This window comes from Pseudomonas sp. JR33AA (assembly GCF_021378985.1).
Classification (GTDB): Bacteria; Pseudomonadota; Gammaproteobacteria; order Pseudomonadales; family Pseudomonadaceae; genus Aquipseudomonas; species Aquipseudomonas alloputida.
Map to the genome: position 1 here is coordinate 401,832 of NZ_JAJSAW010000001.1, position 56,526 is coordinate 458,357.

53 protein-coding genes (2 of these 53 running past the window's edge) are annotated in these 56,526 nt (G+C 62.9%); 26 read left to right on the top strand and 27 right to left on the bottom strand.

What is annotated here, in order from left to right:
* The 9 genes from LVS58_RS01740 to pilM all read right to left on the bottom strand — a co-directional run.
* Positions 1–218, bottom strand: the 5' end (the start) of a protein-coding gene (locus LVS58_RS01740; RefSeq protein ID WP_003249156.1) for an FAD-dependent oxidoreductase. The gene continues 1,201 nt to the left of window position 1, outside the view; only the first 218 of its 1,419 coding nucleotides appear in the window; it begins with the start codon at positions 216–218; its stop codon lies off the left edge, out of view.
* Positions 219–341: 123 nt separating this feature from the next.
* Positions 342–4,787, bottom strand: coding sequence for a glutamate synthase large subunit (gltB, locus tag LVS58_RS01745; protein ID WP_233689638.1), 4,446 nt, complete (start codon positions 4,785–4,787; stop codon positions 342–344).
* A 374-nt stretch (positions 4,788–5,161) separates the two neighbouring features.
* Entirely contained in the window at positions 5,162–6,751 is a 1,590-nt protein-coding gene (locus LVS58_RS01750) for an SPOR domain-containing protein (RefSeq protein WP_233689639.1), read from the bottom strand.
* Positions 6,752–6,766: 15 nt separating this feature from the next.
* Positions 6,767–7,864: a 3-dehydroquinate synthase gene (gene aroB, locus LVS58_RS01755; protein ID WP_233689640.1), complete on the bottom strand. Its 1,098-nt coding sequence runs from the start codon at positions 7,862–7,864 to the stop codon at positions 6,767–6,769.
* Positions 7,865–7,960: 96 nt separating this feature from the next.
* On the bottom strand, positions 7,961–8,479 hold the full coding sequence (aroK, locus tag LVS58_RS01760; protein WP_010955625.1) for a shikimate kinase AroK: 519 nt from the start codon (positions 8,477–8,479) through the stop codon (positions 7,961–7,963).
* Positions 8,480–8,483: 4 nt separating this feature from the next.
* Positions 8,484–9,746: a type IV pilus secretin PilQ gene (locus tag LVS58_RS01765; protein WP_233689641.1), complete on the bottom strand. Its 1,263-nt coding sequence runs from the start codon at positions 9,744–9,746 to the stop codon at positions 8,484–8,486.
* Complete coding sequence (locus tag LVS58_RS01770) at positions 9,670–10,671, bottom strand: pilus assembly protein PilP (protein ID WP_233689861.1); 1,002 nt, start codon at positions 10,669–10,671, stop codon at positions 9,670–9,672. The genes LVS58_RS01765 and LVS58_RS01770 overlap by 77 nt, the downstream gene beginning before the upstream one ends.
* A gap of 11 nt (positions 10,672–10,682) precedes the next feature.
* Positions 10,683–11,219, bottom strand: coding sequence for a PilN domain-containing protein (locus LVS58_RS01775; protein ID WP_233689642.1), 537 nt, complete (start codon positions 11,217–11,219; stop codon positions 10,683–10,685).
* Positions 11,207–12,097, bottom strand: a complete 891-nt coding sequence (pilM, locus tag LVS58_RS01780; protein ID WP_233689643.1) for a type IV pilus biogenesis protein PilM — start codon at positions 12,095–12,097, stop codon at positions 11,207–11,209. The genes LVS58_RS01775 and pilM overlap by 13 nt, the downstream gene beginning before the upstream one ends.
* Positions 12,098–12,303: 206 nt before the next feature.
* Between pilM and LVS58_RS01785 the strand changes: the two genes are divergently transcribed.
* Positions 12,304–14,754: a penicillin-binding protein 1A gene (locus LVS58_RS01785; protein ID WP_442796428.1), complete on the top strand. Its 2,451-nt coding sequence runs from the start codon at positions 12,304–12,306 to the stop codon at positions 14,752–14,754.
* A 400-nt stretch (positions 14,755–15,154) separates the two neighbouring features.
* Here the strand turns inward: LVS58_RS01785 and LVS58_RS01790 are convergent, their stop codons facing one another.
* From LVS58_RS01790 to rpmE, 3 genes are all read right to left on the bottom strand, one after another.
* The gene (locus LVS58_RS01790) at positions 15,155–16,423 is read right to left on the bottom strand and encodes a malic enzyme-like NAD(P)-binding protein (protein ID WP_003249133.1); all 1,269 of its coding nucleotides are present in this window, start codon (positions 16,421–16,423) and stop codon (positions 15,155–15,157) included.
* Positions 16,424–16,600: 177 nt separating this feature from the next.
* Positions 16,601–17,422, bottom strand: a complete 822-nt coding sequence (locus LVS58_RS01795) for a thermonuclease family protein (RefSeq protein WP_233689645.1) — start codon at positions 17,420–17,422, stop codon at positions 16,601–16,603.
* A gap of 2 nt (positions 17,423–17,424) precedes the next feature.
* Positions 17,425–17,640 (bottom strand): 50S ribosomal protein L31, encoded by a 216-nt coding sequence (rpmE, locus tag LVS58_RS01800; protein ID WP_003249127.1) that lies wholly within the window; start codon positions 17,638–17,640, stop codon positions 17,425–17,427.
* 167 nt (positions 17,641–17,807) lie between these two features.
* On the opposite strand from rpmE, the gene LVS58_RS01805 reads away from it, so the two are divergent.
* The 3 genes from LVS58_RS01805 to LVS58_RS01815 all read left to right on the top strand — a co-directional run bounded on the left by LVS58_RS01805 (position 17,808) and on the right by LVS58_RS01815 (position 22,651).
* Entirely contained in the window at positions 17,808–20,027 is a 2,220-nt protein-coding gene (locus LVS58_RS01805) for a primosomal protein N' (RefSeq protein WP_233689646.1), read from the top strand.
* Between the two features lie 187 nt (positions 20,028–20,214).
* Entirely contained in the window at positions 20,215–21,951 is a 1,737-nt protein-coding gene (gene argS / locus LVS58_RS01810) for an arginine--tRNA ligase (RefSeq protein ID WP_233689647.1), read from the top strand.
* A 1-nt stretch (position 21,952) separates the two neighbouring features.
* A complete protein-coding gene (locus tag LVS58_RS01815; RefSeq protein ID WP_233689648.1) occupies positions 21,953–22,651 on the top strand; it encodes an SPOR domain-containing protein in 699 nt (232 codons plus the stop codon).
* 93 nt (positions 22,652–22,744) lie between these two features.
* Here LVS58_RS01815 and LVS58_RS01820 read toward each other — a convergent pair whose 3' ends face one another.
* Entirely contained in the window at positions 22,745–23,164 is a 420-nt protein-coding gene (locus LVS58_RS01820) for an NINE protein (protein WP_233689649.1), read from the bottom strand.
* Positions 23,165–23,330: 166 nt separating this feature from the next.
* Here LVS58_RS01820 and LVS58_RS01825 point away from each other — a divergent pair, with 166 nt between their 5' ends.
* Positions 23,331–23,954 carry a C40 family peptidase gene (locus LVS58_RS01825; protein WP_233689650.1) on the top strand — a complete coding sequence of 208 codons (624 nt, stop codon included), beginning with the start codon at positions 23,331–23,333 and terminating at the stop codon, positions 23,952–23,954.
* A 96-nt stretch (positions 23,955–24,050) separates the two neighbouring features.
* On the opposite strand, the gene LVS58_RS01830 is transcribed toward LVS58_RS01825, so the two are convergent.
* A complete protein-coding gene (locus LVS58_RS01830) occupies positions 24,051–25,049 on the bottom strand; it encodes a type IV pilus twitching motility protein PilT (RefSeq protein WP_233689651.1) in 999 nt (332 codons plus the stop codon).
* A 65-nt stretch (positions 25,050–25,114) separates the two neighbouring features.
* Between LVS58_RS01830 and LVS58_RS01835 the strand changes: the two genes are divergently transcribed.
* The 9 genes from LVS58_RS01835 (at position 25,115) to LVS58_RS01875 (ending at position 31,684) form a co-directional block, all read left to right on the top strand.
* Positions 25,115–25,801, top strand: a complete 687-nt coding sequence (locus tag LVS58_RS01835) for a YggS family pyridoxal phosphate-dependent enzyme (protein WP_233689652.1) — start codon at positions 25,115–25,117, stop codon at positions 25,799–25,801.
* Positions 25,802–25,839: 38 nt separating this feature from the next.
* Positions 25,840–26,658 carry a pyrroline-5-carboxylate reductase gene (gene proC, locus LVS58_RS01840; protein WP_233689653.1) on the top strand — a complete coding sequence of 273 codons (819 nt, stop codon included), beginning with the start codon at positions 25,840–25,842 and terminating at the stop codon, positions 26,656–26,658.
* Positions 26,659–26,668: 10 nt separating this feature from the next.
* Positions 26,669–27,259: a YggT family protein gene (locus LVS58_RS01845; protein ID WP_233689654.1), complete on the top strand. Its 591-nt coding sequence runs from the start codon at positions 26,669–26,671 to the stop codon at positions 27,257–27,259.
* Positions 27,260–27,358: 99 nt separating this feature from the next.
* A complete protein-coding gene (gene metX / locus LVS58_RS01850; protein WP_233689655.1) occupies positions 27,359–28,498 on the top strand; it encodes a homoserine O-succinyltransferase MetX in 1,140 nt (379 codons plus the stop codon).
* A gap of 7 nt (positions 28,499–28,505) precedes the next feature.
* Positions 28,506–29,126 (top strand): methionine biosynthesis protein MetW, encoded by a 621-nt coding sequence (metW, locus tag LVS58_RS01855; RefSeq protein WP_003249106.1) that lies wholly within the window; start codon positions 28,506–28,508, stop codon positions 29,124–29,126.
* Positions 29,127–29,148: 22 nt separating this feature from the next.
* Positions 29,149–29,583, top strand: a complete 435-nt coding sequence (locus LVS58_RS01860; protein ID WP_233689656.1) for a DUF4426 domain-containing protein — start codon at positions 29,149–29,151, stop codon at positions 29,581–29,583.
* Positions 29,580–30,176 carry an RdgB/HAM1 family non-canonical purine NTP pyrophosphatase gene (rdgB, locus tag LVS58_RS01865; RefSeq protein ID WP_233689657.1) on the top strand — a complete coding sequence of 199 codons (597 nt, stop codon included), beginning with the start codon at positions 29,580–29,582 and terminating at the stop codon, positions 30,174–30,176. Before LVS58_RS01860 ends, rdgB begins: the two co-directional genes overlap by 4 nt.
* The gene (hemW, locus tag LVS58_RS01870) at positions 30,173–31,348 is read left to right on the top strand and encodes a radical SAM family heme chaperone HemW (RefSeq protein WP_233689658.1); all 1,176 of its coding nucleotides are present in this window, start codon (positions 30,173–30,175) and stop codon (positions 31,346–31,348) included. Before rdgB ends, hemW begins: the two co-directional genes overlap by 4 nt.
* Before the next feature lie 9 nt (positions 31,349–31,357).
* Complete coding sequence (locus tag LVS58_RS01875; protein WP_233689659.1) at positions 31,358–31,684, top strand: DUF3392 domain-containing protein; 327 nt, start codon at positions 31,358–31,360, stop codon at positions 31,682–31,684.
* Between the two features lie 178 nt (positions 31,685–31,862).
* Here the strand turns inward: LVS58_RS01875 and trmB are convergent, their stop codons facing one another.
* The 4 genes from trmB to LVS58_RS01895 all read right to left on the bottom strand — a co-directional run bounded on the left by trmB (position 31,863) and on the right by LVS58_RS01895 (position 34,136).
* Positions 31,863–32,585 (bottom strand): tRNA (guanosine(46)-N7)-methyltransferase TrmB, encoded by a 723-nt coding sequence (trmB, locus tag LVS58_RS01880; RefSeq protein WP_004575478.1) that lies wholly within the window; start codon positions 32,583–32,585, stop codon positions 31,863–31,865.
* A gap of 9 nt (positions 32,586–32,594) precedes the next feature.
* Positions 32,595–33,407, bottom strand: a complete 813-nt coding sequence (locus LVS58_RS01885; RefSeq protein ID WP_003249091.1) for a thiazole synthase — start codon at positions 33,405–33,407, stop codon at positions 32,595–32,597.
* Between the two features lie 54 nt (positions 33,408–33,461).
* Positions 33,462–33,662, bottom strand: a complete 201-nt coding sequence (gene thiS / locus LVS58_RS01890; RefSeq protein WP_003249090.1) for a sulfur carrier protein ThiS — start codon at positions 33,660–33,662, stop codon at positions 33,462–33,464.
* 102 nt (positions 33,663–33,764) lie between these two features.
* Positions 33,765–34,136 carry a DUF423 domain-containing protein gene (locus LVS58_RS01895; RefSeq protein ID WP_233689660.1) on the bottom strand — a complete coding sequence of 124 codons (372 nt, stop codon included), beginning with the start codon at positions 34,134–34,136 and terminating at the stop codon, positions 33,765–33,767.
* A gap of 65 nt (positions 34,137–34,201) precedes the next feature.
* Here LVS58_RS01895 and mtgA point away from each other — a divergent pair, with 65 nt between their 5' ends.
* Complete coding sequence (gene mtgA, locus LVS58_RS01900; RefSeq protein ID WP_233689661.1) at positions 34,202–34,912, top strand: monofunctional biosynthetic peptidoglycan transglycosylase; 711 nt, start codon at positions 34,202–34,204, stop codon at positions 34,910–34,912.
* 220 nt (positions 34,913–35,132) lie between these two features.
* Here the strand turns inward: mtgA and rpoH are convergent, their stop codons facing one another.
* From rpoH to ftsY, 4 genes are all read right to left on the bottom strand, one after another.
* Complete coding sequence (rpoH, locus tag LVS58_RS01905; RefSeq protein ID WP_009684917.1) at positions 35,133–35,987, bottom strand: RNA polymerase sigma factor RpoH; 855 nt, start codon at positions 35,985–35,987, stop codon at positions 35,133–35,135.
* Positions 35,988–36,098: 111 nt separating this feature from the next.
* Positions 36,099–37,124 carry a permease-like cell division protein FtsX gene (gene ftsX, locus LVS58_RS01910; protein ID WP_233689662.1) on the bottom strand — a complete coding sequence of 342 codons (1,026 nt, stop codon included), beginning with the start codon at positions 37,122–37,124 and terminating at the stop codon, positions 36,099–36,101.
* Positions 37,121–37,792, bottom strand: a complete 672-nt coding sequence (ftsE, locus tag LVS58_RS01915) for a cell division ATP-binding protein FtsE (protein ID WP_176684769.1) — start codon at positions 37,790–37,792, stop codon at positions 37,121–37,123. The genes ftsX and ftsE overlap by 4 nt, the downstream gene beginning before the upstream one ends.
* 2 nt (positions 37,793–37,794) lie before the next feature.
* Entirely contained in the window at positions 37,795–39,288 is a 1,494-nt protein-coding gene (ftsY, locus tag LVS58_RS01920; protein WP_233689663.1) for a signal recognition particle-docking protein FtsY, read from the bottom strand.
* 231 nt (positions 39,289–39,519) lie between these two features.
* Between ftsY and LVS58_RS01925 the strand changes: the two genes are divergently transcribed.
* From LVS58_RS01925 to LVS58_RS01940, 4 genes are all read left to right on the top strand, one after another.
* On the top strand, positions 39,520–40,875 hold the full coding sequence (locus LVS58_RS01925) for a M16 family metallopeptidase (RefSeq protein ID WP_233689664.1): 1,356 nt from the start codon (positions 39,520–39,522) through the stop codon (positions 40,873–40,875).
* Positions 40,868–42,358, top strand: coding sequence for a M16 family metallopeptidase (locus LVS58_RS01930; RefSeq protein ID WP_233689665.1), 1,491 nt, complete (start codon positions 40,868–40,870; stop codon positions 42,356–42,358). Before LVS58_RS01925 ends, LVS58_RS01930 begins: the two co-directional genes overlap by 8 nt.
* Entirely contained in the window at positions 42,358–42,960 is a 603-nt protein-coding gene (gene rsmD, locus LVS58_RS01935; RefSeq protein WP_233689666.1) for a 16S rRNA (guanine(966)-N(2))-methyltransferase RsmD, read from the top strand. The genes LVS58_RS01930 and rsmD overlap by 1 nt, the downstream gene beginning before the upstream one ends.
* A gap of 140 nt (positions 42,961–43,100) precedes the next feature.
* Entirely contained in the window at positions 43,101–44,093 is a 993-nt protein-coding gene (locus LVS58_RS01940) for a hydrolase (protein WP_233689667.1), read from the top strand.
* A 50-nt stretch (positions 44,094–44,143) separates the two neighbouring features.
* Here LVS58_RS01940 and LVS58_RS01945 read toward each other — a convergent pair whose 3' ends face one another.
* Both LVS58_RS01945 and LVS58_RS01950 read right to left on the bottom strand, forming a co-directional pair.
* Entirely contained in the window at positions 44,144–44,998 is an 855-nt protein-coding gene (locus LVS58_RS01945; protein ID WP_233689668.1) for a sulfurtransferase, read from the bottom strand.
* Positions 44,999–45,033: 35 nt separating this feature from the next.
* The gene (locus tag LVS58_RS01950) at positions 45,034–45,699 is read right to left on the bottom strand and encodes a TetR/AcrR family transcriptional regulator (RefSeq protein ID WP_003249070.1); all 666 of its coding nucleotides are present in this window, start codon (positions 45,697–45,699) and stop codon (positions 45,034–45,036) included.
* A gap of 151 nt (positions 45,700–45,850) precedes the next feature.
* Here LVS58_RS01950 and LVS58_RS01955 point away from each other — a divergent pair, with 151 nt between their 5' ends.
* The 5 genes from LVS58_RS01955 (at position 45,851) to LVS58_RS01975 (ending at position 50,347) form a co-directional block, all read left to right on the top strand.
* Entirely contained in the window at positions 45,851–47,281 is a 1,431-nt protein-coding gene (locus tag LVS58_RS01955; protein WP_233689669.1) for a coniferyl aldehyde dehydrogenase, read from the top strand.
* Positions 47,282–47,291: 10 nt separating this feature from the next.
* On the top strand, positions 47,292–47,777 hold the full coding sequence (locus LVS58_RS01960; protein WP_233689670.1) for a twin-arginine translocation pathway signal protein: 486 nt from the start codon (positions 47,292–47,294) through the stop codon (positions 47,775–47,777).
* Between the two features lie 20 nt (positions 47,778–47,797).
* Positions 47,798–49,396, top strand: a complete 1,599-nt coding sequence (locus LVS58_RS01965) for a GMC family oxidoreductase (RefSeq protein WP_233689671.1) — start codon at positions 47,798–47,800, stop codon at positions 49,394–49,396.
* A gap of 112 nt (positions 49,397–49,508) precedes the next feature.
* Positions 49,509–49,994, top strand: a complete 486-nt coding sequence (gene coaD / locus LVS58_RS01970) for a pantetheine-phosphate adenylyltransferase (protein WP_010955660.1) — start codon at positions 49,509–49,511, stop codon at positions 49,992–49,994.
* Between the two features lie 101 nt (positions 49,995–50,095).
* Positions 50,096–50,347: a YfhL family 4Fe-4S dicluster ferredoxin gene (locus LVS58_RS01975; RefSeq protein ID WP_003249063.1), complete on the top strand. Its 252-nt coding sequence runs from the start codon at positions 50,096–50,098 to the stop codon at positions 50,345–50,347.
* A 37-nt stretch (positions 50,348–50,384) separates the two neighbouring features.
* Here the strand turns inward: LVS58_RS01975 and mutM are convergent, their stop codons facing one another.
* A complete protein-coding gene (mutM, locus tag LVS58_RS01980; RefSeq protein ID WP_233689672.1) occupies positions 50,385–51,197 on the bottom strand; it encodes a bifunctional DNA-formamidopyrimidine glycosylase/DNA-(apurinic or apyrimidinic site) lyase in 813 nt (270 codons plus the stop codon).
* Positions 51,198–51,200: 3 nt separating this feature from the next.
* Entirely contained in the window at positions 51,201–52,019 is an 819-nt protein-coding gene (locus tag LVS58_RS01985) for an HDOD domain-containing protein (RefSeq protein ID WP_233689862.1), read from the bottom strand.
* 174 nt (positions 52,020–52,193) lie between these two features.
* Here LVS58_RS01985 and LVS58_RS01990 point away from each other — a divergent pair, with 174 nt between their 5' ends.
* Together LVS58_RS01990 and ilvD are read left to right on the top strand one after the other, a co-directional pair.
* Complete coding sequence (locus LVS58_RS01990; RefSeq protein ID WP_233689673.1) at positions 52,194–53,390, top strand: class I SAM-dependent rRNA methyltransferase; 1,197 nt, start codon at positions 52,194–52,196, stop codon at positions 53,388–53,390.
* A gap of 270 nt (positions 53,391–53,660) precedes the next feature.
* Positions 53,661–55,502 carry a dihydroxy-acid dehydratase gene (gene ilvD / locus LVS58_RS01995; RefSeq protein ID WP_233689674.1) on the top strand — a complete coding sequence of 614 codons (1,842 nt, stop codon included), beginning with the start codon at positions 53,661–53,663 and terminating at the stop codon, positions 55,500–55,502.
* A gap of 144 nt (positions 55,503–55,646) precedes the next feature.
* Here ilvD and LVS58_RS02000 read toward each other — a convergent pair whose 3' ends face one another.
* Positions 55,647–56,526, bottom strand: the 3' portion of a protein-coding gene (locus LVS58_RS02000) for a haloacid dehalogenase-like hydrolase (RefSeq protein ID WP_233689675.1). Its footprint extends 176 nt past the window's final position; the window shows 880 of its 1,056 coding nt (coding positions 177–1,056); the start codon falls outside the window, past its right edge; it ends in the stop codon at positions 55,647–55,649.

Sequence of the window (56,526 nt, forward strand, 5' to 3'; positions counted from 1 at the left end):
TTCAACCAGTTGGGGATGAAGTTGTGCACCGGGCACTTCCACTCGCAATACGGGTTACCGCAGCCCAGGCAGCGGTGCGCCTGCTCTACGGACTGCTGCGGCTTGAACGGTTCGTAGATTTCCACGAACTCCTTCTTGCGCTGGCGCAACAGCTTTTTTTTCGGGTCCTTTCGGCCCACTTCGATGAACTGGAAGTCGTTGTTCAGACGTTCAGCCATTTTTCAAAACCTCTTTACAGCAGCTGCAAGCTACACGCTGCAAGCCGCAAGACGATCACTTAAGCCGGGCAAACCCCTCACTGCCATTACATGCAGCTTGAGGCTTGCCACTTGCAGCTGTTTTTACTGCGGGTTGGCACGGGTGCTGGACAGCAGCTGCTTCAGGTTGGCCGCCTTCGGCTTGACCAGCCAGAAGCGCCGCACGTAATCGTCCAGGTTCTCCGAGAGCTCACGCCCCCACTCGCTGCCGGTCTCATCCACATACTCGGCAAGGACACGCGCCAGGTGGCTACGGTAGGCCTCCATCGCTTCGCCACTGATACGCTGGATTTCCACCAGCTCGTGGTTGAGCTTGTCGACGAAGCTATTGTCCATGTCGAGCACGTAGGCAAAGCCGCCAGTCATGCCAGAACCGAAGTTGTAACCGGTCTTGCCCAGAACGCAGACAAAGCCGCCGGTCATGTATTCACAGCAGTGATCGCCAGTGCCCTCGACAACAGCATGGGCGCCGGAGTTGCGCACAGCGAAGCGCTCGCCCGCAGTACCGGCGGCAAACAGCTTGCCGCCAGTGGCACCGTACAGGCAGGTGTTGCCGACGATGGCGCTGTGCTGGGTTTCGAACGGGCTGCCCGCTGGCGGCACGATGGTGACCTTGCCACCAGTCATGCCTTTACCGACGTAATCGTTGGCGTCGCCTTCCAGGTGCAGGTTCAGGCCACCGGCGTTCCACACGCCAAAACTCTGGCCCGCAGTCCCCTTGAAGCGGAAGGTGATCGGCGCCGCGGCCATGCCCTGGTTGCCGTGCAGGCGGGCGATTTCACCCGACACACGCGCACCAATGGAGCGGTCGCAGTTGCAGATGTCGAGGTTGAACTCGCCACCCGCCAGGTCACGGATGGCCGGCATGGCCATATCAACCATCTTCTCGGCCAACTCGCCCATGTCGAACGGCGGGTTCTTGTCGACCTCGCAGAACTGCGGTTTGTCCGCCGGAATGTGCGAGCTGCCCAGCAGCGGCGACAGGTCCAGGTACTGCTGGCGCTCGGTGTCACCTGGCAGCACTTCGAGCAGGTCGGTACGGCCAATCAGCTCGCCAAGGCTGCGCACACCCAGCTTGGCCAACCACTCACGGGTTTCTTCGGCAACAAAGGTGAAGAAGTTGATCACCATATCGACGGTGCCGATGTAGTGGTCCTTGCGCAGCTTGTCGTTCTGGGTGGCCACACCGGTGGCGCAGTTGTTCAGGTGGCAGATGCGCAGGTACTTGCAGCCCAGGGCAATCATTGGCGCGGTACCAAAGCCGAAGCTTTCGGCGCCGAGGATGGCCGCCTTGATCACGTCCAGGCCGGTTTTCAGGCCACCGTCGGTCTGCACCCGCACCTTGCCACGCAGGTCGTTGCCGCGCAGGGTCTGGTGGGTTTCGGCAAGGCCCAGCTCCCAAGGGGCGCCAGCGTATTTGATCGAGGTCAGCGGCGAAGCACCGGTACCACCGTCGTAACCGGAGATGGTGATCAGGTCGGCATAGGCCTTGGCCACACCCGCGGCAATGGTACCCACGCCCGCTTCGGCTACCAACTTGACCGATACCAGCGCCTGCGGGTTGACCTGCTTGAGGTCGTAGATCAGCTGCGCCAGATCTTCGATCGAGTAGATGTCATGGTGTGGCGGTGGCGAGATCAGGGTCACGCCCGGTACCGCATAACGCAGCTTGGCGATCAGGCCGTTGACCTTTCCGCCCGGCAACTGGCCGCCCTCACCCGGCTTGGCGCCCTGGGCAACCTTGATCTGCAGCACTTCGGCGTTGACCAGGTACTCCGGGGTCACACCAAAACGACCGGTGGCCACCTGCTTGATCTTCGAGCTCTTGATGGTGCCATAGCGCGACGGGTCTTCGCCGCCTTCACCAGAGTTGGAGCGTGCGCCCAGGCGGTTCATGGCCTCGGCCAGCGCTTCGTGGGCTTCCGGCGACAGTGCACCCAGCGAGATACCCGCCGAGTCGAAGCGTTTGAGAATCGCCTCCAGCGGCTCGATCTGCTCCAGCGCCAGCGGCTGATCGGCCACTTTCACCTTGAGCAAGTCACGAATCATCGACACCGGGCGCTGGTCCACCAGCGTGGTGTATTCCTTGAACTTGGCGTAGTCGCCCTGCTGCACGGCGGCTTGCAGGGTGTTGACCACGTCCGGGTTGTAGGCGTGGTACTCGCCACCGTGGACGAACTTCAGCAGGCCACCTTGCTGGATCGGCTTGCGCGCGCTCCAGGCTTCGGCCGCCAGCAGCTTCTGGTCGTTCTCCAGGTCTTCGAAGCGCGCACCCTTGATGCGGCTGGAGACGCCCTTGAAGCTCAGGCCTACCACTTCCTCGGCCAGGCCGATGGCTTCGAACAGCTGTGCACCGCGGTACGAGGCGATGGTGGAGATACCCATCTTGGACAGGATCTTCAGCAGGCCCTTGGAGATACCTTTGCGGTAGTACTTGAACACTTCGTCCAGGTCGCCCAGCACTTCGCCGGTACGGATCAGGTCAGCCAGTACTTCATACGCCAGGTACGGGTAAACGGCCGAGGCACCGAAGCCAAGCAGCACGGCGAAGTGATGCGGATCACGGGCGGTAGCGGTTTCCACCAGGATGTTGCTGTCGCAACGCAGGCCCTGTTCGGTCAGGCGGTGGTGCACTGCACCAACAGCCAGCGAAGCGTGCACCGGCAGCTTGCCCGGGGCGATGTAGCGGTCGCTCAGCACCAGCTGGGTCTTGCCCGCACGCACGGCCTCTTCAGCCTGGTCGGCGATGTTGCGGATGGCCGCTTCCAGGCCGACACCCTGCTCATAGTTGAGGTCGATCAGCTGGCGGTCGAAGCCTTCGCGCTCCAGATTCATCAGCGAACGCCACTTGGCGGGCGAGATGACCGGCGAGCTGAGGATTACCCGCGAAGCATGCTCCGGGGACTCCTGGAAGATGTTGCGCTCGGCACCCAGGCAGATTTCCAGCGACATCACGATCGCTTCGCGCAGCGGGTCGATCGGCGGGTTGGTCACCTGAGCGAACTGCTGGCGGAAGAAGTCGTACGGCGAACGCACGCGCTGCGACAGCACGGCCATCGGCGTGTCGTCACCCATCGAGCCCACGGCTTCCTGGCCCTGCTCACCCAACGGGCGCAGTACCTGGTCACGCTCTTCGAAGGTGACCTGGAACATCTTCATGTATTGCTTGAGCTGGTCAGCGTCGTAGCTGGCCACACCCTGGTCGTCGGTCAGCGTCGCCTGGATACGCGTAGCGTGCTGGCGCAACCAGCGCTTGTACGGGTGCCGCGACTTCAGGCGGTTGTCGATGGCGTCGGTGTCGAGGATCTGGCCGGTCTCGGTGTCCACGGCAAGGATCTGGCCCGGGCCGACACGGCCCTTGGCCAGGACTTCCTCAGGCTGATAGCCCCATACGCCGATTTCCGAGGCGATGGTGATGTAGCCATTGGTGGTGGTTACCCAGCGCGCCGGGCGCAGACCGTTACGGTCGAGCAGGCACACCGCGTGGCGGCCTTCGGTCATGACGATACCGGCCGGGCCATCCCACGGCTCCATGTGCATGGAGTTGTATTCGTAGAAGGCGCGCAGGTCGGCGTCCATGGTCTCGACGTTCTGCCAAGCCGGCGGTACCAACATGCGCACGCCGCGGAACAGATCGATGCCACCGGTGACCATCAGTTCCAGCATGTTGTCCATGCTCGAGGAGTCGGAACCGACGCGGTTGACCAGCGGGCCGAGCTCTTCGAGGTCGGGGATCAGGTCATTGGCGAACTTGGTGCGACGAGCAACGGCCCAGTTACGGTTGCCGGTGATGGTGTTGATCTCGCCGTTATGGGCGAGGAAGCGGAACGGCTGCGCCAGCGGCCATTTCGGCAGGGTGTTGGTGGAGAAGCGCTGGTGGAACACGCAAATCGCGGTTTGCAGGCGCTCGTCACCCAGGTCTGGATAAAACGCCGCGAGATCGCGCGGCATCATCAGGCCTTTGTAGATGATGGTCTTGTGCGAGAAGCTGCAGATGTAATGGTCGGCGTCGTGGGCGTTGGCCACCGACGAACGACGACGGGCACTGAACAGCTTGATGGCGAATTCCTGGTCGCTCAGGCCTTCACCGCCAATGAACACCTGCTCGATCTGCGGCAGACGCTCCAGGGCCAGGCGGCCGAGTACGCTGGTGTCGATCGGCACCTTGCGCCAGCCGACCAGGTTCAGGCCAGCAGCGACGATCTCGCGGTCCATGTTGGCGCGGGCGGCTTCGGCTTTGACCGGGTCTTGGTTGAAGAACACCATGCCGACGGCGTACTGCTTGGGCAGCTCGACCGCGAAGTGCTCCTGGGCCATTGCACGCAGGAATTGATCGGGCTTCTGCATGAGCAGACCGCAACCGTCACCGGTCTTGCCGTCGGCATTGATGCCACCGCGGTGGGTCATGCACGTCAGCGCCTGCATGGCGGTTTGCAGAAGGTGGTGGCTCGGCACACCCGTCATATGGGCGATCAGGCCAAAACCACAGTTGTCCTTGAATTCTTCGGGATGGTACAGACCTGTTTTCATAGACACATTCTCACCAGGTTCACCTCTCAACGGAGGTAAATCTCTTTTTTTAACAACCACTTACCATCCACGCCGATCAAACGCCAGCTTTTTTGCGGTGGTCATGGAAAACCATTGTTGCACAGCGACAGCGACGCCCACAAATTTTCATGTCTCATAATTGAAAATTTATGTCGCAATTTTGAATGTTTTTGCGCCATGCGCCGTGATAGCGGCTTGACTCGAGTCTGAAGCGTTTCAGCCATGACTGCAACTAGGGGCTTGTGGCCGGCAGTCCGGGACAGAAAAGCCTGCCGCGCTCGGGCGCAGCAGGCTAGTCGAAAGCTAGAATTCGCTTAGCTACTGGGCGGCGGGGTGATGCCGCCCGGAAGGTATCAGCGGGCCGTGGCCAGCTCTTGTTGGACGCTGCCGACGGTACGTGGCCAAGGTTTACCAGCCTGGACCTTCGCTGGCAAGTTCTTGATTGCCGCAACCGCTGCGTCGCGGTTGGCGAAATTGCCGTAAGTCACGACGTACAGGGGTTTGCCCTGCAGGTTCTTCTTGAAGTAGCGATAATCGCCACCCTGGGCCTTGACGTAAGCCTGGGCCGACGCCTCGGAGCTGGTACCGAGGATCTGCACCACGTAATTGCCCGGCTTCTGTCCGGCATACCAGCCACTGTTGCCAGCGCTGGCGGCGGCCGGTTTTTCGGCAACTTTGGCGGCCGGCTTGGCCACGGCGACCTGGGTCGGCGCGGGTGCTGGCTTGGCCGGCGCAACCGGCTTGGCAGGCTGGGTTGCAACAGGCTTGGGCGCAGGCGCAACCGACTGAACTGGCTGGGCAGGCGCAGGCGCCGGGCCAGCCGGCACACCTTGTGGCGGAGCGATGGTGGTCACGGTGGGTGGCGGGTTGCCAGGCTGCAGCGCGGTGTCGACAGCCGGGCCGCCCTCTTCACCCTCGCCCATGCCTGCGGCCTGGGCCAGCGGCTCGCGCATCACTGGCTGCGACTGGCCAACCAGTGGCAGCGGCATTGGCTGGGACGAACCAGAGAACTCGATGGCAGCCCCCTGCTTGCCGTCACCCAGCGGCAACTGGGCCTGGGCGACCGGCGCTTCGGCAGGGGCCTTGTCGCCTTTCTTGGGCATCAATACCGCGGCCGCAACGGCAACCACGACCACAGCGGACAGCGCGAGCACATGTTTTTTAGGCATCTTGAACCCCATGGTTGGTCGCTTGGCCGTCGAGCGGCTGGCGATCATGGCTTCGATCAAAGTGTCACGGGCGACCTGATTGATATTGCCAGGCCAGCCGTCGGAGTTTTCATGGATATCGGCGATCTGTTCACGGCTGAACACCTCGATGCCCCGACCAGCCCCTTCCAGGCGCTGTTCCAGGTACTCGCGGGTTTCTTCTTCACTGTAGGGCGCAAGCTCGATGATGTGGAAACGTTCTTCCTCGACATTGAGCTCATCCAGCCCGGCAATCAGCGATGGCTCACCGAACAGAAACACGTGCGGACGCCCTTCAGGTACCCCCGCCGCCAACTCCAGCAACGCTTGGAGTGCCGACTCGTCGAGTTGTTCCGCGTCGTCCACCAGCAAATACACTTCCTGCCCAGTCAGTGCCAGCTGCACCACCTTCGACAGGATCGCCTGCACCTCTGGCTGGGCCACACCCAGCTCCTGCGCGACCTGCGCGAGCATACTGGAGGCATCGCTGGCGCTGCGGGCCGATACCACCACACTTTGCACAGCCTGCTTGTTGGTGCTGGCCACCAAGGCCTGGCGAAGCAGCGACTTGCCGCTGCCCAACGGGCCGCTGACCACCAGCATCAACTGGCTATAGCGCGCCAGGTGGTGCAGTTGGCCGAGCACCGGTTTGCGCTGGGCCGGGAAGAACTTGAAGCCAGGTACGCGGGGCGCGAACGGATCATGGCTCAACTGGTAATGGTCGAGAAAGGCCTCATCGGCATGCAAACTTGTCATTGCGCTGTCACAACCTCAAAGCTGGGCCACGATCGCGCGGTAATCCGCCGACAGCGTGGCCTGAAGAATCTCTTTCGAATAGTCGTCGGTCACCACGGCCTCGCCCATCTGGCGCAGCAGCACCAGACGCAAACGACCGTCGAGCACCTTCTTGTCGACCGCCATGTGCTCCATGAAATGCGCCGGGGTCATTTCCTGTGGTGGCACCACCGGCAAACCTGCGTCCTGCAACAGGCGGATTCCACGATCGCGCTCAGCCTGGTCGATCCAGCCAAGGCGCATGGACATTTCCAGGGCCATCACCGTGCCCGCAGCGACAGCTTCGCCGTGCAGCCACACGCCATAGCCCATGTGGGTTTCGATAGCATGCCCAAAGGTATGTCCCAGGTTCAGCGTGGCCCGTACGCCGGACTCGCGCTCGTCGGCACCCACCACTGCGGCCTTGGCCGCGCAAGAGCGGCGGATGGCCTCGGTCAGGGCTGCCGAATCGAGGGCACGCAGGGCCTGCATATTGTCTTCGAGCCAGGCGAGGAACGGCTTGTCGCAAATCAGGCCGTACTTGATCACTTCGGCCAGACCTGCAGACAGCTCGCGCGCTGGTAGGGTCTTGAGGCTGGTGGTATCGATCAGCACCGCATTGGGCTGATAGAACGCACCGACCATGTTCTTGCCCAGCGGATGGTTGATGCCGGTCTTGCCACCTACGGAAGAGTCGACCTGGGACAACAGGGTAGTCGGCACCTGGATGAAGTCGACGCCGCGCTGGTAGCAGGCGGCTGCGAAACCAGCCATGTCACCAATCACGCCACCACCCAGAGCGACCACAGTAGTACGACGATCATGCCGAGCGGTGAGCAGGCCATCGAAGATCAGCTGCAGTGTTTCCCAGTTCTTGTAGGCTTCACCATCGGGCAACACCACCGGCAGTACCGAGTAGGCTCCAAGGGCCTTGCTCAGGCGTTCGAGATACAGCGGCGCGACGGTCTCGTTGGAAACGATGGCAACCTGCCGACCCGCAATGTGCGGCGCCAGCAGCTCAGGCTGGTCCAGCAGCCCTTCGCCAATGTAGATCGGGTAGCTGCGCTCGCCCAGGTCGACCTTTAGTGTCTGCATGTATCCCCACAATGTACTTGGGCGCGGCGCCATCCGGCGACCTGCGCGGTAACGTTGAGCCTCGCCTCGGCGCTGGAGGCCGAGAATAGTCCCGGGTTAACGGGGCGGCAACTGCTGCAAGCGCTCGAGAATATCGATCACCACCATGCGTGGTGGCCGCTCGTCGGTTTCAACCACCAGGTCGGCGATCTCGCGGTAGAGCGGGTCGCGGGTTTCCAGCAAGGTACGCAAGGTCGCCTCGGGATTGGCCGTGCGCAGCAGCGGGCGATTGCGGTCGCGCGCGGTGCGACCGACTTGCTGCTCGACCGAAGCATGCAGGTAGATCACCCGGCCACCCTGATGCAGCGCCTGGCGGTTGGCTTCGCGCATCACTGCGCCACCGCCGGTGGCCAGCACCACACCGTCGAGCGCGCACAGCTCGGCGATCATCGCTTGCTCGCGATCACGGAAACCCGGCTCGCCTTCCTTGTCGAAAATCCACGGGATGTTTGCGCCGCATCGCAGTTCGATTTCCTTGTCGGAATCCTTGAACAGCAGGCGCAGCTCTTTGGCCAACAGGCGTCCGATGGTGCTTTTACCAGCGCCCATGGGCCCCACAAGTATCAAATTTCGCACAGAATCAACGACTCACAGCAATCGCCTGGTCACTCATGATACGCGGAGTCAGGAAGACCAGCAGCTCGGATTTTTTCTCTTGTAATGCATCGCGTCGAAACAGCCGCCCAACATACGGCAGATCGCCGAAAAATGGCACCTTGTCGACCACATTGTTTTGCGAAGTCGAGTAGACGCCACCGATCACGATCGTTTCGCCGTCAGCCACACGAACCTTGGCATTGACCTCGTTCTTGCGGATCGGCGGAACGTTGTTCAAGGCATTGACGTAATCCGGCTCGTCCTTGGTCACCCTGACGGTCATGATCACCTTGTTGTCCGGGGTGATCTGTGGTGTTACCTCCAGCGACAGCGAGGCCTCGCGAAACGATACCGAGGTGGCGCCACTTTGGCTCGTTTCCTGGTAAGGCACCTCGGTCCCCTTGAGGATCCTCGCCGTTTCCTTGTCAGCCGTGACCACCTTGGGCTGCGAAATGATCTCGCCGTTGCCGCTTTTTTCCATGGCACTGAGCTCCAGGTCCAGCAATACGTCACCGCGCAACAGACCGAGGCCGATACTGCTGCCGGCACGCTCCAGGCCGAGGTCGACGAACAGCTCCTTGCCGGGCCGCAGTTTCTCGCCATACAGCGGCCCTCCCCAGCGCACACCCAGGCTTTTCTCATAATCGACGTTGGCCTCGACGATACGCGCCTCGATCGCTACCTGGCGCACCGGCACATCCAACTGCGCCACCAGCTGGCGTAACTCGGCCAGGCGGTCAGCAGGCAGATACACCACCAGGGTATTGGTGCGCTCATCGACACTCAGGCTACCCGTGGGGATGCCGCCACCCTCCAGGCCTGCCAGCAGCAACTGCGCCAAATCGGCGGCCTTGGCGTGGTGAATGGGCAGCAGCTCCCGACGCAATGGCTGCAGCTGCGCATCCAGCACTTGACTCACCCGGGCGTCTGCCGATTGCGCGGCAAACTCGGCCGCAGGGGCCACCAACAGCACATTGCCCTCCTGGCGCCGGGACAGGCCCTTGCTACGCAGCACCAGGTCAAGCGCCTGATCCCACGGCACGTCCTGCAAACGCAAGGTGACACTGCCTTGTACTGCATCACTGGCGACCAGGTTGACGCCGGCGTAGTCAGCCAGCACCTGCAGCACTGCACGCACCTCTACATCCTGGAAGTTCAGCGACAGGGGTTCACCCTGGTAAGGCGTCGCCGATGCCAGCGGGATCGACAGCAGGGTTGCCAGCAGGTATTTCATCCACGTTTTCATTCGGGTCCGAGGCCTCCTTGCCCAGGCGCTTGCCGAGAGTGATGAACGCCGTGCGCTCATGCCATACCCCCGCCATGAACAACCGCTCACGCACTTCGACCTGGCGTTGGTCTATATGCTTCACTACCCCCTGATCGCGCCCTACCCGGTCCCCCGGGCGCACGCGATAAAGCCTGCCAGCCCCCATCAGCAGCGCCTCATGTGCCGCCCCGCGCGCCAGGCTGCCGACCATTTCCAATTGCGCCAACGGCACGCCGACCAGCCCGGTGCTGGCCACTCGTGCCGCAGCAGGTGCAAACGGGTCTACCTCAGGTGCAGCCACTGCCGCCCTTGCCGGCAGGTGCGCCAGCATTGCAGGTGCCTTCATGGGCGTAGCCGCCTGATAGGCATCAACCTGCAACCGCAGGCGCAACAGCCCAGGCTGGCGACCAACGGTTGCCAGGCTCATGTCACCGCTGCGCAGAACCCGTGCCTGCCCTAACCAGTCGTCCAACCACAGCCGCAAGGCCGGGTAACGCCCTACCACTTGCACCACCAGCGGTACCTTACTGAATCCGGCTTGTTGCTCGCCCTCGTTTACATCGAGACGCTCGACAAGCAAGCCATGCGCATGCCCCGACAATGCCAGACGCTCAAGCAGGTCGCTCATGCTCTCCCCGGCAGCCAGATACCAGTGCGCCTCTTGCAACCGCTGCTCGGCAATCAACACTGAAGCCTTCAGCCGCTCCAGTTCGGCCAACTGCGATGCACTGGCTGCCTGCCGCTGGTTCAACTCGACATGCCTGGCATCCTCCCGCGCCTGCTGCTGTAACAGGGCGGGCAGGCGCATCGCGCAGCCCAGGCTGAACAACACAACAGCCACCAGCACTGGCGCCAGCCGTCGGAAGCGGCCTGAGCCCTCGATCACCGCCAGCCAAGCGAGCATCTGCGCGGTACTCACGACCAGAACGCCGCAATGCGAGCGGTCAGCAGAAACTCATCGCCGTTCGGCAGGCTCCTGATGCGTTTGAGTTCCAGGTCGAGCAAAACGCTCGAGCGGTTCAAGTCGCGCATGAACTGGGCAACCACAGCACCGGACACAGCCACCCCTGACATCTGCAAGCGGCCACTATCAAGGCTCAGATCAAGTAGCTGCATACCGTCAGGCAACGCCCCTTCAAGGTCGGCGAAGACACCGACCAATACACTCTGATGGGCGCGCAGGCCTTCCAGGGCCACCGCACGGGCAAGTAGCGCTTCATGCTGTGCACGCACTTCGGCCAGCGGCTGCAACTGCTCACCCTGCCTATCAAGGGTCGCTTGGCGCTGGGTATTGGCCAGCACCTGCTGCTGCCCGCGTTGGCGGGCCAGCTGATCGACCAGCATCACGGCGCACAAAGCCAAGAGTGCGCCACCCACCAGCTGGCCGCGGAAGCGCCGTAGCGCCGCCTGACGCCGCCGTTCGCGCCAGGGCAGAAGGTTCAGCCGCAGCATGGGCGCAACCCTCCCAGGGCCAAGGCGCAGGCCAGGAGCATCGCCCCATCCACATGTTCAAGCCCTGCCAGCCCAGGCAGGTGCGTGCACGGCACTTTCAGCCGGCTGCCAAGGCCTTGCAGCCAGCCCGGATTGATCGATGAGCTGCTGGCAACCCACAACCCCGCAGGCAGGTTCTGCCCGGCAAGTAGAGCCTGCAGGCGCTCTGGCCATTGCCCGTTCATATCCAGGCCGGTCGTTTGCAGTTCACAGCGCTGGTACGCCCTGCCCGGCTGCCAGTCATGAAGGGTTACGCTGCGGGTTTCGATACGCAGCAGTGCTGCGCCCTCAAGGCCGCCCTGTGGCAACATGCGGCACAAGGCAATGTTGTCGACCTCGACGGCTTCCAGCTGCAAGCCCGCCTCCTCGACGACGGATTCGAGTGACGCCAGCGCACTCTGCCGACAGGCAGCCACCATTACCTCGGAGCAACCGGGCTGGTCATGGGAAGCCCCCATGACCTGAAAGTCCATGGCCAGGTCTTCCAGTGGAAACGGAAACAGCCGCTCTGCATCGGCAAGCAGTTGTGCCTCCAACTGCGCCCCGCTCTGCGCCACCGGCAGATGGCACAACTTGCAGATGACCTGACTGGCCGGCAGTGCCAGCGCGACCCGGCGTTGCCTGAGGCCGCTGCGCCGGTAAGCTCGCTGCAGCGCAGCCACCACCACCCCAGGCGCCTGCGCCCAGTCATCGGCCAGCGGCGCCTGAAACAGCTCGTTTGCCGACCCCATCACACGCCAGCGTCGATTGCGCTGCTGCAGTTGCATTATCCGAACGGCGTCAGGCGTAATTTCCACGCCCACCAGTGAACCGGCATCCTTGCCGAAGCGTCCAAACATAGCGACTCCTTTGCTGTCTGTTGCAACTGCCAAGCGCAGCCACCTGTCGCAACCCCGCGGCAACACTGGGCCGGGGCTACTCATCGAGTCGACGGGTAGCCTGGCCGGTCACCCGGAGAGGCGAAAAATGCTTATAATGCCCAGCGTTTTTTGGTCCACCGGACCTGCGTGCAATCCACTCCCAACCTGGACACCGAAAAGCCTTGATACGTCTGCTGAAGTTCTTCTGGTGGTCTTCCGTCGCAGTCATCTGCGCGCTCGTACTCGGTGTGAGCGGTGCGTTTCTGTATCTTAGCCCCAGCCTGCCCTCGGTCGAGTCCCTCAGAAGCATCCAGTTGCAGATCCCCCTCAGGGTGTACAGCAGCGATGGCAAGCTGATTGCCGAATTCGGCGAAATGCGCCGCTCGCCGATCCGCTTCGCGGAAATTCCCCCACAATTCATTCAGGCGCTGCTGTCAGCCGAGGACGACAACTTCCTCAACCACTACGGTGTCGACCCCAGCAGCCTGATGCGCGCCGCGACCCAGCTGGTGAAAACCGGTCATATCCAGACCGGCGGCAGCACCATCACCATGCAGGTGGCGAAGAACTTCTTCCTCACCAGCGAACGCAGCTTCTCACGCAAGACCAACGAAATCCTGCTGGCCCTGCAGATCGAGCGTGAGCTGACCAAGGACGAAATCCTTGAGCTGTACGTGAACAAGATCTACCTGGGCAACCGCGCCTACGGTATTGATGCCGCAGCACAGGTGTATTACGGCAAGTCCATCCGTGATGTGAGCCTGGCGCAGATGGCAATGATCGCCGGCCTGCCCAAGGCACCGTCGCGCTTCAACCCGCTGGCCAACCCGGTGCGCGCCAAAGAGCGCCGCGACTGGATCCTCGGACGCATGTACAAGCTGGGCAAGATCGACCAGGCCAGCTACCAGGCCGCCCTGGCCGAGCCGCTCAACGCCAGCTATCACGTGCCTACGCCTGAGGTGAATGCCCCCTACATCGCCGAAATGGCCCGCGCAGAAATGGTCGGCCGCTACGGCAGCGACGCCTACACCGAAGGCTTCCGCGTTACGACCACCGTGCCAAGCGACATGCAGGAAATGGCCAACAAGGCCGTCCTCAACGGGCTCTCCGATTACGATGAGCGCCACGGCTACCGTGGCCCTGAAGCACGCTTCCCGGGCCGCACCCACGCAGCCTGGCTGCAGGAGCTGGGCAAGCAACGCACCCTTGGCGGCCTGGAGCCAGCCATTGTCACCCAGGTGGAACACACCGGCCTCAAGGTGCTGACCCGTGACGGCCAAGAGGCGCAGGTTGCCTGGAACACCATGAAATGGGCGCGTCCATTCATCAACACCAACGCCCAGGGCCGCGCACCGCAGTCGCCGGCCGACGTGGCCCAGGTCGGTGACCTGGTGCGCCTGCAACGCCTTGACGACGGCACGTTGAAGTTCAGCCAGGTACCCGGTGCGCAGAGCGCCCTGGTCACCCTCGACCCGAGCAACGGTGCCATCCGCGCCCTGGTCGGCGGTTTCTCGTTCGAGCAGAGCAACTACAACCGCGCCGTGCAGGCCAAGCGCCAACCGGGCTCAAGTTTCAAACCCTTCATCTACAGCGCCGCGCTGGACAGCGGCTACACCGCTTCCAGCCTGGTCAACGATGCACCGATCGTGTTCGTTGACGAGTCGGTGGACAAAGTGTGGCGACCGAAGAACGATACCAACACCTTCCTCGGCCCTATCCGCATGCGTGAGGCGCTGTACAAGTCACGTAACCTGGTGTCGATCCGCCTGCTGCAAGCCATGGGCGTGGACCGCACCATCGACTACATCGCCAAATTCGGCTTCAACAAGCAGGACCTGCCGCGCAACCTGTCGCTGGCGCTGGGCACCGCTACCCTGACCCCGATGGAAATCGCCACCGGCTGGAGCACCTTTGCCAACGGTGGGTACAAGATCACCCCGTACCTGATCGAGCGCATCGAAAGCCGCAGCGGCGAAACCCTGTTCACCGCCAACCCGGCCCGCGTACCGCAAGGTGCCGAAGACCAGGCGGGCCTGGCCGCACCCGAGCAGCCAATCAGCACTACGGCAATGCCAGGCGAGGCACCTTCTGCCTTCAGCCAGGTTGCCGCGGCCCCGCAAGCACCGGCAGTAGCCGAACAGATCATCGACGGGCGTACCACCTACATCCTCACCAGCATGCTGCAGGACGTGATCAAGCGCGGCACCGGCCGCCGGGCGCTGGCCTTGGGCCGCACCGACCTGGCGGGCAAGACGGGTACTACCAACGAATCCAAGGACGCCTGGTTCTCCGGTTACAACGCCGATTACGTGACTACCGTCTGGGTCGGCTTCGACCAACCGGAAACCCTCGGCCGCCGCGAATATGGTGGGACTGCGGCACTGCCGATATGGATGAGCTTCATGGGTGCGGCGCTCAAGGACAAGCCTGCGCATGCCCCGGCAGAGCCGGAGGGCATTCTCAGCTTGCGCGTCGACCCGGTCAGCGGGCGCGCTGCATCGCCAAGCACACCGAATGCCTACTTCGAGCTGTTCAAAGCAGAAGATTCGCCGCCGTCGGTGGACGAACTGGGCAATGGCGCGACACCGGGCAGCCCGCTGCCAGCCGATGAAGCGACGCCGATGGACCTGTTCTAAGGCAAGGCGCCTGACTCAGGTTTTGCGTGGGCGCGTGAATCGAGCGCCGCCCGCGCGGGCATCGCGACGCAAGGCCGCTCCCACATCTGCTGCAACGTGCCGCACCTGCCAGGCCATGGTTGCCCGCCTGGGTGCATGCCTTGAGACAGGCGGGGCGGCATCAATGCCCACCTCCAAATCCAGTCATGCCAGCAAGGCTGACAACCATGGCCTCACAGGCATGGCCACGTTGCAACAAATGTGGGAGCGGCCTTGCGTCGCGATGCCCGCGTGGGCGGCGCTCGACCTGATAGGCGCCACATGTGCCCTGACGAACACCTTGCAGCCCTGACACATTCCCAGCCCCAACAAAAAGCCCCGGCTCATGCGAGCCGGGGCTTTTTTATGTCGCTTGCGGCAATCAGCCGTTGAACACTTCATCCACGCTGGTCAGCGGGTAATGCTTCGGATAAGGCAGGGTAGCCACGCCGGATTCGATGGCAGCCTTGGCTACAGCATCGGAAACGACGGTGATCAAGCGTGCATCCAGCGGCTTCGGAATGATGTACTCACGGCCGAACTCCAGGCCTTCAACGCCATAGGCTTCGCAGACTTCCTTCGGCACTGGCAGCTTGGCCAGGTCTTTCAGGGCGATAGCGGCAGCGATCTTCATCTCTTCGTTGATACGCTTGGCGCGAACGTCCAGAGCACCACGGAAGATGAACGGGAAGCCCAGTACGTTGTTGACCTGGTTCGGGTAGTCGGAACGACCGGTAGCCATGATCACGTCGTTGCGAGTGGCGTGCGCCAGCTCTGGGGAGATTTCCGGGTCCGGGTTCGAGCAGGCGAACACGATCGGGTTGGCGGCCATCGACTTCAGGCCTTCCGGGCTCAGCAGGTTCGGGCCAGACAGACCTACGAACACGTCGGCACCATCAAGGGCGTCGGCCAGGGTACGCTTGTCGGTCGCGTGGGCGAACTGCGCCTTGTACTGGTTCAGGTCGTCACGGCCAGCGTGGATCACGCCACTACGGTCGATCATGAAAATGTTCTCGACCTTCGCACCCATGCTCACCAGCAGCTTCATGCAGGAAATGGCAGCAGCACCGGCACCCAGGCAGACGATCTTGGCGTCTTCCAGTTTCTTGCCGGCGATTTCCAGGGCGTTGATCATGCCCGCGGCAGTCACGATGGCAGTACCGTGCTGGTCATCGTGGAACACCGGGATGTCGCACTGCTCGATCAGGGTGCGCTCGATTTCAAAGCACTCAGGTGCCTTGATGTCTTCAAGGTTGATGCCACCGAAGGTGATCGAGATGCGGCGAACAGTGTCGATGAACGCTTGCGGGCTTTCCGACTCGACTTCGATGTCGAACACATCGATACCGGCAAAACGCTTGAACAGAACACCCTTGCCTTCCATGACCGGCTTGGAAGCCAGTGGGCCGAGGTCACCCAGACCGAGGATGGCAGTGCCATCGGAAATCACCGCAACCAGGTTGCCTTTGCCGGTGTATTTGTAAGCCAGCTCTGGATCACGACCAATTTCGCGCACCGGCTCTGCAACACCTGGGCTGTAGGCCAGGGCGAGGTCACGGGCGGTGGCAGTGGGCTTGGAAAGTTCAACGCTCAGTTTCCCCGGACGAGGTTGAGCGTGATATTCGAGAGCGGCGGTTTTCAGGTCTGACATGGTGGGCATTCCGCTATTTACTGTTCTGACGGACCGCCGAGGATACGCAAAGAGCCCGGGAGTCACAAGACTGGCCGGTCACTAGTGTCAAGGCCTTTAGCCTACGACTTTACGCTAAAACCCACGGGGCATACGGCCAACAGTGTGTACAATCCAGTAGCGAACTGTCTACATCTTTTAGCCTGAAATGCGCTCCAACATGCTCGGATCGGTCAATGGCAATACCCAGCGTCGCTGCCCGGGCTTGAGGCCGCCCTTGCGGGAACGATCCAGCACCCAGCCGCGCGCTTCGACCTGGCGTCCCTTGAGGTTATCGAAGAAGCCGGCGGGGAAGTTGCGCTGCAGACGAGCGGGAACCTGCAGCACCAGGGTACTGCCCAGGGTAAGCCAGACCCCACCACGATTGCGCTCGATGCCTTCGATACGCCCACGCACAACAGCGAAACCTGACTGCCTGACATCGCTTGCAGCCACTACGGGCGAATGCCGCCACAGGCCAACGCCAGCCTGGCGCGCTACGTGTTCGGCAAGCTGCTGGCAGCCGCTGAAACGCACATTAGGGGCAATGGCCACGCGGTAGGCCAAGCCCTCGCTAAGCAGTTGTGCTTCCAGATTGTCGCCATTGCGGCTGTAGATGTGCGCCAGTGTGCGACCGTACTTGTCTTTACCTTCAACACCAGGCACCAGCCCGACGCGATCGTCATTGGCCTTTACCAAGGCCTGCAACCGCCGCCTGGCAGCTTCGGCATAGGGCTCGCTGGTACGTCCCTTGCGGCCTATTTCCGGGGCATTGATACCGATCAGCCGCACACTACGGCCATCGACCAGACGCAAGGTGTCGCCATCAACCACCTGTCGTACCGCTACCCACTGGGGCTTATCCGGCTGCGGGCAGAACGCCAGGACCGGGAAATGCCAGATAACGCCCACAAAAAAGGCGCCCACAAGGGACGCCTTCTTCAGCAACAATGCGAAGCCCGAAGGATTCGCCATGCGCATGATTACTTCTTGGCACCGAACATACCGAAGCGATCGGCGAACTTCTGTACGCGACCACCGGTGTCCAGAACTTTCTGCTTACCGGTGTAGAACGGGTGGCACAGGTTGCAAACGTCGATCGACAGGACGTTGCCCAGGGTCGAACGAGTTTCGAACTTGTTACCGCAGCTGCAGGTGACTGCAACTACTTCGTAGTTCGGGTGGATACCTTCTTTCATGGTCACTTCCTCGAGCTGCGTGCCGCCACCCAACACCAATTGTTGAATACCGCACGTAATTAGGCGGCGAATAATACCAGAGCACACCGTCAGCGCAAGATGTCGCTTGCACCGACCGTCGTCTGCTAGGCTCGCCAGTCCTTGTAACGCCCTCCGAGACTTTCTGCGTGTCCGACGTCATCCTGCGCCTTGCCCTGCCCTCTCCGCTGCGCCGCCTGTTCGACTACAAGGCGCCGGCGAGCATGGCGCGCCAGACCTTGACCCCTGGCATGCGCATCCGCGTGCCCTTTGGTCGCCGCGAAATGATTGGCGTGCTGATAGAGGTGTGCACGCAGAGCGAAGTGCCCGCCGACAAACTGAAGCCGGCCACTGCCCTGCTCGACCCGGTGTCCCCCATCCCCGCGTCGCTGTTCAAGCTGTGCCTGTGGACCGCCCAGTACTACCAGCACAGCCTGGGCGATACCCTGAGCTGGGCGCTGCCCACGCTGCTACGCCAGGGCGAAGCCGCCGAAATGCGCCAGGAACGCTTCTGGCACATAGCCCCTGGCGCCCGCCTGGAAGACCCGCGCATCGCCCGCGCGCCGCGCCAGCGCGACGCCCTCAAGACCCTGGCCCAGCACCCGCATGGCGTGGCCCACAGCCTGCTGGCCAAACTCAACCTGAACAAGGACAGCCTCGACCTGCTGCTGGCCAAGGATCTGGTGCAGATCGAGACGCGCCGCCACTTGCCGGCACTACGCCATGAGCACTGGCTGGCACAGCCGGAACTCCCCCTCAACGAAGAGCAACGCGACGCCTTCGACGCCGTGTGCGAGGGCTTTGGCGGCTTCGGCGCGTTCTTGCTGGCCGGCGTCACCGGCAGTGGCAAGACCGAAGTCTACCTGCAACTGATCCGCGAAACCCTGGAAGCCGGCAAGCAGGCCCTGGTGCTGATCCCGGAGATCAACCTCGGCCCGCAAACCCTGGCGCGCTTCGAGCAACGCTTCAACGCGCGCATTGCCCTGCTGCACTCTGCGGTGAACGACCGCGAACGCCTGGATGCCTGGCTGGCGGCACGGGACGGCGAGGCCGATATCATCATCGGCACCCGCTCGGCATTGTTCACGCCGATGAAAAACCCAGGCCTGATCATCATCGACGAAGAGCACGACGGCTCTTATAAACAGCAGGAAGGCCTGCGTTACCACGCCCGCGACCTGGCGCTGGTACGCGCGCACCAGGAGAACATCCCGATCCTGCTCGGCTCCGCCACACCGTCGCTGGAAACCTTGCATAACGCCCTGACCGGCCGCTACCGCCTGCTGCGCATGAACCAACGCGCCGGGGGGGCACGCCCACCGCGCATGCTGCGCCTTGATGTGAAAAGCCTGCCACTGGACAGCGGCATCAGCGGCCCGCTGCAGCAGGCTATCCGACAGACCCTGGAAGCTGGCCAACAAGTGCTGGTGTTCCTCAACCGCCGTGGCTTTGCCCCAACATTGCTGTGCCACGATTGCGGCTGGTTGTCCGAATGCCCACGCTGCGATGCGCGCATGACCGTGCACCAGCGCTCCGGCGTGCTGCGCTGCCACCACTGTGGCTATGACGAACGCCTGCCGCACCAGTGCCCGCAATGCGACCACGTCGACCTGCGCCCGGTCGGTGCCGGTACCGAGCGCGCCGAAGAGCGCCTGAAGGTGCTGTTCCCCGATTACCCGATCCTGCGCGTGGACCGCGACAGCACAGCGCGCAAGGACGCCATGCACAACCTGTTCAGCACCATCCAGCGCGGCCAGCCGAGCATCCTCGTCGGCACCCAGATGCTTGCCAAAGGCCACCACTTCCCGCGGGTGACCCTGGTGGCCATCCTCGATGCCGATGGCGGGCTGTTTTCCGGTGATTTCCGCGCCAGCGAGCGTATGGCACAACTTATCGTACAGGTGGCCGGGCGGGCCGGGCGGGCCGAAGAGCCCGGCAAGGTCATCATCCAGACCCACCTGGCCGACCACCCCCTGCTGGTGCAGCTAACCGAGCAAGGCTACTTTGCCTTCGCCGAACAGGCCCTGGACGAACGCCGAGCCGCCGGGCTGCCGCCTTACTCGCACCTGGCCTTGCTGCGTGCCGAAGCACACAAGCCGGGGCAGGCCGAAGGCTTCCTCGACGAAGCCTGTGCCGCTGCCGAGCGCCTGGTGGCCGAACAACACCTGCCGGGCATCGAACTGCTGGGCCCGGTACCAGCGCCCATGGAGCGCCGCGCCGGACGATTCCGCGCACAACTGTTGATACAGGCCAATACCCGGGCGCCGTTGCATCGACTGATCAGCGCCTGGTTGCTAGTGTTGGAACAGTTGCCGAGCGGGCGCCAGGTGCGCTGGTCGCTGGATGTCGACCCGGTAGACCTGTACTGAGCTACAAGCTGGGGGTTACCGGCCGCAAGCAAGCGCCGGGCGGGTGCAATGCCGCTTTTTCTTGCCGCTTGTGGCCGCCTGCTTGCCGCCCAAAGGTTGGCAACCTGCTCCCGGCAACGGATAATGCCCAGTTTTTCCACCTGCGCATCCAGGCGCTCACCGCGCTTGCGGTCGAAAAGAGATCCCCATGAAAGACACCATTCGCCAGCTGATCCAGCAAGCCCTCACCCAACTCGTCACCGACGGTGTGCTGCCTGAAGGGCTGTCGCCGGCGATCCAGGTGGAAAACGCCCGGGACAAGACCCACGGCGACTTCGCCAGCAACATCGCCATGATGCTGGCCAAGCCGGCCGGCATGAAGCCGCGCGACCTTGCCGAAAAACTGATCAACGCCCTGCCGGCCAGCGCCGACATCAGTAAGGTTGAGATTGCAGGCCCCGGCTTCCTCAACTTCTTCCAGAACACCGACGCCCTGGCCAACCGCCTGGATGCCGCCCTGGCCGACGCCCACCTGGGTGCGCGCAAAGCCGGCCCGGCGCAAAAGGTGGTGATCGACATGTCGGCACCCAACCTGGCCAAGGAAATGCACGTCGGCCACCTGCGCTCGACCATCATCGGTGACAGCGTTGCACGCGTGCTGGAATTCCTGGGCGACAACGTCATCCGCCAGAACCACGTCGGCGACTGGGGTACCCAGTTCGGCATGCTGATGGCCTACCTGCAGGAAAACCCGATCACCAGCGACGAGCTGTCGGACCTGGAAAACTTCTACCGCGCGGCGAAGAAACGCTTCGATGAATCGGAAGAGTTCGCCACGCGCGCCCGCGGCCTGGTGGTCAAGCTGCAAGCCGGTGACCCCGAGTGCCTGGCCCTTTGGACACGTTTCAAGGACATCTCGCTGTCGCACTGCCAGAAGACCTACGAGCTGCTGAACGTCAAGCTGACCATGGCCGACGTCATGGGCGAAAGCGCCTACAACGACGACTTGGCCAACGTAGTGGCCGACCTCAAGGCCAAGGGCCTGCTGGTCGAAGACCAGGGCGCCCAATGCGTGTTCCTTGATGAGTTCAAGAACAGCGAAGGCGACCCCCTGCCGGTGATCGTGCAGAAGGCTGACGGCGGCTATCTGTACGCCACCACCGACCTGGCTGCCGTGCGTTACCGCAGCAACGTGTTGAAGGCTGACCGCGCACTGTACTTCGTCGACCAGCGCCAGGCCCTGCACTTCAATCAGGTGTTCGAAGTAGCCCGCCGCGCTGGCTTCGTCAGCCACCCGATGCAAATGGAACACATGGGCTTCGGCACCATGAACGGCGCCGACGGCCGCCCGTTCAAGACCCGTGACGGCGGCACCGTTAAGCTGATCGACCTGCTCACCGAGGCCAAGGAGCGCGCCTACGCGCTGGTCAAGGAAAAGAACCCGAGCCTGGCCGACGACGAACTGCGCCACATCGGCGAGGTGGTGGGTATCGGCGCTGTGAAATACGCCGACCTGTCCAAGCACCGCACCAGCGACTACAGCTTCAACTTCGAGCTGATGCTCAACTTCGAAGGCAACACCGCCCCTTACCTGCTGTACGCTTACACCCGCGTAGCCGGCGTGTTCCGCAAGCTGGGCAAAGGCTTTGACGAAATCGACGGCAAAATCGTGCTGCAGGCTGCCCACGAGCAGGACCTCGCTGCGCGCCTGGCGCAGTTTGGCGAAATCCTCAACAACGTCGCCGAAAAAGGCACGCCGCACGTGCTGTGCAGCTACCTGTACGACCTGGCCGGCCTGTTCTCCAGCTTCTACGAGAACTGCCCGATACTCGCGGCCGAAACCCCTTCGCAGCAGCAGAGCCGGCTGCGCCTGGCCGCCCTGACCGGCCGCACCCTCAAACAAGGTCTGGAACTGCTCGGCCTGGAAACCCTGGAGCGCATGTAAGTTGGCTGCCAAGAAAAAACCTGCCCCCAAACGCGGCGCCAGCCGCCAGACGGCACCGGCCAAACAGCCGATCCCCGGCTGGGTATGGCTGGCGGTCGGCCTCACCGTAGGCGCGTTCATCGTGTTCCTGATGAAGCTCGAACCCGGTGGCGATGACATCAAGCGCACCAAGCCCGAGCAGGAGAAACCGGCGAAAACGGCCGAAGCCGGCAAGCCAGCGCAGACTACCCCGCAACAGCCGGTGAAGCCGAAGTACGACTTCTACACCCTGCTGCCGGAGTCTGAGGTGATCGTGCCGCCGGAAGCCGTACCGGAGAAAACGCCACCGGTGCCGGCCCAGCCGGTAACCCCGGTGACACCAGCAGAAGCGGCGAAAATCGACACGGCGCGGGCCCAGGCAGCGCTGCTCGGCCAGACCCCGCCACCGCCACCACCCGTGATCAAGCCGGCAGCGACCACGCAGTACTTCCTTCAGGCCGGCTCGTTCCGCAAGCAGGCCGACGCCGACAAGGTACGGGCACAGATCATTCTGCTGGGCCAGTCTGTGAAAGTGGAGTCGGGCACGGTCAAGGATGAAACCTGGTACCGCGTGCTGGTCGGGCCGTTCAGCAATCGCGAGCAACTGACCGGGGCACAGAAGCAGCTGGCAGGGGCCGGGTTCAGCAACCTGTTGCTGCAACAGCGGCAGACCCGTCAGTAACGAAAAAGGCCTTGCCGCAGCGGTGCGACAAGGCCTTCTTTTTATATGGACAGCATTGCCCGTGAAGAGGCTGTAAAACAGCCCTGGGCACCTTCAGCCCCGCCCCGCATTCCTTTCGGACACCTGGCTGTTCAACGTCCAGAAGTCATACAGCACCCCCACCAGGAACAACCCGCCGGTGAAGAAATAGATGATCGCGGTGATCCACTTGCCCTGATACAGCCGGTGCAGGCCAAACACCCCCAGGAAGGTCAGCAGGATCCAGGCGATGTTGTAGTCGATACGCCCGGACTGAAACCTCAAATCGGCTTCACGGTCCATGGACGGGATCAGGAACAGGTCGATCAACCAGCCAATGCCCAGCAAGCCGAAGGTGAAGAACCAGATGGTCCCGGTAATCGGCTTGCCGTAATAGAAACGGTGGGACCCGGTGAAGCCGAAAATCCACAGCAGGTAGCCAATGGTTTTACTGTGGGTGTCGTGAAAGGGCACCCCCTGTTGATAACTGTTCATTCATAGCCCTCGTCGGTTATCCGAAAATTTTCTAAGAAAAAATGTGACTTTCTCGTCGCAAGCCGACATACGGTGCCTAGGCAATCGACCAACGGATCAATAACTGATCAAAAAGCTGTTATAAAGTTGCGCGCCCAATACATAACTATTCATAAGAGCTTCATCTATGCCGCCTTTGATCAAGACATGGCTGACCCTCTGCCTATTATTGCCTCTGGCCGCCCACGCCACCAATCGTGAGCAACGTCTTCCCAACGGTTTCACCGGCTACACGACCAACGCGTCGGTGAAACATGCACCCGCCAAGCAGACCGCACTGCGCGCCCGCCCAGGCAATGCCGTCAGCAGCCGCGGTGCGTATGTCGCCGCCATGTCGCCGAAGCAAAGCAGCGATGTGCTGAGCCGTGCGGTAAATGTGCTCGGTACCCCTTATGTTTGGGGCGGCAGCAGCCCGAAAAAAGGCTTTGACTGCAGCGGGCTGGTCAAATACGCCTTCAACGACGTCGCCGACGTCGACCTGCCGCGCACCTCCAATGCCATGGCCCAGGGCCACGGGGTGAAGGTGGCCAAGGGTGATCTGAAGCCTGGCGACCTGATCTTCTTCAACATCAAGAGCCGTCGGGTCAATCACGTAGCCATCTACCTGGGTAACGACCGCTTCATTCACGCGCCACGCCGTGGCAAGCGGGTGAGTATCGACACCTTGAGCAAGCCTTACTGGCAAAAGCATTACGTGGTGGCCAAGCGGGTGCTGCCGAAAGAGCAGCAACTGAGCCTGGCCAAGCGTTAAGCAAGCGCAGCCTATTCGCGGGTAAACCTGCGCCTACAACGCCCTGCACTGGCGCTCGTAGGAGCGGGTTTACCCGCGAAAGGGCCCTGACAGGCACTAGAGTACACCGATCAAACCCTTCTCCCTCAGCCTGCGCAATGCCCCTTCCATCGTCCGCATCCCGTCCGCCGCCCCACCCTGCATCACCGAAGACAACTGCGCCAACCGCCCCTCCCGAACCAGGTTTCGCACCGCCGGCGTCGCCACCAGCACTTCCCGCGCAGCCACCCGTCCACCGCCCACGCGCCTGACCAGCACCTGCGCGACCACCAGGCGCAGCGATTCGGCCAGCATCGCCCGCACCAACGGCTTTTCCTCGGCAGCAAAAACCTCCACCAACCTGTCGATGCTGCTGGTCGCCGAACGCGCATGCACGGTTGCCAGTACCAGGTGCCCGGTTTCGGCCGCGCGCAGCGCCAGGCGGATGGTTTCCAGGTCGCGCAACTCACCGATCATGATCACGTCCGGGTCCTGGCGCAGCGCACTGCGTAGACCCTGCGCAAAGCCGCGACTATGGCGCCCCATCTCACGCTGGTTGACCAGGCTGCGCTGGCTGGCATGGATGACCTCGACAGGGTCTTCCAGGGTGATGATGTGCAGCGCCCGCTCGCGGTTCAGCTGGTCGAGCAGCGTTGCCAGGGTACTGGACTTGCCACTGCCGGTCGGCCCACCCACTAGGATCAAGCCATCCCGGCATTGCGCAACAGCTTGAAACACATCCGCAAGGTCCAGCTCACTCACTGTCGCAATGCGCCCCGGAATCAACCGAAAGGTAACCGCCAGGCCATTCAACTGGCGAAACAGGTTCAGCCGAAAGCGCCCAAGCGCCGACAACTCCAGCGCAAGGTCCATTTCATCGCCTTGGGCCCACTGCCGGCGCTGATCGTCATCCAGCACACTCGCCATGCCCACGATCAAGGCAGCCCGGCTCAAGGGCGGCAAGTCCATACGCTGCAACTCGCCATCCAGGCGCAGCATTGGAATCTGGCCTGTGGCCAGGTGCAGGTCGGAAGCCCCCGCGTCCACAGCTCGGGCCAACAGCTCAGTCACATCCATGAGACTCCCCAAAGGCCTTCAAGCAGGTAGAATGCCGCAGACCCTACAGCTGCCGGCATCGATCCATGTCCACCCTAGCAGACAACCTTTCCGCGATTTCCGCCCGTATCGCCAGTGCTGCCCAGGCAGTCGGGCGTGATCCGGCCAGCGTCCAGTTGCTGGCCGTGAGCAAGACCAAGCCCGCCAGCGCTATCCGCGAGGTCCATGCCGCCGGCGTGCGCGACTTCGGGGAGAATTACCTACAGGAAGCACTGACAAAGCAGCAGGCGCTCAGCGACTTGCCCTTGATCTGGCACTTCATTGGCCCCATTCAGTCGAACAAGACCAAATCCATCGCCGAGCATTTCGACTGGGTGCATTCCGTGGACCGCCTGAAAATTGCCCAACGCCTGTCGGAACAGCGCCCTGCCGGGTTGGCGCCGCTGAACATCTGCCTGCAGGTGAACGTCAGCGGCGAAGACAGTAAATCCGGCTGCGCCCCGGCCGACCTACCCGCGCTGGCCAAAGCCGTAGCCGCACTGCCCAACCTGCACCTGCGCGGGCTGATGGCAATCCCGGAGCCCACCGAAGACCGCGTCGCCCAAGAGGCCGCCTTCGCCAGCCTGCGCAAGTTGCAGGAAGGCCTGGGGCTCGGCCTGGATACCCTGTCCATGGGCATGAGCCACGACCTGGAAGCGGCTATCGCCCAGGGCGCGACGTGGGTGCGGATTGGCACGGCCCTGTTCGGAGCCCGCGATTACGGCAACACCTGATTCCACGCTTCACTCACTCTTTTGCACAAGGACCTGACATGAGCAAGACACGTATTGCCTTTATCGGCGCCGGCAACATGGCCGCCAGCCTGATCGGTGGTCTGCGTGCCCAGGGCCTGGACGCCTCGCAGATCCGCGCCAGCGACCCGGGCGCCGAGACCCGCAGTCGCATCCAGGCCGAGCACGGCATTGAAGCCTTCGAGGACAACGCCCAGGCCATCGATGGCGCTGACGTCATCGTGCTGGCGGTCAAGCCACAAGTCATGAAAACCGTATGTCAGGCCCTGCAACCCCACCTGCAGAATGGCCAGCTGATCGTTTCAATCGCCGCCGGCATCACGTGCGCCAGCCTGCAAAGCTGGGTGGGCGCTCGCCCGGTGGTGCGCTGCATGCCCAACACCCCGGCATTGCTGCGCCAAGGCGTGAGCGGCCTGTACGCCACCGCTGAAGTGTCCGGCGAACAGCGTCAGCAGGCCGAACAACTGCTGTCTGCCGTGGGCACCGCCCTGTGGCTGGAGCAGGAACAGCAACTGGACGCCGTGACAGCGGTGTCCGGCAGTGGCCCGGCGTACTTCTTCCTGCTGATCGAGGCCATGACCGCGGCAGGCGAAAAGCTCGGCCTGCCACGCGAAACGGCCTCCCAACTGACCTTGCAGACGGCCCTGGGCGCCGCGCGCATGGCAGTTGCAAGCGATGTCGATGCTGCCGAGCTGCGCCGCCGCGTCACTTCGCCCGCCGGCACCACGGAAGCGGCGATCAAGTCGTTCCAGGCCAACGGCTTCGAAGCCATCGTCGAGCAGGCGCTGCAGGCTGCAGCCACCCGCTCCGCCGAGCTGGCCGAACAACTGGGCAAATAAGGAGCTTTAGATGAATGCACTGTCAGGCGCCGCGATTTTCGTGGTGCAAACCCTGGTCAGCCTTTACCTGGTAATCGTCCTGCTGCGCTTCGTGTTGCAACTGGTCAAGGCCAATTTCTACAACCCGCTGTGCCAGTTCGCCGTTCGTGCCACCCAACCGCTGCTCAAGCCGATTCGCCGGGTCATCCCTAGCGTTGGCGGGCTGGATACTTCATCGCTACTGCTGGCGGTGGTCATCCAGGCCCTGCTGATGGGCTTCGTGCTGATGGTCACCTACGGTACCTTCGGCGACGTCCTGCATCTGCTGATGTGGGCAATCATCGGCATCACCTCGCTGTTCCTGAAGATTTTCTGGGTGGCGATGATCGTCATGGTGATCATTTCCTGGGTTGCACCCAACAGCCACAACCCGGCGGCCGAACTGGCCTACCAGATCAGCGAGCCCGTGCTGGCGCCGTTCCGCCGCCTGGTGCCAAATCTGGGCGGCATGGACATCTCGCCGATCTTCGCCTTCCTGGCGATCCAGGTGATCCAGTCGTTTGTCATGCCCCCGCTGGCCGCCTACGCCGGCATGCCTCAAGAGCTGTGGCGAATGATCTGAGGCTCACCAGAGCCAGCCTGCCCCCAGTCGCAAGCCTTTGCTTGCCGCTGGGGGTAGCGCTCTTTAGACTTACGCCTCCGTCAAGCGTGAGCAGGGTCGATGTCAACTGTCTTTCCCGAAGATTCCGTCGGTCTGGTAGTACCGCAAACCGCCCGGTTCGATGAACCGCTGGCACTGGCCTGTGGCCGTTCACTGGCCAGTTACGAACTGGTCTACGAGACCTATGGCACCCTGAACGCCAGCGCGAGTAACGCCGTGCTGATCTGCCATGCCCTGTCCGGCCACCACCATGCCGCGGGCTACCATACCGCCACCGACCGCAAGCCGGGCTGGTGGGACAGCTGCATCGGCCCCGGTAAACCGATCGATACCAAGCGCTTCTTCGTGGTCAGCCTGAACAACCTCGGCGGCTGCAACGGCAGCACCGGCCCCAGCAGTATCAACCCGGCCACCGGTAAACCATATGGCGCCGAGTTCCCGGTATTGACCGTGGAAGACTGGGTACACAGCCAGGCACGGCTGGCCGACCGCCTGGGCATCCAGCAGTGGGCAGCTATCGTCGGCGGTAGCCTGGGTGGCATGCAGGCGCTGCAATGGACGATGACCTACCCCGAGCGCGTACGCCACTGCGTCGACATCGCTTCGGCACCCAAGCTGTCGGCGCAGAACATCGCCTTCAACGAGGTGGCGCGCCAGGCTATTCTTACCGACCCTGAGTTCCATGGAGGCTCGTTCCAGGACCAGGGCGTGATCCCCAAGCGCGGCTTGATGCTGGCACGCATGGTCGGCCACATTACCTACCTGTCCGATGATTCGATGGGTGAAAAATTCGGCCGAGAGCTGAAAAGCGACAAGCTCAACTACGACTTCCACAGCGTCGAGTTCCAGGTCGAAAGCTACCTGCGCTATCAGGGCGAGGAGTTTTCCGGCCGTTTCGACGCCAACACCTACCTGCTGATGACCAAGGCACTGGACTACTTCGATCCGGCCGCCACGCACGGTGGTGATCTGGCCGCCACCCTGGCCAACGTCAAGGCAGACTATTGCATCATGTCGTTCACCACCGACTGGCGCTTCTCTCCGGCCCGTTCGCGCGAGATCGTCGACGCGCTGATGGCCGCACGCAAGAACGTCTGCTACCTGGAGATCGATTCGCCCTACGGGCACGATGCCTTCCTGATCCCCACACCTCGCTACATGCAGGGTTTCTCGAACTACATGAACCGCATTGCCATCTGAGGACAGCATGAGAGCCGATCTGGAAATCATCCACGACTGGATCCCCGCCGGCAGCCGGGTACTCGACCTGGGCTGCGGTAGCGGCGAACTGCTGGCCTCGCTGCGTGACCGCAAACAGGTCACCGGCTATGGCCTGGAAATCGACGCCGACAATATCGCCGCCTGCGTGGCCAAGGGCGTCAACGTCATCGAACAAGACCTGGACAAAGGCCTGGGCAACTTCGCCAGCAACAGCTTCGACGTGGTGATAATGACCCAAGCCCTTCAGGCGGTGGAATACCCCGACCGCATCCTCGACGAAATGCTGCGCGTGGGCCGTCAGTGCATCATCACCTTCCCAAATTTCGGCCACTGGCGCTGCCGCTGGTACCTGGCGACCAAAGGCCGCATGCCGGTATCGGACTTCATGCCCTATACCTGGTACAACACGCCGAACATCCACTTCTGCACCTTTGCCGACTTCGAAGAACTTGTGCACGAACGCCGAGCCAAGGTACTCGACCGCCTGGCGGTCGACCACTTGCACCGCAACGGGTGGGGTGGCCGGCTATGGCCTAATCTTCTAGGTGAGATCGGCATCTACCGCGTCAGCAGTCCGGGCCTGCAAGAGCACCAGCTCGCGGTCTGACGCCCACCGGAGGAATCGCCCCATGCGTCGCCTAGCCCTGTTCCTGATCAGCCTGTGCCTGGCCCTGCCAGTCTTGGCTGCCGATGCCGCACGCCCCGAGCGCAAGGAGGTATTTGGCGACGTGACGGTGCACTACAGCGCATTCACCTCGAGCATGCTCACACCCGAGGTGGCCGCGGCCACCGGCCTGGTTCGCAGCAAGAACCAGGGCGTGCTCAACATTGCCGTGCTCAAGGCCAGCAAACCTGCCACAGCGGTGATCAGCGGCACGGTCAAGGACCTGACCGGGCGCAGCAGCCCGCTGTCGTTCAAGCAGATTACCGAACAGGGCGCGGTGTACTACATCGCCCAGTTCAAGATCGACCAGCCCGAAACCGTCACCTTCGACCTGAACATCGAAACCGGCGGCATCAGCAACTCTCTCAGCTTCAACCAGGAAGTGTTCCCAGGCGAATGATGAATTTCCAGCAACTCGTATTGGCCAGCCACAACGCCGGCAAACTGAAGGAACTCCAGGCCATGCTTGGCCATTCCGTGCAGCTGCGCTCGATTGGTGAGTTCAGCCAGGTGGAACCGGAAGAAACCGGCCTGTCGTTCGTCGAGAACGCCATCCTCAAGGCGCGCAATGCCGCTCGCATTTCCGGCCTGCCGGCCCTGGCCGATGACTCTGGCCTGGCGGTGGACTTCCTCGGCGGCGCGCCGGGCATCTACTCGGCACGCTATGCCGATGGCAAAGGTGACGCGGCAAACAACGCCAAGTTGCTCGAGGCCTTGCAAGACGTGCCTGAAGCTGAGCGCAGTGCACAGTTCGTCTGCGTTCTGGCGCTGGTGCGCCACGCCGACGACCCGCTGCCGATCCTGTGCGAAGGCCTGTGGCACGGGCGCATCCTGTTCGCGGCCAGCGGCGAGCATGGCTTTGGCTACGATCCGCTGTTCTGGGTACCGGAGCGCAACTGCTCCAGCGCCGAGCTGGCCCCAGCAGACAAGAACCAGCTCAGCCACCGCGCCCGTGCCATGGCCCTGCTGCGCAAACGTCTGGGCCTGGCATGATCGAAATGCTGTCACCCCCCGGCGCGGCAGGCTTTAGCAGCCTGCCGCCGCTGGCGTTGTACATCCACATTCCGTGGTGCGTACGCAAATGCCCTTATTGCGACTTCAACTCCCACGCTGCCGGGCCTGAGCTACCGGAAGATGCCTACGTCACAGCCCTGCTCGATGACCTCGACCAGGAACTGGCTGCCGTACAAGGTCGCCCGATCAGCTCGATCTTCTTCGGTGGCGGTACGCCAAGCCTGTTCAGTGCCAACGCCCTTGGTCGGCTCCTGCGTGGCATAGAGCAACGTATACCGTTCGCGCCAGACATCGAGATCACCCTGGAAGCCAACCCGGGCACCTTCGAGCAGGACAAGTTCAAGGCCTACCGGCAGACCGGCATCAACCGTCTTTCGATCGGTGTGCAGAGCTTCCAGCCAGCCAAGCTGGAGGCACTGGGGCGCATCCACAATGGCGACGAAGCAGTTCGGGCCGCCGGCATGGCGCGCGCGGCCGGTTTCGACAACTTCAACATGGACCTGATGCACGGCCTGCCCGACCAGTCGCTGGACGACGCGCTGGGTGACCTGCGCCAGGCCATCGATCTGGGGCCGACACACCTGTCGTGGTATCAGCTGACTGTGGAGCCGAACACGGTGTTCTGGAACCAGCCGCCAGAGCTGCCCGAAGACGACATCCTTTGGGAAATACAGGAAGCCGGCCAAGCGCTGATGGCCGAACATGGCTACCGCCAGTACGAGGTATCAGCCTACGCCCAGGCAGGCCGCGCAGCCCGGCACAACCTCAACTACTGGCGCTTCGGCGACTTCATCGGCATTGGCGCCGGCGCTCACGGCAAGCTCACCTTCGCTGACGGGCGCATCCTGCGTACCTGGAAGACTCGCCTACCCAAGGATTACCTGAACCTGGCCAAGCCATTCAAGGCCGGCGAGAAGCTGCTGCCAGTCGATGAACTGCCGTTCGAGTTCCTGATGAACGCCCTGCGCCTGACCGATGGCGTGGAGGCCGAACTGTTCACCCAACGCACCGGCTTGCCACTGGCACAGCTGCAGCAAGCACGCCGCGCCGCCGAACAAAAGGGCCTTTTGCAGGTCGAACCGGATCGACTGGTAGCCACGCCAAGAGGCCAGTTGTTCCTCAATGACCTGCTGCAGTATTTCTTGAACTAAGGATGACCCATGGATCTGGTACTTGATCTGCTCGCGACGGTTTCCCGCTGGAGCCGCAGCAATCTGTCGGAGATTTCACTGGCCTTGGTAGGCTGCCTGCTGGTGCTGTTTGGCACCGATGTCAAAACCTGGGCCGAGCAACGCCTGGGCGGCCTCGCAGGCGCCCTGCGCGTGCCGTTCATGGCGCTGATGGTAATGGTCGGCAGCGGTGCTGCGCTGATCTATGCCACACCGTGGGTGGTGAAGGGACTGAGCCAGTTCAACAACTATGCGCTGGCGCCTGTGTTGCTGGTGGTGCTGGTATTGATTGGTGTGGTGGCGGATCGCCGCGGCTGAGCGAATGACCCCGGGCCCCTGTAGGAGCGGGTTCACCCGCGAAGAGGCCGGCCCTGCTGGCCAGTCTCCACCCGTCGTTCACCGTTGCCGCCGCTACCGTATTCGCGGGTAAACCCGCTCCTACAAAGAAAAAACCGCCCTTTTCAGGGCGGTTTTATCGAAAGGCCGTATCAGCCGATCAATCCACCTTCTCGAACTTCAAGTCCCACACCCCATGCCCCAGCCGCTCACCGCGGCGTTCGAACTTGGTGATCGGGCGCTCTTCAGGGCGCGGCACATAGGTTCCGTCTGCCGCACGGTTGCGATAGCCCGGGGCAGCGCTCATCACTTCCAGCATGTACTCGGCATACGGCTCCCAATCGGTGGCCATGTGGAACACACCACCAGGCTTGAGCTTGCGACGTACCAGCTCGGCGAACTCCAGCTGAACGATGCGGCGCTTGTGGTGACGCGCCTTGTGCCAAGGGTCTGGGAAGAACAGCATCAACCGATCAAGGCTGTTATCCGCCACGCAGCGGTTCAGCACCTCGATCGCATCGCAGTCATACACCCGCAGGTTTTTCAGCCCCTGGGTCAGCACGCCATTGAGCAGCGCGCCAACACCCGGGCGGTGCACCTCCACACCGATAAAGTCCTGCTCAGGTGCGGCAGCCGCCATTTCCAGCAGGGAATGGCCCATGCCGAAGCCGATCTCCAAGGTGCGCGGGGCCGAACGGCCGAACACCTGGTCGTAGTCCACCGGGCTGTCAGCCAGTGGCAGGATGTACAGCGGGCCGCCTTGGTCCAGGCCGCGTTGCTGGCCTTCGGTCATGCGCCCGGCACGCATCACGAAGCTCTTGATGCGGCGGTGTGGGCGGGCTTCGCCGTCAGGGGTGATCGGCGTATCGTGCGATTCAGTCATCAGTTGCTCTTACTTGATCAGACCATCCAGCGGCGAAGAGGCGCTGGCATAGAGTTTCTTCGGCATACGACCGGCCAGGTAGGCCATGCGACCCGCGACAATGGCGTGTTTCATGGCCTCAGCCATCAACACCGGCTGCTGGGCGTGAGCGATGGCCGAGTTCATCAGCACTGCCTCACAGCCCATTTCCATGGCGATGGTGGCGTCGGATGCGGTACCCACGCCAGCATCGACCAGCACCGGCACCTTGGATTCTTCCAGGATGATCTGCAGGTTGTAGGGGTTGCAGATACCCAGGCCGGTGCCAATCAGGCCAGCCAGCGGCATGACCGCAATGCAGCCGACTTCGGCCAGCTGACGGGCGATGATCGGGTCGTCGCTGGTGTAGACCATTACATCGAAACCTTCCTTGACCAGCACTTCGGCTGCCTTGAGAGTTTCGATCACGTTGGGGAACAGGGTTTTCTGGTCGGCCAGCACTTCCAGCTTCACCAGCGTCCGCGACTCGTGCGATTTGCGGCCATCGAGCAGTTCGCGGGCCAGACGGCAAGTGCGTACCGCTTCCACCGCGTCAAAGCAGCCTGCTGTGTTCGGCAGGATGGTGTACTTGTCGGGCGACAGTACATCGAGCAGGTTCGGCTCGCCCGCGTTCTGGCCAAGGTTGGTGCGGCGCACAGCGACAGTGACGATTTCGGCACCCGAGGCCTCGGTGGCCAGGCGGGTTTCTTCCATGTCACGGTACTTGCCGGTACCGACCAGCAGGCGCGACTGGAAAGTACGCCCGGCCAGGGTGAAGGGCTTGTCGCTACGAACGTTGCTCATCGTTGTTCCTCGGGAAAAGGTTGCAGGGCTTGCTTGTGAACCGCTGGGCTGCTGTCAGCCGCCACCGATGGCGTGGACCACTTCGACCTGGTCGCCGTCATTGAGCAGCGTGCTGTCGTGCTGGCTACGCGGCACGATATCCAGGTTCAGTTCCACTGCAACACGGCGCCCGGTCAGCTCCAGGCGTGCCAGCAGGGCTGCAACGCTTTCGCCGGCAGGCAGTTCGTAAGGTTCACCGTTCAATTTAATGCGCATGCGCACGGCCACCATTGTTCTTTGGGGCCAGCATTCTAGCGCCGAACCGCCCTGCAACCCAAGGGCGGTGCGCGCCATTAGTCGTGATTGTGGACCACTCGGTCAGCCCAACCGCCAGGCTGCCAGGCCCAGGCACAGCCAGCCGACGAGGAAGCACAAGCCACCGATCGGGGTGATCATGCCAAGCTTGCCAAGGCCGCTGAGGGTCAGCAGGTACAGGCTGCCGGAGAACAGCACGATGCCCACCGCAAACAGGCAGCCAGCCCACCCGACCAGGCGCCCGGGCAGGTGCGCCGAGAGCACCGCAACGCCGAAGATCGCCAAGGCATGGACCAGTTGGTAAGTCACGCCGGTATGGAAGATCGCCAGGTAGTCAGCCGTCAGCCGGTTTTTCAGACCGTGAGCGGCGAAGGCGCCCAGGGCGACACCGGTAAAGCCAAAAAAGGCGGCAAGCATCAGGAAGCTGCGAAGCATGGCACGACTCCTTGTATCGGGTCTGTATAATGGCCCCTTCCCACCCTTAGGGCCAAGCCATCGACATGCTGTCAACGCTTATCCGTCGCCTCTCCCGCGCCCTGCTCTGGTTCGTTGCCGGCAGCATCGTGCTGGTGCTGGCGTTCCGCTGGGTACCACCGCCCGGCACGGCGCTGATGGTCGAGCGCAAGGTACAGTCTTGGGTCAATGGTGAACCGATCGACCTGCAGCGCGACTGGGAGCCATGGGAGAACATCTCCGATGAGCTCAAGGTTGCTGTCATTGCTGGCGAGGACCAGAAGTTCGCCAACCACTGGGGCTTCGACCTCCCGGCCATTCAGGCGGCGCTGGCCCACAACGAGCGCGGTGGCAACATTCGCGGGGCCAGCACCCTGACCCAACAAGTGGCCAAGAACCTGTTTCTGTGGTCAGGCCGCAGCTGGTTTCGCAAGGGGCTGGAGGCCTGGTTCACCGCACTGATTGAGCTGTTCTGGTCGAAGGAGCGCATTCTCGAGGTCTATTTGAACAGCGCCGAGTGGGGCAAGGGCGTGTTTGGTGCCCAGGCGGCGGCGCGTTATCACTTTGGTGTCGACGCCAGCCGGCTCAGCCGCCAGCAGGCGGCGCAGCTGGCTGCGGTGCTGCCTAGCCCGATCAAATGGAGTGCCAGCCGGCCGAGTGCCTATGTGGCCAGCCGGGCCGGCTGGATTCGGCGGCAGATGAGCCAGTTGGGCGGGCCCAGCTACCTGATGCAGCTCGAATCTTCCAGAAATCTTTGAATGCAGGCCCGGCCCTTTTGCGGGTAAACCCGCTCCTACGGGCAACCGCGCGCCCGGCCTCCTCGCGGGCAAATCCGCCCCTACGGGCAAACGCGCGCCTACGGGCAACCGCACCCCCTGTAGGAGCGGGTTTACCCGCGAAGAGGCCAGCAAAGCCAGCACAAATAAAAAAGCCGCTCGCCCCATCAGGGCCAGCGGCTTTTCTTCAACCATGACTCGATCAGGCAGCGATCAGTGCCTTGACCTTGTTCATCGCATTCTTCTCCAGCTGGCGAATACGCTCAGCCGATACGCTGTACTTGTCTGCCAGCTCATGCAACGTAGCCTTCTCTTCCGCCAGCCAACGCTGATAGAGAATGTCGCGGCTACGCTCGTCCAGACCTTGCAGCGCTTCGTGCAGGTTGCTGGTGGAGTTGTCACTCCAGTCGGCATCCTCCAGCTGCACCGCCGGATCGTAACGGTGGTCTTCCAGGTAATGCGCAGGCGACTGGAAGGCACTGTCGTCGTCAGCTTCCGCTGCCGGGTCAAAGGCCATGTCCTGGCCGCTGAGGCGGCTTTCCATCTCGCGCACCTCGCGCGGCTCGACGCCAAGGCTTTCCGCCACGCGATGCACTTCGTCGTTGTTCAGCCATGCCAGGCGCTTCTTCTGGCTTCGCAGGTTGAAGAACAGCTTGCGCTGAGCCTTGGTGGTCGCCACCTTGACGATGCGCCAGTTGCGCAGAATGAACTCGTGGATCTCTGCCTTGATCCAGTGCACGGCGAACGACACCAGGCGCACGCCCATTTCCGGGTTGAAGCGCTTGACGGCTTTCATCAGGCCGACATTGCCTTCCTGGATCAGGTCAGCCTGTGCCAACCCGTAGCCGGCATAACTACGGGCGATATGTACGACAAAACGCAGGTGGGCCATCACCATCTGACGAGCGGCCTCGACATCCTGCTGATAATAGAGACGCTCGCCCAGATCACGCTCCTGCTCGACCGTCAGCAGCGGGATGCTGTTGACCGTGTGCACATAGGCTTCCAGGTTTGCACCGGGTACCAGGGCATAGGCAGGTTGCAACGATGTGGTCATTCAAGAACCTCCGACTTACAAAACTCGCACCTTGTGGGCGCTGCCAACATTGACCTGGGACGACGGTACAAGTTCCGCAGTGAAGAAAATGTCAATGCTGGCACGTAAAAACTATCGCGGCGCCAGCTCGTTCAAGTGGCGGGCGACTGCAATCCATGCACCGATATACCCCAACAACACTGCTCCGATCAAGAGCGACAGACCATCGGAAGCTGGAACGCCGCCCAGGGCGAAGTCACTGCCATACAGCCCGGAAAGCCCTACCACCGCCTCGTTCAGCCAGTTCAGGCCAAATGCCAGGATGCCCCACGCCAGCAGGCCTGCGCCCAGGCCATACAGGGCGCCCATGTACAGGAACGGCCGGCGCACGTAGGCGTCGGTGCCGCCGACCAGCTTGATCACTTCGATCTCGATACGACGGTTTTCAATGTGTAGACGAATTGTGTTACCGATTACTAACAGCAGGGCAGAAATCAGCATCACGGCCAGGCCGAAGACGAAGCGGTCACCCAGCTTGAGGATGGCTGCCAGGCGCTCGACCCAGACCAGGTCCAGTTGCGCCACATCAACCCGCGGCAGCTCCGACAGGCGCTGACGCAAGGCGTCCAGGGCCGGCTTGTCGACCTCGGTCGGGGTTACCACCACCACACCCGGCAGTGGATTGTCTGGCAGTTCGCGCAAGGCCTCGCCCAGGCCGGACTGCTGCTGGAACTCCTCCAGGGCCTGCTCGGGGCTGACATACTGGGCGTCCGCCACGCCAGGCATGCCCTTGATCTCGTCGCGCAGCGCTTCGCCATCGCGGCTGCCGGCATCAAGCTTGAGGTACAGCGAAATCTGCGCAGCGCGCTGCCACGAACCGCCAAGCTGCTCGACGTTTTTCAGCAACAAGGACAGGCCCATCGGCATGCTCAGCGCCACGGCCATGACCAGGCAAGTGAAGAAGCTACCGATTGGCTGCTTGCCCAGGCGGCGCAGGCTGTCGGCCAAGCTGGCACGGTGGCTTTCCAGCCAGGCATGCAGCAGGGTGCGGAAGTCGGGGCCATCATCGTCTTCACCGCGTTTTTTCTTCGCAGGTTGCGGATCGGCCGGTTTCGGTGCGACCCGCTCGGAAACCTTTGGCGTACGTGTCGTGCTCATTGCCCGGCCTCCCCATCGCCGATCAAGCGGCCGCGTTGCAAGGTCAGCATGCGGTGGCGCATGCGCGCGATCAATGCCAGGTCGTGACTGGCGATCAATACCGTCGTGCCCAGGCGGTTGATGTCCTCGAACACGCCCATGATCTCTGCAGCCAGGCGCGGGTCGAGGTTACCGGTGGGCTCGTCGGCCAGCAGCAGAGCCGGCTGGTGCACGATGGCGCGGGCGATACCCACGCGCTGCTGCTGCCCGGTTGAAAGGTCGGCCGGAAACAGCTCGCCCTTGTCGGACAGCGACACGCGCTCCAGCGCCGAGTCCACGCGCTTGGCGATCTCGAGCTTGGACAGGCCGAGAATCTGCAGCGGCAAGGCAATGTTGTTGAACACGGTGCGGTCGAACAACAGCTGGTGGTTCTGGAACACCACGCCGATTTGCCGGCGCAGGAACGGGATTTGCGCATTGCTGATCTGGCCCAGGTCCTGCCCTGCCAGCATCAGCTTGCCGCTGGTCGGGCGCTCCATGGCCAGCAACAGGCGCAGCAAGGTGCTCTTGCCAGCGCCCGAGTGACCGGTGACGAACAGGAATTCGCCCCGGCGCGCCCGGAAACTCAGCTCATGCAACCCCACATGACCGTTGGGATAGCGCTTGGCAACCTGCTCGAATCGGATCATGGTCAATCTCGCTCGGCGAACAGAGCCTTGACGAACGGCTCGGCTTCGAAGGTACGCAGGTCGTCGATGCCTTCACCGACGCCGATGAAGCGGATCGGGATGTTGAACTGCTTGGCCAGGGCAAAGATCACCCCGCCCTTGGCAGTGCCGTCCAGCTTGGTCAGGGCCAGGCCGGTCAGCTCGACGCTCTGGTTGAAGTACTTGGCCTGACTGATGGCGTTCTGGCCGGTGCCGGCGTCAAGCACCAGCAGCACCTCGTGCGGCGCCTCAGCGTCGAGCTTGCCGATGACCCGGCGGACCTTCTTCAGCTCTTCCATCAGGTTGTCTTTGGTGTGCAGGCGGCCGGCAGTGTCGGCGATCAGCACGTCAACACCACGGGCCTTGGCGGCCTGCACGGCGTCGAAGATTACCGAAGCAGAATCGGCCCCCGTGTGCTGGGCGATCACCGGAATCTGGTTACGCTCACCCCACACCTGCAACTGCTCGACCGCGGCGGCGCGGAAGGTATCACCGGCAGCCAGCATCACCTTCTTGCCTTCCAGTTGCAGCTTTTTCGCCAGTTTGCCAATAGTGGTGGTCTTGCCGGCGCCGTTCACGCCAACCACAAGGATCACATAGGGTTTGTTCTGGGCCTGTACGTTCAGCGGCTGCTCGACCGGTCGCAGCAGCGCAGCCAGTTCTTCCTGCAACGATTTGTACAGGGCATCGGCATCGGCCAACTGCTTGCGCGCGACCTTCTGGGTCAGGTTCTGGACAATGGCCGAGGTAGCTTCCACACCCACGTCGGCAGTCAGCAGGCGCGTCTCGATTTCGTCGAGCAGGTCGTCGTCGATGACCTTCTTGCCGAGGAACAGGCTGGCCATGCCCTCGCCGATGCTGGCACTGGTCTTGGACAGGCCTTGCTTGAGGCGCGCGAAGAAGCCGGGCTTGGCCTGTTCGACGGGTGCAGCAACAGGGGCTGCCGGGACGGGTACCGCGCGTTCCGGGATTGCGGGCGGTGCTTTCGGCTCCAGGTCCGGCACCAGGGCCACGGGCTCTTCGGCAACCGGCAGCACCAGGTTGCTGACCGGCGTGGCGGCCTCGACAGGGGCAGACTCGACAGGGGCTGCCTGCAAGGGCATGGACGCGATCGGCTGCGGTGCAGGTGCCACCAGCGGCCGGGATGCAACCGGCTCGGGCTCAGGCGCCTGCAATGGCTGGGACGCAACCGGTTCAGGGATGGGGGCCTCGACTACCGGGGGCCGGACGGGTGCGGCGACCGGCTGCGGCTCAGCCAGCTGGGGGGCAGCAGGGGCCTGAACGGGTGCGGGGGCCTGTGGCGCTTCAGCGGCAGAGCCCTCGACCGGAGCGGCTGCAGACGGCTCGACAGCGGGGGCTTCATCCGCGGGCACGCCCGCTCCCGCAGGTTGCTGCGGCTTCTTGCGAAACCAGCTGAACAGGCCTTTCTTCTCACCAGCCTCGGCCGGCGCTTTTTTGTCGTCGTTGGAACCAAACATGGAAGACGGCTATCTCAGGGTAGCGATAGGCCAGCTATGGCCAATCGGGAATTCTCTCTACGCAGAACAGACTATCTTGAAGCCGGCTGGTTCATGCGCAACGTTTTGACTTAGTGTCCTGTGGGCCAGAACGGCGACAGGCATGGTCGCCAGGCAACCGGATCAGTATCCTAGCACCTCCTGGCCCGCCGACGCTAAACCCAGCGGGCCGCCGAACAGGTTAAACACCGTATGAACGCTCTAGCCCGCCGCGCCGCTGGCCTGTTGCTCGGCACGCTCTGCCTGCCGCTGGCGGCCTTCGCCGCCGATGTGCAACCCACCCACGAATTCATCCTCGACAATGGCCTGAAGGTCGTGGTCCGCGAAGACCATCGCGCCCCGGTGGTGGTCTCGCAGATCTGGTACAAGGTCGGCTCCAGCTACGAGACCCCGGGCCAGACCGGCTTGTCCCATGCGCTGGAACACATGATGTTCAAGGGCAGCGCCAAGGTCGGCCCCGGCGAGGCCTCGCGCATTCTGCGTGACCTCGGCGCCGATGAAAACGCCTTCACCAGCGACGACTACACCGCCTATTATCAAGTGCTGGCCCGCGACCGCCTGCCGGTAGCCCTGGAGCTGGAGGCTGACCGCCTTGCCAGCCTGCGCCTGCCTGCCGACGAGTTCAGCCGCGAAATCGAGGTCATCAAGGAAGAACGCCGCCTGCGCACCGACGACCAGCCCAATGCCAAGGCATTCGAGCTGTTCCGCGCCATGGCCTACCCGGCCAGCGGCTACCACACGCCGACCATTGGTTGGATGGCCGACCTGGAACGCATGAAGGTCGAGGAACTGCGCCACTGGTACGAGTCCTGGTACGCCCCCAACAACGCCACCCTGGTGGTGGTCGGTGATGTCACCGCCGCCGAGGTCAAGGGCCTTGCGCAGAAGTACTTCGGCAATATCCCCAAACGCGCCGTACCGCCAGCCAAGCTGCCTCTGGAGCTGGCCGAACCGGGTTGGCGCCAGTTGACCCTGCACGTACGAACCCAGCTGCCAAGCCTGATCTATGGCTTCAACGTGCCCGGCCTGCCAACCGCCAAGGACCCTCGAACAGTGCATGCCCTGCGCCTGATCTCGGCACTGCTCGACGGCGGCTACAGCGCCCGCATGCCGGCCCGCCTGGAGCGTGGCCAGGAACTGGTGGCCGGCGCGTCGTCCAGCTATAACGCCTTCACCCGCGGCGACAGTCTGTTCCTGATCTCGGCGACGCCGAATGTGCAGAAGCAGAAAACCCTCGCCGACGTCGAGAAAGGCATCTGGCAGCTGCTTGACGAACTCAAGAGCACGCCGCCCAGCGCCGAGGAGCTGGAACGCGTACGCGCCCAGGTCATCGCCGGCCTCGTCTACGACCGCGACTCCATCAGCAGCCAGGCCACCACCATCGGCCAGCTGGAAACCGTCGGCCTGTCCTGGAAGCTCATCGACAGCGAACTGGACGAGCTCAAGCGCGTCACCCCGCAGGACATCCAGAGCGCCGCGCGCACCTACTTCACCCGCGAACGCCTGAGCGTTGCCCATGTACTGCCCGAGGAGTCCGCTCATGAGTGATCGCCGCGCACCACGCCCAACCCTGCTGGCCACGGGCATTCGTGCCCTGGCGCTGGCGGCAGTGCTGGCCGCTCCGGCCATGGCCGATAACGCTGCCAAGGCCGACAGCAGCGCAGCCCGCCCGGCCAACACCTTGCAGTCGCTGGCCGAACTGAATGGCAAGGCACCCAGCCGGCGTCAGTTGAACATCCAGCACTGGAACACCGCCGAAGGTGCCCGGGTGCTGTTCGTCGAGGCCCGCGAACTGCCCATGTTCGACCTGCGCGTCACCTTCGCTGCCGGCAGCAGCCAGGACGGCGACACGCCAGGCCTGGCCGCGCTGACCAACGCCATGCTCAACGAGGGCGTGGCCGGCAAGGACGTCACCGCCATCGCCGAGGGCTTCGAAGGCCTGGGCGCAGACTTCGGCAACGGCTCTTACCGCGACATGGCCGTCGCCTCGCTGCGCAGCCTCAGTACCAAGGACAAGCGCGAACCGGCCCTCAAACTGTTTACAGAGGTGGCGGGCAAGCCGACGTTCCCCGAGGATGCCCTCAAACGCATCAAGAACCAGATGCTGGCTGGCTTCGAATATGAGAAGCAGAACCCCGGCAAGATCGCCGGCAAGGCCCTTTTCGGCAAGCTCTATGGCGACCACCCCTACGCTCACCCAAGCGACGGCACCGCAGAGAGCATCACAGGCATAAGCCTTGCCCAACTGCGCGCGTTCCACGCAAAGGCCTATACCGGCGGCAATGCGGTAATCGCCCTGGTCGGCGACCTCAGCCGTGCAGAGGCCGAAGACATTGCCGCCCAAGTGTCTGCCGGCTTGCCCAAGGGCCCTGCACTGGCCGCACCAGCCCAACCCACAGACGCCAAGGCCGGCCTGACCCACATCGACTTCCCGTCCAAGCAGACCCACCTGATGCTGGCCGAACTGGGGATCGACCGCCAGGACCCGGACTGGCCAGCCCTGTCGCTGGGCAACCAGATCCTTGGCGGTGGCGCCTTCGGTACCCGGCTGATGAGCGAGGTGCGAGAGAAGCGCGGCCTGACCTACGGCGTTTACTCGGTATTCAGCCCGATGCAGGTACGCGGCCCGTTCATGATCAACCTGCAAACCCGTGCCGAGCTCAGCGAAGGTACGCTGAAGCTGGTGCAGGGCATTCTCGCCGACTACCTGAAGACGGGCCCTACCCAACAGGAACTGGACGATGCCAAGCGTGAGCTGGCCGGCAGCTTCCCGCTGTCCAATGCCAGTAATGCCAGCATCGTTGGCCAACTGGGCGCGATCGGCTTCTACAACCTGCCGCTGACCTGGCTGGAGGACTTCATGCAACAGTCCCAGGCCCTTACCGTCGAGCAGGTCAAGGCAGCCATGAACAAACACCTGTCAGCCGATAAACTGGTGATCGTCACCGTGGGCCCGAACGTGCCACAAAAACCGCTGCCAGCACCCACTGACAAGCCCTCCGAGCAACCGCTCGGGGTACCGGAGCACTAATGCCAAGATCCACCCCTCCCGCCCGCCCGCAAGCGGGCCAAAGCAAGGGCCAGGGCCACCTGCGCATCATCGCCGGCGAGTGGCGCAGCCGCCGCCTGGCGGTGCCGGATGGCGAAGGCCTGCGGCCAACGCCTGACCGCGTACGCGAAACCGTATTCAACTGGCTGGCACCCTACATCGAGGGTGCCCGCGTGCTGGACGCCTTCACCGGCAGTGGTGCCTTGGTGCTCGAAGCCCTGTCCCGTGGGGCCGAGGACGCCGTGGCGCTGGACAGCAACCCTGCGGCCATCGCCAACCTGAAGAACAACCTCGAAATCCTGCGCTGCCCTCGCGGGCAAATTCTGCAAACCGACGCCCTGCGCTACCTGCAAGGCCCGGCCAAGCAGCAGTTCGATGTCGTGTTCCTCGACCCCCCGTTCCACCAGGACCTGCTGACCAACACCTGCAACATGCTGGAGCAGCATCAGTGGTTGAGCGAGCAGGCATGGGTTTACACCGAAAGCGAAGCGGCACCCTCGACCTTGCAGTTGCCAGGTAACTGGCGCCTGCACCGCGAGAAAAAGACCGGCCAGGTGCACTACGCACTCTGGCAGCGGGGCTGATTACCCACCGGGTGGGGCGTACTTAGTTACCGCCCCCACCTGCGCCATGGTTGAAGCTGGACCTTCACTTCCACCAATGGCGCAGGTACTGCGGCACTGTTTCGTGGCAATCTAGATGGGCACATCATGAGCCACCCAGCATGCCCAGCCCCAACGCTACATTCCGCCCGGCCATCGGCCTGTCCAATCCCCACCTGCAAACCTTGTGGGGGCCACTCTGGCGCAAGCTGCCTGAGCTGCAGCGTGACCGCGAGCGACTGTGGCTGGCCGACGGCGACTTCATCGACCTGGACTGGCATGGCCCGCACCAACCCCATGCGCCACTGGTACTTGTGCTGCATGGGCTGACCGGCTCGTCTCACTCGCCGTACGTGAAGGGCTTGCAGCAAGCGCTGCAAGATCGCGGCTGGGCCAGCGTGGCAGTGAACTGGCGGGGCTGTTCAGGCGAGCCCAACCTGTTGCCGCGCAGCTACCATTCCGGCGCCAGCGAAGACCTGGCGGAAATTGTCAGCCATCTTCGCGCCCAGCGCCCGCTGGCGCCGCTGTATGCAGTGGGTTATTCGCTGGGTGGCAATGTACTGTTGAAATACTTGGGTGAAAGCGGCGTCGCCAGCCAACTGGAGGCGGCGGTTGCAGTGTCGGTACCCTTTCGCCTGGACCACTGTGCCGACCGTATCGGCCAGGGGTTCTCCAAGGTGTATCAGGCGCATTTCATGCGCGAGATGCTGGCGTATGTTCAGCTCAAGCAGCGGCACTTCCACGACCAGGGCCAGCATGAACAGCTGGCGACACTGGAACGCCTGGGCCAACTCACCAACTTGCGCACATTCTGGGACTTCGACGGTAAAGTCACTGCACCGCTCAATGGGTTTCGTGATGCGCATGACTACTACCGCCGCTCATCCAGCCACTTCTTCCTTGGCCAGAACCGCACACCAACGCTGATCATCCATTCCAGCGATGACCCCTTCGTGTCCAGCCACAGCCTGCCGACGGCCCGTGAACTGTCACCACAGACCCGCTTCGACCTGCATGACCGCGGTGGGCATGTGGGCTTTGTCGATGGCAGCCTGCGAAATCCGGGGTACTACCTGGAACGACGGATTCCGCAGTGGTTGGTGGACGGTAGCTAGCCTCGAATGCGTAAAGGCTGCCCGCTCCACAGGAATTCAACCTGGTCTGCTTACTCGCCCGTGGCCACGGCATGCTGGGGGTTGTTGATCCACTCGCTCCACGACCCCGCATACAGCTTGCCCAGCGGGTACCCCGCCAGCGCCATTGCAAACAGGTTATGGCAAGCGGTTACCCCAGACCCGCAATAAGACACCAACTGCTCTGGCGCCCGTCCACCCAGTTTTTCGGCAAAACGCTGCTTAAGCTGATCCGCCGGCAAAAAACGCCCGTCAGCCCCCAGGTTGTCGGTAAACGCCGCGCACTGGGCCCCGGGAATATGCCCTGCCACCGGGTCGATCGGCTCCACTTCACCGCGAAAACGCGGCAAGGCACGCGCATCGATCAAGGTCAGGTCTGCACTGCCCAGGCGCTTGCCCAGATGGTCGGCATCGATCAGCAGCTTCGCGTCAGGTTCACCACTGAAAGTGCCCTCACGTTTGGGCGGCGGGTCCAGGCTCAACGGCAGGTGCGCTGCGTGCCAGGCCTTCAGGCCACCGTCGAGAATCGCCACACCGCTACGCTTGCCCAGCCAGACCAGTAGCCACCAGGCGCGAGCGGCAAAGGCGCCGGGGCCGTCATCGTACAGCACCACCTCGCTGTCATTGTCCAGGCCCCAGCCTTGCAGGCGTTCGACCAGCCGCTGGGCATCGGGCAATGGGTGGCGCCCGGTGCGCCCCTTGCTGATCGGCCCACTCAGGTCACGATCGAGGTCGGCAAAATGCGCCCCGGCAATATGCCCCTGGGCATAGCTGCGCTGGCCATAGTCCACATCCTCGAGGGCAAAGCGGCAGTCGAGGATCACCAACTTGGGCGAGCCCAGACGCTCGGCCAACTGCTGCGGGGTGATCAATTGCGCAAGGGGCATGACAATCTCCTGATCGATGGCACTAGGGCCCTGGGCTAGTGCTCCAGGGCCTGGTTGAACGGTACATGGAATTCCTGACACAGCGCGTCCACGGCAGGACGGGCATTGTCGGTGACGAAACCGAGCTCCAGCACCAGCACCTGATAGACGCCGCGCTTGAAGGCTTCTTCACCCAGGTGCGCGGAATGTTCACGCGTGGTGCTGAGAAAACGTACCCATGATGTCAGCACGATCCAGGCGTTGATGGTCAGCGACTCGATCTGCGCCGGCACCATGGCCAGGATGCCCGCCTCGACGAAGCCGCGGTAGATCGCCTGGCCCTGGCGCAGGCAGCGTTCGGAAAAACGCCGGTAACGGGCGGCCAGTTCGGCATCGCTGTCCAGCAGATGCTCCAGGTCACGGTGCAGGAAGCGGTAGTTCCACATCGCCGCCAGCAAGGCCTTGAGGTAGAAGCGCTTGTCTTCCACGGTTGCCGCGCGGCCCTGCGGCGGGCGCAGAAAGCTGTCCACCAGCGCTTCGTACTGACTGAACAACAGGGCGATGATCGCCTGCTTGTTGGGGAAGTGGTAATACAGGTTGCCGGGCGAGATTTCCATGTGCGCGGCAATGTGGTTGGTACTGACACTGCGTTCGCCCTGCTGGTTGAACAGCTCCAGGCTGTTCTGCACGATGCGCTCTCGGGTCTTCATGCGCGGGGCCATGCTCAGCTCCCAGTCTGCGGGCTTTCATCAAAGGGTTATCTTACGGCGTATTACAGATGGAATGCACCGTTGAACGACATGGAAAAATTCGCACCATGGTACACATTAGAGTATAGGCTCTAGGCAACCCCGGCCCGGACTCGACATCACCATGAACTCGCCCAGTGCCTTGCCCTCTCTGCAATTCGACCTCGACCTCGCAACGACGTTCGCGGCCCAGCGCCTGGCCTTTGCCGGTAACCCGCTGCCACCAGCGGCGCAGCGGCGCCAGTGGCTGAAACGCCTGCGTGAAGCATTGCTGAGAAGCCAGGCAGAACTGATCGAAGCCATCAGCCAGGATTTTGCCGGGCGCAGCGCCGACGAGACCTTGCTGGCCGAACTGTTACCGTCGGTGCAGGGCCTGCGCCACGCCGAAAAGCACTTGCAAAGCTGGATGCGCCCCCGCCGACGCCGCGTCGGTCTGGCGTTCCAGCCGGCCAGCGCACAGGTGCGCTATCAACCCTTGGGCGTGGTCGGCATCATCGTGCCGTGGAACTACCCGCTATTGCTCGCCATTGGTCCGTTGACCTGCGCCCTGGCTGCCGGCAACCGGGTCATGCTCAAGCTTAGCGAGGCCACACCCGCGACTGGCCTGGCCCTACAGCAACTGCTCGAGCGAGTGTTCCCCACAGACCTGGTCAGCGTTGTGCTCGGTGAGGTCGAGATGGGCCAGGCCTTCGCCCGCCTGCCTTTCGACCACCTGTTGTTCACCGGTGCCACCAGCGTGGGCCGCCAGGTGATGCAGGCTGCCGCACACAACCTGACCCCGGTCACCCTGGAGCTGGGTGGCAAATCCCCCGCTATTGTTTCTGACGATGTGCCGCTGGACAGCGCCGCCGAGCGCATCGCTTTCGGCAAGACCCTCAACGCCGGCCAGACCTGCGTCGCCCCCGACTACGTACTGGTGCCACGCGAACGGCTGCCCGCCTTCAGCGACGCCTACCAGCGCGCTGTGCACCGACTGTACCCGCGTATTGCCGACAACCCCGATTACACGGCCATCATCAACCCGCGCCAGTTGCAGCGTTTGCAGCACCTGCTGGACGATGCCCGCGCCAAAGGCGCGCAAGTACTCGACTTGTACCCAGGCGAAACCCCTCAGGGCCGGCGCCTGCCGCCACACCTGCTGCTGGACGTGAACGACAGCATGCAGGTGATGCAAGACGAAATCTTCGGTCCGCTGTTGCCGCTAGTGCCTTATGACGGCATCGACCAGGCCTTGGCCTACATCAACCAGCGCCCACGCCCACTGGCGCTGTACTTCTTTGGCTATGACCGCCGCGCCCAGGAGCATGTGCTGCGTCACACCCACTCCGGCGGTGTGTGCCTGAACGACACCTTGTTGCATGTTGCCCAGGACGATCTGCCCTTCGGCGGCATCGGCCCTTCAGGCATGGGCCACTACCATGGTCAGGACGGTTTCCTGACCTTCAGCAAGGCCAAGGCGGTACTTGCCAAACAACGCTTCAACGCCGCACGGCTGATCTACCCGCCTTATGGCAAAGCCTTGCAGCGCCTGGTCTACAAACTGTTCATCCGCTGAGGATCGCACCATGCACCGCCGCGACCTGCTGCGTTTCAGCCTCGGCGCCAGTGCTTTTCTGGCGGGTGCCAGCCTGGTGGGGTGCAGCGTGCAAACAGCCGCGACCGGCTATCAGATACTGCGTGATGACGACCTGCCACTGCTGCGTGCGCTGATCCCGGTGGTCCTGGCCGGTACACAGGCCACTGAGGCATCGGTGTTGCGCAGCCTCGACAACAAGCTGGCGGCGTTGTCGCCGGAAATGCTCAAGCTCACCCGGCAATTGTTCGACGTGCTCAGCCTGCCGCTGACCCGCGGCCCGCTGACCGGCGTCTGGGGCAGCTGGGGCCAAGCTGGCGCCACGCAGGTCACGGCGTTCCTGCAGCGTTGGCAGGACAGCTCGCTGAACCTGCTACGCATGGGACACGCCTCGTTGCTGCAACTGCTGCAAATGGCCTGGTACGAACGCCCCGAATCCTGGGCAGACTGCGGTTACCCGGGGCCACCGAAAATCTGAAAACAACAAGAGCATCGCCAATGCCTGTCCCCGACCCGTTTCGCCAAGGCCTCGAACGCGGCTGGATCACCCACGACGCCTCGCGCCTGGAGCACGACCTGTTTCTGGAGGCCGACATTGCCGTGATTGGCAGTGGTGCCGGCGGCGCCACCAGCGCGCAGATGCTCAGCGCTGCCGGTTTCAAGGTACTGCTGATCGAAGAAGGCCCCCTGAAAACCAGTAGCGATTTCCACCTGTTGGAGAGCGAAGCCTACGCAAGTCTGTACCAGGAAGGGCTAGGGCGCATGAGCAAGGATGGCGCCATTACCATCCTGCAGGGTCGCGCCGTGGGCGGCTCCACGCTGGTGAACTGGACATCGAGCTTTCGTACCCCGCCGCAAACCCTGGCGCACTGGGCCTCGGTCCATGGCGTGAACGGTTTGGGCGAGGATGAACTGCGCCCCTGGTTCGAGCGCATGGAGCAGGAGCTGGGCATCAGCCCTTGGGCCTTGCCGCCGAATGCCAACAACGATGTGCTGCGCCGGGGCTGCGAACAGCTGGGCTACCGCTGGGCGGTGATCCCGCGCAACGTGCGCGGCTGCTGGAACCTGGGCTACTGCGGCATGGGCTGCCCGGTGAACGCCAAACAATCGATGCTGGTGACCCGTATACCCGCCACCCTCGAGCAAGGCGGCGAACTGCTGTACCTGGCGCGGGCCGAGCGCTTCACCCACAACGGCGAACGCATTCAGAGCCTGACATGCCAGGCCATGGACGCCCAAGGCGTACACCCCACCGGCAGGCAGGTCAGCGTGCGGGCACGCCATTTCCTCCTGGCCGGTGGCGGTATCAACAGCCCGGCCCTGCTGCTGCGCTCTGCCGCGCCCGACCCGCACGGTCGCCTGGGCAAGCGAACCTTCCTGCACCTGGTCAACTTCAGTGCGGCGCGCTTCAGCGAGCGTATCGACCCCTACCATGGCGCCCCGCAGTCGATCTACAGCGATCACTTCCAGTGGCAAGGCGGCGCAGACGGTCCGGTTGGCTACAAGCTGGAAGTACCGCCGCTGCACCCGGCCCTGGCCAGCACCCTGCTGGGCGGGCACGGCCCCGAGAATGCCCAGCGCATGGCCGAGCTGCCACATACCCATGTGATGCTGGCGCTGCTACGCGATGGTTTTCACCCCGAAAGCCCTGGCGGGGCCGTGGAACTGCGCGGCGATGGTTCACCCGTGCTCGATTACCCGGTCACCGACTACCTGCGCGATGGCTTGCGGCGCGCCTACCGCAGCATGGCGCACGTGCAGTTCGCCGCTGGCGCCACCCAGGTAACCCCGGTGCACGGCGACGCCAGCGCCGCCTCTAGCCTGGAACAGGCCCTGGCCATGATCGACAAACTGCGCCTGGAACCCTTCCGCACGCGCTTGGGCAGCGCCCATGTAATGGGCGGCTGCGCCTTCGGCGAAGATCCGCGTCAGGCGGTGTGCGACAGCCTGGGGCGCCATCACCAGCTGGAAAACCTGTCGATTCACGACGGCTCGCTGTTCCCCACCAGTATCGGCGCCAACCCGCAGTTGTCGGTGTATGCCATCAGCGCCAGGCTCAGCGAAGCACTGGTCAGTCGCCTGGCACACAGCGCATGACAACGAACATGGCCCCTGTCTATAGTGCCATCAGTCGGCCGCATGACTTGGCCGGGGCGCCGTCGCTGCGCTACCATCCGACTCCCCAACGCACTCCAGCCAGGATGACGCGATGAACCGAGTGTTGTACCCGGGTACTTTCGACCCCATTACCAAAGGCCATGGCGATCTGGTCGAGCGCGCTTCGCGGCTATTCGACCACGTGATCATCGCGGTGGCGGCCAGCCCCAAGAAAAACCCCTTGTTCCCACTGGAACAACGGGTTGAGCTCGCCCGTGAGGTCACCAAGCACCTGCCCAATGTCGAAGTCATCGGCTTCTCTTCCCTGTTGGCGCATTTCGCCAAGGAACAGGGCGCCAACGTCTTCCTGCGAGGCCTGCGTGCGGTGTCCGACTTCGAGTACGAGTTCCAGCTGGCGAACATGAACCGGCAACTGGCCCCCGATGTCGAGAGCCTGTTCCTGACGCCGTCGGAGCGTTATTCGTTCATTTCCTCGACCCTGGTCCGGGAGATAGCTGCGCTGGGCGGTGACATCAGCAAGTTCGTCCACCCGGTGGTGGCCGACGCACTGACTGAACGCTTCAAGAAGCAAGCCTGACGCCTGATTGTCGCGCCCGCGTGCACTGCGGGCGCGAATGCGGCACAATTGTGCCCATTGCGTTGAACATGCCCGGGCTGTGAGCCCCGGCCGGAGCCCCCATGTCCCTGATCATCACCGACGATTGCATCAATTGCGACGTCTGCGAACCCGAGTGCCCGAACGAGGCTATCTCCCAAGGCGAAGAGATCTACGTGATCGACCCTAACCTGTGCACCCAGTGCGTAGGCCATTACGACGAGCCGCAGTGCCAGCAGGTCTGCCCGGTCGACTGCATCCCACTGGATGAAGCGCACCCGGAAACCGAAGAACAGCTGATGGCCAAGTATCGCCGAATTACTGGCAAGGGCTGAGCGCGGCTGTACGTTGTGAACGCGGCCGCTCCCGCGTTCAGCGCTGGCAGCGCGGGCAGTAAACGCTCGCCCTCTGCCCCAGCTTCACTTCGCGCAACTCGGTGCCGCATACCTTGCACGGCTGCCCGCCACGCCCGTACACAAACAGTTCCTGCTGAAAGTACCCCGGCTGCCCGTCGCCACCGATAAAGTCGCGCAGGGTGGTACCGCCCTGCTCGATAGCCGCCGCCAGCACCCGCTTGATCTCGGTCGCCAGCTTCAGGTAGCGCGCCCTGGAAATCCCGCCCGCCGCCCGGCGCGGGTCGATACCGGCGGCAAACAGCGCCTCTGTGGCGTAGATGTTGCCCACCCCCACCACCACCGCGTTGTCCATGATGAACGGCTTGACCGCCATCGACCGCCCGCGGGACAGCTGGAACAGCCGTTCACCGTCGAACAGGTCGGTCAACGGCTCAGGCCCCAGGCGCAGCAGTAGTTCATGGTTCAGAGGGTCCAGGCTCCACAGCATGGCACCAAAGCGGCGTGGGTCGGTGTAGCGCAGCATCAGCCCGGACTCCAGCTCGATGTCGACATGCTCATGCTTGGCCGCCGGCAAGCCCAGCTCGACCAGCCGCAGGTTGCCCGACATGCCCAAGTGGCTGATCAGCGTACCCACTTCGGCATTGATCAACAGGTACTTGGCGCGTCGCTCCACGCTGACGATGCGCTGCCCTGACAGGCGTACATCGAGGTCTTCCGGAATCGGCCAGCGCAGGCGCCGGTCGCGTACTACCACACGGCTGACGCGCTGGCCTTCCAGGTGTGGCGCAATACCGCGCCGGGTGGTTTCTACTTCTGGCAATTCCGGCATGTGTCAGTGTCCGCCCAACTCGCGAATGTTCTGCTTGAGGTTTTCGAAATCGTATTCCGACAAACCAATGTAATCGAGCACCAACGGGCCGACCACATTCCATTCGTGGTCCACCACCTGGTTGCCCAGCACACGGTAGGACGCGCAGATATGCTCGGCCATCTTCAGCACCGCCAGCAGGTTTTTCAGCTGGCTCTGGGTATTGCGCGAGGTGTCGTCGCGGAACACGGCCAAGGCATTGTGGTGGTTGGCGATAGCCGCACTGAGGTGCTCGGGCAAGCGCCAGGATTTGGCTGTGAAGTAGCCGACCACTGAATGGTTGGTGTTGAACGTGCGGTTCTCGGTATCGACCACGCGTGTTTCTTCGTCGGCCGTGGCGTATGCCTCTTCCAGCACATCCATGTAATTGGGGAAGCGCTTGAGCATCAACGGCACGCCACAGTCATGGAAGAGACCAAGGGTATAGGCCTCGTCCGCCGCCTGTACGCCGGTTCGCTTGGCCAGCGTCAGGCAGGTCATCGCGACGTCCTGGGCGGTATCCCAGAAGCGGTTGAGGGTAACGATGGTCTCGTCACTCATCTCGCCCTTGATCGACTGGGCGTTGATCAGGTTGATGATCGAACGGCTCCCCAGCAGGTTCACCGCACGCTGGATCGAACCGATCTTGTTGGACAAGCCGAAGTGCGCAGAGTTGACCAGCTTGAGCAAGGCGCCAGACAGGCCCGGGTCCTGGGAAATCAGCTTGGCGATGGTTTCCAGGTCTGGGTCAGGCATGTACTGCTCGAACTGCAGATCGACCATGATCTGCGGTTGAGGCGGGATGGTGATGCCTTGCAAGGCTTGCTGGATCTGTTCGGCGCTGAGTTCTTGGGACATACGTACACACTCGTTTAGGACGGGGGATTTTAACCCTCTAAGCGCCCCCCGGCACCAGACCTGAAAAGCTAAAGCACTGCAGACACGCTATAATCCCGCTCTTTTTCCCGGAGCGACGTCATGTCCCTGCCCAGCCTTCGCCTCAAAGCCAATGCCGACCGCCGCCTGCGCGCCGGCCACCTGTGGGTCTACAGCAACGAAGTCGATGTCAGCGCGACCCCTCTGCAAGGCTTCCAGGCGGGTCAGCAGGCCATTCTCGAGGCAGCCAACGGCAAGCCGCTGGGCATCGTCGCACTGAGCCCGAACAACCTGATCTGCGCCCGCCTGCTGTCACGCGACATCAAGCTGCCGCTGGACAAGTCGCTGCTGGTACACCGCCTGAACGTCGCCCTGTCGCTGCGCGAGCGCCTGTTCGACCAGCCGTGCTACCGCCTGGTCTACGGTGACTCCGACCTGCTTCCAGGCCTGGTGGTCGACCGATTCTTCGATATCCTCGTGGTGCAGCTGGCCTCGGCCACCATGGAAGCGCACAAGGATGACGTGATCGCCGCACTGGTGCAGGTGCTCAAGCCCAGCGGCATCCTGTTCAAGAACGATTCCGCTGCGCGCGACGCCGAAGGGCTGCAGCGCTATGTCGAGACCGTCTACGGCGAAGTGCCGGACTGGGTGCCGCTGGAAGAGAACGGTGTCAAGTTCGAAGCCCCGGTGCGCGAAGGCCAGAAGACCGGCTGGTTCTACGACCACCGCATGAACCGCGCGCGCCTGGCACCGTACGTGAAGGGCAAGCGTGTACTCGACCTGTTCAGCTATATCGGCGGCTGGGGCGTACAGGCCGGTGCCTTCGGCGCCAGCGAAGTGTTCTGTGTCGATGCCTCGGGCTTTGCCCTGGACGGCGTGGAGCGTAACGCTGCACTGAACGGCATCAGCGAGAAGCTGACCTGCATCGAAGGCGACGTGTTCGAAGCCCTGCGCGAGCTCAAGGCGGCCGAAGAACGCTTCGACGTGATCATTGCCGACCCACCTGCCTTCATCAAGCGCAAGAAAGACCTGAAAAACGGCGAAGCGGCCTACCGTCGCCTGAACGAGCAAGCCATGCGCATGCTGAACAAGGACGGCATCCTCGTCAGCGCCTCGTGCTCGATGCACCTGCCCGAGGACGACCTGAACAACATCCTGCTGACCAGTGCCCGCCACCTGGACCGCAACATGCAGCTGCTCGAGCGAGGCGGTCAGGGCCCGGATCACCCGGTACACCCGGCCATCGCCGAAACCCGCTACATCAAAAGCATCATCTGCCGGTTACTGCCGAACAGCTGATATCTGCCAAAAAGGGCCGCCCAGCGGCCCTTTCCTGCCGCAATCCCCCCGCCAACCATCCACATCTGCATTCCCTCGCCGCGCCAGCGGTGTAGAATCGGCCTATTCATCGCCAGTCATCCCCGGCGGGTTTATGAGCTCTGGTCAAGCACGCGGCGATCCCGCGCCGTCTTGGCCCCATCCGTGCCAGTGGCAACCGGCCTGCGGCGCAAAGGACAAGAGAAGCTCACTCCCCTATTTGTGACCTGATTAAGCCGCCAGGAGTGTTTCATGCCTGATTATCGTTCCAAGACTTCCACCCAAGGCCGCAACATGGCCGGCGCCCGTGCCCTGTGGCGCGCCACCGGGATGAAGGACGAAGACTTCAAGAAACCGATCATCGCCATCGCCAACTCGTTCACCCAGTTCGTACCGGGCCATGTGCACCTGAAGGACCTGGGCCAGCTGGTGGCCCGCGAAATCGAACGCGCCGGTGGCGTGGCCAAGGAATTCAACACCATCGCGGTCGATGACGGCATCGCCATGGGCCACGACGGCATGCTGTACTCGCTGCCAAGCCGCGAAATCATTGCCGACGCCGTGGAGTACATGGTCAATGCGCACTGCGCTGACGCCATCGTCTGCATCTCCAACTGCGACAAGATCACCCCCGGCATGCTGATGGCCGCCCTGCGCCTGAACATCCCGGTAATCTTCGTTTCCGGCGGCCCGATGGAAGCCGGCAAGACCAAGCTGGCCAGCCACGGCCTGGACCTGGTCGATGCCATGGTCATCGCGGCCGACTCCACGGCCTCCGACGAGAAAGTCGCCGAATACGAGCGCAGCGCCTGCCCGACCTGCGGTTCGTGCTCCGGCATGTTCACCGCCAACTCGATGAACTGCCTGACCGAGGCCCTGGGCCTGGCCCTGCCGGGCAACGGTTCGACCCTGGCCACGCACGCTGACCGCGAGCAGCTGTTCCTCACGGCTGGCCGCACCATCGTCGAACTGTGCAAGCGCTACTACGGCGAGAATGACGAGTCGGTACTGCCACGCAGCATCGCCAACTTCAAGGCATTCGAAAACGCCATGATGCTGGACATCGCCATGGGCGGTTCGACCAACACCATCCTGCACCTGCTGGCCGCCGCACAGGAAGGTGAAGTGGCGTTCGACCTGCGCGACATCGACCGCCTGTCCCGCAAAGTGCCGCAGCTGTGCAAAGTGGCGCCGAACATCCAGAAGTACCACATGGAAGACGTCCACCGTGCCGGCGGCATCTTCAGCATCCTCGGTTCGCTGGCCCGTGGCGGCCTGCTGCACACCGACCTGCCGACCGTGCACAGCCGCAGCATGGAAGAAGCCATCGCCAAATGGGACATCACCCAGACCGATGACGAAGCGGTGCACACCTTCTTCAAGGCCGGCCCTGCCGGTATCCCGACCCAAACCGCATTCAGCCAGTCGACCCGTTGGGAAACCCTCGACGACGACCGTGAAAACGGCTGTATCCGCAGCTTCGAACACGCCTACTCGCAAGAGGGCGGCCTGGCCGTGCTGTACGGCAACATCGCACTGGATGGCTGCGTGGTCAAAACGGCCGGTGTGGACGAGTCGATCCACGTGTTCGAGGGCACCGCGAAGATCTTCGAAAGCCAGGACAGCGCCGTGCGCGGCATCCTCGCCGACGAGGTGAAAGCCGGCGACATCGTCATCATCCGCTACGAAGGCCCGAAAGGCGGCCCGGGCATGCAAGAAATGCTGTACCCGACCTCGTACCTCAAATCCAAAGGCCTGGGCAAGGCCTGCGCCCTGCTCACCGACGGCCGCTTCTCAGGCGGTACCTCGGGCCTGTCGATCGGCCACGCCTCGCCAGAGGCCGCAGCGGGCGGTGCCATCGGCCTGGTGCGCGACGGCGACAAGGTACTGATCGACATCCCTAACCGTTCGATCAACCTGCTGGTCAGCGATGAAGAGCTGGCGCAACGCCGCGTCGAGCAGGACAAAAAGGGCTGGAAGCCAGCCGAGGCCCGTCCACGCAAGGTGACCACTGCACTCAAGGCCTATGCGCTGCTGGCCACCAGTGCCGACAAAGGCGCAGTGCGTAACAAGGCGATGCTCGAAGGGCTCTGAGGTGCTTTTAGCGTGAAATAAAAACCGGCGCCCCTGGCGCCGGTTTTTTTATGCCTGTACCGGCCTCTTCGGGGCACGCCCGCTCCCACAGGGACCGCACAGTGGGGCGTGCACGCGAAGGGGCCAGCACAGGTAGGGCAAGATTTACTGAATCTGCTCCGGCGTGACGATCACCCAGTTCTTGTCTGCCGTCACCGGCAACCCTTCCTTGGCCTGCGCCGCCGCATTTTTGGCGATCATCCCGTTGAGCTGGTCCATGTACTTGGCCTTACGATTTATCCACAGGTGGATACCGCCTTTGCCCACATCCACCCCGTGGAACTGCATGTAGCCATCGCTGGTTGGGGTATCGCCGCCCACCAGCACCGGTTTCTTCCATTCATCGATGTAGGTAAGGATCGCCGCCTGCTTGCCTGCCATCCAGGTGGCCGGGGTCCACAGGTAAGGGGTCAGTTCCAGGCCCTCGTTAGCCTTGGCATCGTAGTGCCCGGCACTGATCTGCTTGCGCGCAGTGGTCAGCTGTCCGCTGGCGCGGTCCTTGAGCAGCAGGCTCACGCCAATCACATTCTGGGGCTTCACGTTGTAACCATACTTGGGGTCCGAGGCGACCATGCGCACCAGCTCTTCGGAGGCCGCCGAAATCACATAGATCTCGATGCCGTTCTCCATCAGCTTGTTGTACAGCTCGGCCTGGCCCTTGAAGACCTTGGGCGGCTGAACCTCGATGGCCTTGACCTGGTCGCCTTCGTAATAGGTGCTGGGGATCGGCTTGGTCGAAGCCATCAGCTCATCCACCTGCAGCTTCAGCTCCTGCAAGGTAAAGCCGGAGAATACCTGGGCTACCCACGGGTAGCAGACCATGTCATCGATTTCACACAGCCGGTAGTAATAACTGAACAGGCTTTCCTTGTGCTCGGCAGTGTCCTTGAACGGCATCAGCTTCAACGAAGGGTCGAGCTTGTCGCGGCTAAGCAGACCCTTGTTTTCCATAAACGGAAGCAAGGCTTCTTCCAGGTCATAGCGG

What these genes read in the sequence shown, in the direction of transcription:
- gltB (WP_233689638.1), bottom strand. Translation starts at nt 4,787, where the DNA reads ATGAAAACAGGTCTGTACCATCCCGAAGAATTCAAGGACAACTGTGGT.
- LVS58_RS01750 (WP_233689639.1), bottom strand. Translation starts at nt 6,751, where the DNA reads ATGACAAGTTTGCATGCCGATGAGGCCTTTCTCGACCATTACCAGTTG.
- aroB (WP_233689640.1), bottom strand. Translation starts at nt 7,864, where the DNA reads ATGCAGACACTAAAGGTCGACCTGGGCGAGCGCAGCTACCCGATCTAC.
- LVS58_RS01765 (WP_233689641.1), bottom strand. Translation starts at nt 9,746, where the DNA reads ATGAAAACGTGGATGAAATACCTGCTGGCAACCCTGCTGTCGATCCCG.
- LVS58_RS01770 (WP_233689861.1), bottom strand. Translation starts at nt 10,671, where the DNA reads ATGCTCGCTTGGCTGGCGGTGATCGAGGGCTCAGGCCGCTTCCGACGG.
- LVS58_RS01775 (WP_233689642.1), bottom strand. Translation starts at nt 11,219, where the DNA reads ATGCTGCGGCTGAACCTTCTGCCCTGGCGCGAACGGCGGCGTCAGGCG.
- pilM (WP_233689643.1), bottom strand. Translation starts at nt 12,097, where the DNA reads ATGTTTGGACGCTTCGGCAAGGATGCCGGTTCACTGGTGGGCGTGGAA.
- LVS58_RS01790 (WP_003249133.1), bottom strand. Translation starts at nt 16,423, where the DNA reads ATGTCAGACCTGAAAACCGCCGCTCTCGAATATCACGCTCAACCTCGT.
- LVS58_RS01795 (WP_233689645.1), bottom strand. Translation starts at nt 17,422, where the DNA reads ATGCGCATGGCGAATCCTTCGGGCTTCGCATTGTTGCTGAAGAAGGCG.
- rpmE (WP_003249127.1), bottom strand. Translation starts at nt 17,640, where the DNA reads ATGAAAGAAGGTATCCACCCGAACTACGAAGTAGTTGCAGTCACCTGC.
- argS (WP_233689647.1), top strand. Translation starts at nt 20,215, where the DNA reads ATGAAAGACACCATTCGCCAGCTGATCCAGCAAGCCCTCACCCAACTC.
- LVS58_RS01820 (WP_233689649.1), bottom strand. Translation starts at nt 23,164, where the DNA reads ATGAACAGTTATCAACAGGGGGTGCCCTTTCACGACACCCACAGTAAA.
- LVS58_RS01825 (WP_233689650.1), top strand. Translation starts at nt 23,331, where the DNA reads ATGCCGCCTTTGATCAAGACATGGCTGACCCTCTGCCTATTATTGCCT.
- LVS58_RS01830 (WP_233689651.1), bottom strand. Translation starts at nt 25,049, where the DNA reads ATGGATGTGACTGAGCTGTTGGCCCGAGCTGTGGACGCGGGGGCTTCC.
- LVS58_RS01835 (WP_233689652.1), top strand. Translation starts at nt 25,115, where the DNA reads ATGTCCACCCTAGCAGACAACCTTTCCGCGATTTCCGCCCGTATCGCC.
- proC (WP_233689653.1), top strand. Translation starts at nt 25,840, where the DNA reads ATGAGCAAGACACGTATTGCCTTTATCGGCGCCGGCAACATGGCCGCC.
- LVS58_RS01845 (WP_233689654.1), top strand. Translation starts at nt 26,669, where the DNA reads ATGAATGCACTGTCAGGCGCCGCGATTTTCGTGGTGCAAACCCTGGTC.
- metX (WP_233689655.1), top strand. Translation starts at nt 27,359, where the DNA reads ATGTCAACTGTCTTTCCCGAAGATTCCGTCGGTCTGGTAGTACCGCAA.
- metW (WP_003249106.1), top strand. Translation starts at nt 28,506, where the DNA reads ATGAGAGCCGATCTGGAAATCATCCACGACTGGATCCCCGCCGGCAGC.
- LVS58_RS01860 (WP_233689656.1), top strand. Translation starts at nt 29,149, where the DNA reads ATGCGTCGCCTAGCCCTGTTCCTGATCAGCCTGTGCCTGGCCCTGCCA.
- rdgB (WP_233689657.1), top strand. Translation starts at nt 29,580, where the DNA reads ATGATGAATTTCCAGCAACTCGTATTGGCCAGCCACAACGCCGGCAAA.
- hemW (WP_233689658.1), top strand. Translation starts at nt 30,173, where the DNA reads ATGATCGAAATGCTGTCACCCCCCGGCGCGGCAGGCTTTAGCAGCCTG.
- LVS58_RS01875 (WP_233689659.1), top strand. Translation starts at nt 31,358, where the DNA reads ATGGATCTGGTACTTGATCTGCTCGCGACGGTTTCCCGCTGGAGCCGC.
- trmB (WP_004575478.1), bottom strand. Translation starts at nt 32,585, where the DNA reads ATGACTGAATCGCACGATACGCCGATCACCCCTGACGGCGAAGCCCGC.
- LVS58_RS01885 (WP_003249091.1), bottom strand. Translation starts at nt 33,407, where the DNA reads ATGAGCAACGTTCGTAGCGACAAGCCCTTCACCCTGGCCGGGCGTACT.
- thiS (WP_003249090.1), bottom strand. Translation starts at nt 33,662, where the DNA reads ATGCGCATTAAATTGAACGGTGAACCTTACGAACTGCCTGCCGGCGAA.
- LVS58_RS01895 (WP_233689660.1), bottom strand. Translation starts at nt 34,136, where the DNA reads ATGCTTCGCAGCTTCCTGATGCTTGCCGCCTTTTTTGGCTTTACCGGT.
- mtgA (WP_233689661.1), top strand. Translation starts at nt 34,202, where the DNA reads ATGCTGTCAACGCTTATCCGTCGCCTCTCCCGCGCCCTGCTCTGGTTC.
- rpoH (WP_009684917.1), bottom strand. Translation starts at nt 35,987, where the DNA reads ATGACCACATCGTTGCAACCTGCCTATGCCCTGGTACCCGGTGCAAAC.
- ftsX (WP_233689662.1), bottom strand. Translation starts at nt 37,124, where the DNA reads ATGAGCACGACACGTACGCCAAAGGTTTCCGAGCGGGTCGCACCGAAA.
- ftsE (WP_176684769.1), bottom strand. Translation starts at nt 37,792, where the DNA reads ATGATCCGATTCGAGCAGGTTGCCAAGCGCTATCCCAACGGTCATGTG.
- ftsY (WP_233689663.1), bottom strand. Translation starts at nt 39,288, where the DNA reads ATGTTTGGTTCCAACGACGACAAAAAAGCGCCGGCCGAGGCTGGTGAG.
- LVS58_RS01925 (WP_233689664.1), top strand. Translation starts at nt 39,520, where the DNA reads ATGAACGCTCTAGCCCGCCGCGCCGCTGGCCTGTTGCTCGGCACGCTC.
- LVS58_RS01930 (WP_233689665.1), top strand. Translation starts at nt 40,868, where the DNA reads ATGAGTGATCGCCGCGCACCACGCCCAACCCTGCTGGCCACGGGCATT.
- rsmD (WP_233689666.1), top strand. Translation starts at nt 42,358, where the DNA reads ATGCCAAGATCCACCCCTCCCGCCCGCCCGCAAGCGGGCCAAAGCAAG.
- LVS58_RS01940 (WP_233689667.1), top strand. Translation starts at nt 43,101, where the DNA reads ATGCCCAGCCCCAACGCTACATTCCGCCCGGCCATCGGCCTGTCCAAT.
- LVS58_RS01945 (WP_233689668.1), bottom strand. Translation starts at nt 44,998, where the DNA reads ATGCCCCTTGCGCAATTGATCACCCCGCAGCAGTTGGCCGAGCGTCTG.
- LVS58_RS01950 (WP_003249070.1), bottom strand. Translation starts at nt 45,699, where the DNA reads ATGGCCCCGCGCATGAAGACCCGAGAGCGCATCGTGCAGAACAGCCTG.
- LVS58_RS01955 (WP_233689669.1), top strand. Translation starts at nt 45,851, where the DNA reads ATGAACTCGCCCAGTGCCTTGCCCTCTCTGCAATTCGACCTCGACCTC.
- LVS58_RS01960 (WP_233689670.1), top strand. Translation starts at nt 47,292, where the DNA reads ATGCACCGCCGCGACCTGCTGCGTTTCAGCCTCGGCGCCAGTGCTTTT.
- LVS58_RS01965 (WP_233689671.1), top strand. Translation starts at nt 47,798, where the DNA reads ATGCCTGTCCCCGACCCGTTTCGCCAAGGCCTCGAACGCGGCTGGATC.
- coaD (WP_010955660.1), top strand. Translation starts at nt 49,509, where the DNA reads ATGAACCGAGTGTTGTACCCGGGTACTTTCGACCCCATTACCAAAGGC.
- LVS58_RS01975 (WP_003249063.1), top strand. Translation starts at nt 50,096, where the DNA reads ATGTCCCTGATCATCACCGACGATTGCATCAATTGCGACGTCTGCGAA.
- mutM (WP_233689672.1), bottom strand. Translation starts at nt 51,197, where the DNA reads ATGCCGGAATTGCCAGAAGTAGAAACCACCCGGCGCGGTATTGCGCCA.
- LVS58_RS01990 (WP_233689673.1), top strand. Translation starts at nt 52,194, where the DNA reads ATGTCCCTGCCCAGCCTTCGCCTCAAAGCCAATGCCGACCGCCGCCTG.
- ilvD (WP_233689674.1), top strand. Translation starts at nt 53,661, where the DNA reads ATGCCTGATTATCGTTCCAAGACTTCCACCCAAGGCCGCAACATGGCC.